Consider the following 57,189-nt stretch of genomic DNA (forward strand, 5'->3'; position numbering starts at 1 on the left):
CCTCGGTGTAGAACTTCAGCGCCCAGCCGCGCGGGTCGCGCACCGCGTCCGCCGCGCCCAGGTTGCCGGCGACGGTGGAGAACCGCAGGAAGGTCTCGGTCTGCTTGCCGACCTCGGAGAGGAACTTCGCCCGCGTGTACTTCGTCACGTCGGCGGTCACCGTGAAGGTGCCGTAGGCGCCGGCGCCACGGGCGTGCACCACGCGCTCCGGGATGCGCTCGCGGTTGAAGTGGGCGAGCTTCTCCAGCAGCTGCTGGTCCTGGACCAGGACCGGTCCCCCGGGGCCCGCGGTCTCGCTGTTCTGGTTGTCCGCGACCGGGGCGCCCGCCTCCGTGGTCAGCGGGCCGGTCTCCTGAACCGTCACGTGCTTCTCCCTGGGTTGGTGCTGTGCCGTGGCTTACGCCGGAAGCGATCCTACGATAGACAGAGTCCAAGTCAAGAAGAGCCCCAAACTCGTACCCGGTCGGAACACGGACTGTCACTGTTAAGCTGTTGCCATCCCACTGATAGGTGAAATGGAATGAGTGACCTGCTGGAACGACTGCGCGGCCGCGGATGGCGCATGACCGCGCAGCGGCGCGTCGTGGCCGAGGTCCTGGACGGCGACCACGTCCACCTGACCGCCGACGAGGTGCACGCCCGCGCGGCGGCGCGACTGCCCGAGATCTCCCGCGCGACCGTCTACAACACCCTGGGCGAACTGGTGTCGCTCGGCGAGGTCATAGAGGTCGCCACCGACGGCCGCGCCAAGCGCTACGACCCCAACGCCCACCGCCCGCACCAGCACCTGGTGTGCTCCAGCTGCGGCACCGTCCGGGACGTCCACCCGCACGGCAACCCGCTGGCGGACCTGCCCGACGCGGAGCGTTTCGGGTTCACCGTCTCCCAGGTCGACGTCACCTACCGGGGCCTGTGCCCCGCCTGCGCCTGACGCTGCGCGGCCCGCCGCACACGTTCCGCGGCCTTGCGCACCCCCGGCTCCGGCCGGGTGCGGCCCACCCACACCGTCTCCACCGGCACCTGGCCGGCGACCTTGGAGAGCGCCTCGAAGGCCTCCCTGGCCACCCCGGGGTCCGGATCCACGGCCAACGGCGCCAGCTGCCGCAGCAGCCCCTCCCGCGGGACGAGCCGTCCCGCCGCGCGCACCGCGGCACGGCGCACCACGGGCGGCCACGGAGTGCGCACCTCACGGGCCAGCCGCAGCAGCAGCGGCGCGTCCGAGGCGTCCCCGCACTCCCCCAGCCCCGTCACCAGCCCGGCCACCAGCCGCGGCGGGCTCTGCGGGCCGCAGCGCAACAGCTGCCTGCGGTACGCCAGCGCCGGGGGCTCTCCCCTGCTGTACAGCCGCCAGCGGGCCTGGGCGCGGACGATCCGCGCCGGGTCGGCCAGCGGCGCGGTCAGCCGGGCCGCCGGCACGTCGTCCGGCAGCGCCGCGACCGCCAGCTCCCGCACGGCCGCCGAGCGGGCCCACAGCAGCCGCCCCGCCTGGTCCGGGTCCATCTGCAGCAGCCGCTCGGCGCACAGTCTGCGGCACACCTGGTCCGGGTCGCGCAGCGCCGTGCGCACCAGGTCCCCGCGGACGAACTCGCCGAGTTCCAGGGCCAGCTCGACCCCGAAGCGCCGGGTCAGCGGGTCCGTGTCGGCGGCCAGCGCACGCACCGCCCGCCGGGCCTCGGGCGCCGCCAGCACCCCGCGGTACGCCTCGGGGGTGTGCCTCGCCCGGCTCCGTCCGCGCAGCCTCAGCAGCAGCCGTACGGCCGCGGCGGCCTCGTCCGGGGCGGTACGGCGCAGCAGCGCCTCCAGCGCCCGGTCGCGGACCTGGTCCACCCAGTCCGCCGTCCGCAGCGCGAGGGCGGAGGCCACCAGCGGCCCGCCGTGCACCGCCAGCTCCTCCACGGCGGCCTGCCGGATGCGGCCGTCCCGGTCCATCGCGGCCAGCAACAGGCGCAGCGGTTCACTCTCGCCGGGCGCCGGGGGCGTGCCCTCCTGCACCCGGGCGGCACGGTCCAGCAGCAGCCACAGCCGGGGCGGCGCCGCGGCCAGCGCCTTGAGGGCCGCCGCCCGGTCGTAGGCGGCCTCCTCGTCGTCGGCGGCGCTGCGCAGCTCGCGCAGCAGGCCCTCCACCTCCGCGGCCGCGCACAGCCGACCCCACCGCGTCACATCCCTGAGTTCCGTCGGCCGCCGCTTACGCCGCCTGCGCAGCAACCCCGCCTCCTCGCGCCGCCTGAGGGCCTGTCCTCAGGATCGCGCGCCGGCGCCGGCGGGCCCAGGATCGTCGGCACCCTTTTGCCCGAACCATGCCTGGCCTGTACCCAACGCATACGAGAAAGGCCCGGAAGCCATGGCTTCCGGGCCCTCTCTTCAGTAGCGGGGACAGGATTTGAACCTGCGACCTCTGGGTTATGAGCCCAGCGAGCTACCGAGCTGCTCCACCCCGCGTCGTTGTGTCTTTAGACTACCCTCCCGGCGCTGAGCAGCGCAAATCGCTTCTCACGCGGACAGCTCGTGCTCCAGGGCGTCGGTCAGCCGGGCGGCCCGCTCGGCCACCTCGGCGGGGCCGCACTCCACCGCGCGGGCGCACCACGCCTGGGCGTCCGCGAGCTGTCCGTGCCGTGCGGCCAGCAGCGCCAGCCGCAGCGCGGCGCGTCCGTGGCCCGCGTCCGCGGCACGCGTCCACCAGAGGGCGGCCTCCGGCTCCGCGCCCTCGCGGGCGAGGAGCAGCCCGAGGTTGAAGGCACCGTTGCGGCTGCCGCCCTCGGCGGCCTCCCGGTACCAGTGGGCGGCGTCCACGACGTCCCCGCGCTTGGCGGCGCACATGCCGAGCCGCACCTGGGCACGGCGGTGCCCCTGGCCTGCGGCGCGGGCGTACCACTCCTCGGCCTCGCCCTCGGCCTCCTGCGTGCCCTGCCCGTCCAGCAGCGCGCCGAGCCGGAAGGCGCCCTCCGGGCTGCCGCCGCCCGCCGCGCAGCGCAGGTGACGCTCGGCGCCGTGCGCGTCGCCCTCCTTCTGCAAGGCGATGGCCACCTGGAGCGCGGCCTCGCCGTGGCCGCTGGCCGCGGCGCGCTCGTACCAGCGCCGCGCGGTGGCGTCGTCGCCCCGCCCGGCGTACAGGATGCCGAGGTTGAAGGCGGCGTCGACGCTGCCCGCCTCCGCCGCCTTGGAGAACCAGGGCTCGGCGCCCGCCGCGTCGCCGCGCTGCAGCAGGAGCACGGCGAGCGCGTTGGCCGCCTCGCGGTGCCCGGTGTAGGCGGCCTTGCGGTACCACTGCTCGGCCTGGGCCGTGCGGCCCTGACCGGCGCAGAGCAGACCGAGGTTGAAGGCGCCGTTGATGTCCCCCGCCTCGAGCGCGGCCCGGTACCACCGCTCGGCGGTCTGGGTCTCGCCCTCCTGGGCGTGCAGCGCGCCCAGGGCGTTCGCGGCGTTGCCGTCGCCGGCGTTGGCGGCACGCCGCCACCAGGTGGCGGCCCCGTCGACGTCGCCGGCGTCGCGCAGCAGGAAGCCGAGGGCGCAGGCGGCGCGCGGCTCCCCGTCGCGGGCGGCGGTCAGGTACCAGCGCTTGGCCTCCTCGAACTCGCCGCGCTCCTCCAGGAGCGTGCCGAGGCGCAGGGCGGCCCTGCGGTGCCGGCGGGCGGCGGCCTGCCGGTACCACTGCTCGGCCTCGCGCTCCTCGCCGCGCTCGGCGCAGATGCCGGCGAGCCGGTAGGCGGCCTCGCGGTGGCCGTGCTCGGCGGCGGCGTGGAACCAGCGCTCGGCGCCGACGTCACGCCGGTGGTCCAGGAGGTCGGCCAGCGCGTACGCGCCCAGGGTGTGCCCGGACTCCGCGGCCTGGCGCAGCCAGTACTCGGCGCCGGGCTCGTCGCCACGCTCGCGGAAGTGCCGGCCGAGCGCGTGCGCGGCCGCGGCGGAACCGGCGACCGCCGCGATGCGCCACCATGCGGCGGCCTCGTCGGCGTAGCCGCGCTGGTGCAGCAGCAGGCCCAGGTTGTTGGCGGCCGGGCGGTCCCCTCCGGCGGCGGCGCCGCGCAGATGGGGCTCGGCGCCCTCGAGGTCGCCGCGGCGCAGCAGCAGGGTGCCCAGGACGCTCATGGCCCCGATGTCGCCGTGCTCGGCGGCCCGCCGGTGGCGCGCCTCGAGTTCGGCCTCCTCGCGGGCCTCCAGGGTCTCCTCGTCCGGGAGGTCGGACTCGATGAGGCGCTCCTCGTCGAGACCGCCCATCCGCGGAGCGGGCAGCAGGTCGGCGACGGCCGGCACCAGCGCGGCCCCGGCCGCGGGCACGGTCGTCCGCCCCGTGGACCCGGGATCCCGGATCTGACGAGTCTTCAGCAGCCTTGCACCATCCCCCATGAGGTCCATCGTCGCATCACCCGTACCCGCAGTACACCTGGTATGCGGCAAACCTGCAGAGTTCAGCCGATCCCAGTTGGTCACTTCGTAGGTCACTACAGCGTTTTGTCGACTTCCCGACATGATGCCAACCGAAACCTCTGCGGTACCAGTTCCCCCCTACAAGTGAAAGGGCCCGGAGTCTATTGACTCCGGGCCCTCTCCAACAGTAGCGGGGACAGGATTTGAACCTGCGACCTCTGGGTTATGAGCCCAGCGAGCTACCGAGCTGCTCCACCCCGCGTCGGTGGAACAACAGTACCACGACGCGGGGTGGGCCCCGTCAGCCCTGCCTGCCCGCCTGCTGCTCGGCCTCCTGGGCCCGCTTCAGCGCGTCGGCGAGATCCTTCTGCGCCTGGCCGTACGCGCCCCAGTCGCCCTCCTTGAGCGCCTTCTGGCCCGCGTCGTACGCCTGCTGGGCGTCCTCCAGGGCCTGGGCGACCGTCGGATTGCCGGAGGCCGGCGGCTGGGTGCCCCCGCCCGTCTCCGGTGGCGTCTCGGGCGTGCCGCCGTCCGAGCCGAACACCGCGTCGAGCGCCTGCGCGAGCGTGTCCTCGAACTCGGTCTGGCCGCCGTAGCTCACCAGCACCTTCTTCAGCAGCGGGTAGTTGGTGCCCGCGCCGCGGACGTAGACCGGCTCGACGTACAGCAGCCCGCCGTCGAGGGGCACGGTCAGCAGGTTGCCGTACTCGACCTCCGAGTCACCGCCCTTGAGTAGCCTGATCTTCTCCGCCACGTCGGGGTCGGAGTTGAACTGGCTCTGCACCTGCTGCGGTCCGGACACCGTGGTGTTCGACGGCAGCTTCAGCACCCTGATCGCGCCGTACTCCGGACTCTTCGCGTCCGCGTCGACCGCCATGAAGGCGCTGAGGTTCTCGCGCTTGTTCGGCGTGAAGGTCGTCGTGAGCGAGAACGCCTGGTCGTTCTGGCCGGGCATCTTCAGGCTCAGGTAGTACGGCGGCACCGACTTGCCGGTCTTGGCGGCGGGGTCGTTGGGCACCGCCCACACCTCACTGCCGCTGTAGAAGGTCGACGCCTTGGTGACGTGGTAGCGCGTCAGCAGCTCGCGCTGCACCTTGAACAGGTCCTGCGGGTAGCGCAGATGCGCCATCAGCGCGTCGTCGATCGCCGTCTTGGGCTCGACCGTGTCCGGGAAGGCCTTCATCCAGGTCTTCAGCACCGGGTCTTCGGTGTCCCACTGGTAGAGCGTGACCTTGCCGCTGTACGCGTCGACGGTCGCCTTCACCGAGTTGCGGATGTAGTTGACCTGGTTCTGCTGCGCCAGCACGGCGCGCTGCCCGTCGGTCAGCGAGTCCGCGGTGGTGTCGCCCAGCGTCGTGCGCGACGAGTACGGGTAGCCGTTGCTCGTCGTGTAGGCGTCGACGATCCACACGATCCGGCCGTCGACGACCGCCGGGTAGGAGTCGCCGTCGATCGTCAGCCAGGGCGCGACCGCCTCGACCCGCTCCTTGGGCATGCGGTTGTACAGGATCTGCGAGTCGTCGCCGACGGCGCCGGAGTAGAAGATCTGCGGCTCCCCGAAGGACACCGCGTAGGCGAGCCTGGTCACCGGGTTCTTCAGGCCGACGCCGCTCTTGGCGGTGTACGTGTACGGCTTCTCGCCGCTGTCGTCGGTGTAGTCGATCTCCGGCGTGGTCTTGTCGCCGACGATCGACCACTGCTTGGTCTGCTCGCCGTAGTAGATCCGCTGCTGGTACGTCCCGAGGTCGCCCTTGGTCGGCAGGTTGTACTCAGTGAAGTCCGGCTCGCCGCTGGCGGTCGTGGTGGTGCCCTTGGCCGCCACCATGCCGTAGCCGTGCGTGTACTTGAAGTGGTCGTTGATCCAGCTGTGCTGCGGGATGCCCTCGAGGTTCAGCTCCCGCAGGCCCACCACGGTGTCCTGCTCCTTGCCGTCGATCGTGTAGCGGTCGACGTCGAGCGTGGACGGGAACGCGTAGTAGCCGCGCACCTTCTGCAGCTGCTGGTAGGTCGGCGAGACCACGTTCGGGTCCAGCAGGCGGATGGACGCCGCCGTGTCGGCGTCGCTGCGCAGCTTCTCCTTGCCGTCACCGCTCGTGCCCGAGTAGTCCGTCACGTCGGCGTGGTCGATGCCGTACGCCTCACGCGTGGCGTCGATGTTCTTCTGGATGTACGGCTGCTCCTTGGCGGCCTCGTTCGGCTGCACCTGGAACTTCTGCACGATCGCCGGGTACAGGCCGCCGATCAGGATCGCCGACAGCACCATCAGGCCGAAGCCGATCAGCGGCAGCGACCAGGTGCGCCGCCACAGGGTGGCGAAGAACAGCAGCGCGCAGATGATGGCGATGGCGAACAGGATCGTCTTGGCCGGCAGGTAGGCGTTGGCGTCCACGTAGCGCAGGCCCGTCCAGTCGCCCGACCTGAGGTTGCCGGACTTCACCGCCAGCGAGTAGCGGTCCAGCCAGTACGCGACGGCCTTCAAGGTGACGAACAGGCCCAGCAGCACCGACAGGTGCCCGGTCGCCGCCGCCGTCGCCCGGCCGCCCGGGGAGGTGAGCCGCAGGCCCCCGTACAGGTAGTGCACCAGCGCCGCCGCCAGCAGCGACAGCACGACCGCCGCGAAGCCGAAGCTCAGCAGGAAGCGGTACCAGGGCAGGTCGAAGGCGTAGAAGGAGATGTCCACGTGGAACTGCGGGTCCTTGGTGCCGAACGACGTGGAGTTCGTCCACAGCAGCCATGTGCGCCACTGGCTGGAGGCGGAGGCTCCGGCGATCAGCCCCACGAGCGCGCAGACGGTGAGCAGCACCCACTTCTTGTAGGGGGCGATGCCCATCCGGTAGCGGTCGAGGCTCTGCTGCTCCATCGACATCGCGCTGAGCGGCGGCCGGAGCCGGTGCGCGAGGTACACGTTGACGCCGACGGCCGCGGCCATCAGCAGACCGAAGACGAAGAACAGGCCGATCTTGGTCCACAGGGTGGTGGTGAAGACCGAGGAATAGTGGACGGAGCGGTACCAGAGCCAGTCGGTCCAGAAACCCGAGAACATGACGAAGGCCATGGCCAGCACGGCCAGGACGCCCAGGGTCATGAGCAGTGTCCGGGCTCGCCGCGACGGGCGGCCCACTCTGATCCGCGGCCCGTGCGGACCCCCGCCGCGGTCCGGCATCTGGAATACCAAGGTGCGCACCTCGAAGTGTCGGTCTCCGTCGGACGCCCTACCGGCGCCCACTGATGCAACTTACTCAGCGTTTACTCAGTTCCCCAAGGCTCCCGATTGGGGATGCGGGTCACAGAACAGGCAGGATGATGAGCATGTCCAACAACACGTCCGAGGGTGCGCCGCTCACCGCGAACCCGCTCACCCGTGCCGTCCTGGAAATCGACGACTACGCGTCCGGCCTCGGCTGGGACCAGCCCGCCCGGCTCTTCGCCCTCGTCGACACCGCGGCGCTGCGCGTACAGGAGCCCAAGCTGGCCGAGGAACTCGGCCTCGGAGACGGGGCGGCCGCGGGGCTGACCCCGATCGAGCAGGACGAGCTGCCGCCGGGCGCCGCGCTGGACGAGTTCCTGGCCACCATCGCCTGGCCCGGTGTCGTCAGCGGCTGCGCGCTCACCGTCGAGCGGCTGATGCTGCCGCCGTCCGCGGAGGAGTCCATCCCGCAGGGGCTGGACGACGCCGCGCTGGCCCGCTGGGTCGCCGGGCACCCTGACCGCCAGGAGGTCCGCATGACGGTGGGCGTGCTGCGGGACGGGTCCCGGGAGTCGGCGGTGCGGCTGCGCGAGAAGGACTCCCCCACCGAGGTGCTGACCGGTTCCGCGCTGGTGCCGGGGCTGGCCGACGCCCTGGCGGCGACCTTCGAGGAGTGACGCGGACGGCCCCGGGGAGTTCCCCGGGGCCGTCGGGCCGTACGGATGCGTCCGTCGCTCAGCCCTTCGTGCAGGAGGGCAGGGCCGACGTCTTGCCGTCGCGGATGTCCTTGAGCGCGTCCAGGGCGTCGTCGATGGTCTTCACCTTGACCAGGGTGAGGCCGCTCGGGGTGTCGGTCGCCGCCTCCGCGCAGTTGTCGGCGGGGGTCAGGAAGTACTCGGCGCCCTTCTGCCGCGCGCCGATGGTCTTCATGTCTATGCCGCCGATGGGACCGACCTTGCCCTCGTCGTCGATCGTGCCGGTGCCCGCGACGAACTTGCCGCCGGTGAGGTCCTCCGGGGTGAGCTTGTCGACGATGCCCAGCGCGAACATCAGGCCGGCGCTCGGGCCGCCGACGTCCGCCAGCTTGATGTCGATCTTGAACGGGAAGGTGTGCTCGACGCCGGCCTGGATGCCCACGACCGCCCGGGCCTCGCCGTCGTCGTCCGACTTCGCCGTGGTGATGGTCACGTCCTGGGTGGCGTCGCCCTTGGCGCCCTTGGGCACGACGGTGAAGACCACCTTCTGCCCCGGCTGGTGCTTGGTGACCAGCGATGCGACGTCGCCCGCCGCCTTGACCGGCTCGCCGTCCACGGCCTTGATCACGTCTCCGGCGTGCAGCTCGCCCTCGGCCGGGGCGCCCTTGACCACGGCGGAGACGATCACCCGGGAGCCGACGGGTATGCCGAGCTCGTCGAGCGCCGCGACCTTCGCGCTGTCCTGGGACTGCGTGAACTCCTCGGCGTTCTCCTGGTCGGCCTCCTCGGCCGTCTGCCCCTTGGGGTAGAGCGTGTCGTGCTCGACGACCTTCTGGTCGTGCGCCAGCCAGCCGACGACCGCCTCCACCAGGTTCATCGAGTAGTCCGCGCTCGTCACCCGCACCGTGGTCATGTTGAGGTGACCGCTGGTCGGGTACGTCTTGTGCCCCGAGATCTGCAGCACCGGATCCCCGCCGTGCGACCCGAGCGTGTTCACCGTCGGACCCGGCGACATCTCCGCGTACGGCACGGGCCACAGGAGCGCGACACACAGCAGCGCTATCAGGGTCAGGGTCGATGCGAGCAGCGTCGCGGTGCGGCGTGGCATGGAACGACAGTACGGTACGGAACCCGCAGCCGCCCCGTGGGGCCTCAGGCCGGGCCGCCCGATCCGGTGCGCTGCATGGCCTCGCGGAAACGCTCGTAGTCGGCGAGCGAGGCGCCGTCCCCGGTGGACCGCGTACGCGCCGCCCAGCCTCCCCAGACGGCCGCGGCGATCGCGGCGACCAGCGGGATGAGCAACCATGCGAGCGCTGCCACTTCGGCCTCCTGGACGCGCATGCCGATCAAGAACTATGAGCAGACTAATCTTCTGCTGCTACAACGTTCAGAGCGGGTGGCAGGTTACGCAACCGCAGGTGGGCCACTCAGTGGCGAGGCGGGCGGCGACCGCCCTCCCCGCGGGTCAGTGGGCGCAGGCGCCGACCCACTCCTCGGTGCCGTCGGCGAAGGCCTGGTGCTTCCAGATCGGGACCTCGCGCTTGAGGTCGTCGATGAGCCGCCGGCAGGCGGCGAAGGCCTCGGCCCGGTGCGGGCAGGAGACGGCGACGACGACCGCGAGGTCGCCGACGCGCAGGTCGCCCACCCGGTGGACGGCGGCCAGTGCCTTGACCGGGAAGTCCGCGACGACCTTCTCCGCGACCCGGCGCAGTTCGGCCTCCGCGCCCGGGTGAGCCGAGTAGCCGAGCCCGGTCACCTCCGCGTCCGACGGGCCGTCGTGGTCACGGACCATGCCGACGAACAGCGCGGTGCCCCCGGCGGAATCGTGCCCCACGGCGCGGAAGACCTCGTCCACGGACAGCTCCGTGTCCCGGACCGCGATGAGCCGGACGGGTTCGTCGTGCGTCTGTGCCATGCCGCTCATGCTGCCCCATCACCCGCCATGCGGAAACCCCCTTCCGGAGCGATTTCGCGCGGCGACGCTCAGACACCGCGGCGCTTGCGCGCCCTCCGCACCATCGCCGCCGTGCCGACCAGGGCGACCGTCGCGCCGGCCGCACCGAGCGTGGCCGCGTCCTTGCGGCCCAGGCGCCGCCCGACGACGGAGTTGCGGCCGGAGACCTCCTCCAGCAGGACGGCCAGCACCTCCTCGTTGGTCCACTTCGGCCGCCAGCCCGACTCGTGCAGCCTGCTGCCGCTGACCACCCACGGGTGCATCGTGTACGCCAGGTCCCCCGCCGGGGAGGGGGTGAGCCCCAGCCGGTGCAGCCGGGAGGCCGCGCCGAGCGCCACCGCGGGCGGCAGCTCCATGCGGCGGATGCCCGAGAGCTCCTCGACCTCCTCCTGCTCCAGCCAGCCGTCGCAGCCCACGGTCATCTCGCCGTCCACCTTCTCCAGCGCCGCATGCTCCAGCGCCGTCACCAGGTCCTCCACGTGGCAGAACTGCCAGCAGGGGCGGCTGCCGCCCACCACCAGCAGCCGCGGCGACTCGAAGTAGCGGGTCAGCGCGGTGTCGGTGCCGCCGACCAGCACGGCCGGACGCAGGACGGTCACGTTGAGTCCGGGGTGCGCGCGGGGGGCGCGCTTGCCCAGCCGCTCGATCTCCAGCAGGTCGCCCACGAAGGACGCCTCCGCGGTCGCGCGCAGCGGGGCGTCCTCGGCGAGCGGGACGTCGTTGTCCGGGTGGGCGCCGTAGACCATGGCCGAGGTGCACAGCACCACGCGCGGCACGCCGGCGGCGGCCGCCGCGGTGAGCACCGTCTGGGTACCGCGCACGTTGAAGGCGCTGCGCGCCTTGGGGTCGGACTCCAGGTCCAGGTCGAGCGCGAGGTGGACGACGACGTCCACGCCGCGCAGCCGCTCGGCGATCGCCGGGTCCCGAACGTCGAGCACCGCCCACTGGGCACCGGGGACGTCGCCGCGGCGCTCGTCGATCGCCACGACCTTCTTGACCTGGTCGGATTCGGCCAGCCGCAGGGCCAGCAGCAGGCCGACACCGGAGGCGGCGCCGGTGACGGCGACCACAGGTCCGGCGGGGGCCCTGCCGCCGCTCCGCTCTGGGCGAACGGTCGGTTCTGGGGAACTCACCAGGTGTCTCCCACGGTTGTCTCTGGTACCGGGTGCGCGGTCCGCAACCGCGGTCCGTACGCAGCCATCCTGCCTGACGGGTGTCTAGGCTGGAGGTACAGCCCACAACACACAGAGCCGAGGAAACCGTGAGCGACATCCCATTCGGATTCGGAGTCCCTCCCGAGGAGCCCGAGGAAGGGGACGACGGCAAGAAGTCCGGCGGTTCCGGCGGCGGCTCCCGGGGACCGGCCAATCCCTTCGGCTACGGCGGCGGGAGTCCCTTCGGCGGCGCCGGCGGGGACAACCCGTTCGCCGCCATGTTCGGTTCGCTGAACCCCAACGACCTGGGCGCGGCCTTCCAGCAGCTGGGTCAGATGCTCTCGTACGAGGGCGGCCCGGTGAACTGGGACATGGCCAAGGACATCGCCCGGCAGACGGTGGCCCAGGGCACCCCGGAGGGCTCGAAGGACGTCAGCGTGGGTCCCGCGGACCGGGCGAAGGTCCAGGAGTCGCTGCGGCTGGCGGACCTGTGGCTCGACGGGGTGACGTCGATGCCCTCCGGCGCCGGCTCGGCCGTGGCGTGGAGCCGGGCCGAATGGGTCGAGGCGACCCTGCCCGTGTGGAAGGAGCTGGTCGACCCGGTCGCCGAGCGCGTCGGGACGGCGATGGGCGACGTGCTGCCCGAGGAGATGCAGGCCATGGCGGGCCCGCTGCTCGGCATGATGCGCTCCATGGGCGGCGCCATGTTCGGCACGCAGATCGGGCAGGCGCTGGGCACGCTCGCCGGTGAGGTCGTGGGCTCGACCGACATCGGCCTGCCGCTCGGCCCGGCCGGCAAGGCCGCGCTGCTCCCCGCCAACGTGGAGGCCTTCGGCGAGGGCCTGAGCGTGCCGCAGGACGAGGTCCGGCTCTACCTGGCGCTCCGCGAGGCGGCGCACCAGCGGCTGTTCGCCCACGTGCCGTGGCTGCGGGCACACCTGTTCGGCGCCGTCGAGGGGTACGCCCGCGGTATCAAGGTGGACACCGCGAAGCTGGAGGACGCGGTCGGCCAGCTCGACCCGTCGAACCCCGAGGCGCTCCAGGACGCCCTGCAGCAGGGCATGTTCCAGCCCGAGGACACCCCGGCGCAGAAGGCGGCGCTGGCCCGTCTGGAGACGGCCCTGGCCCTCGTCGAGGGCTGGGTGGACGCGGTCGTGCACGCGGCCGCCGCCCCGCACCTGCCGTCGGCCGGGGCGCTGCGCGAGACGCTGCGCCGGCGCCGGGCGAGCGGTGGCCCCGCGGAGCAGACCTTCGCCACGCTGATCGGCCTGGAGCTGCGACCCCGCCGGCTGCGGGACGCCTCCCGGCTGTGGGCCTCGCTCACCGACGCGCGCGGCGTCGACGGACGCGACGGGCTGTGGGCCCACCCCGACATGCTGCCGACCGCCGCCGACCTGGACGACCCCGACGGCTTCGTCCACCACGAGCAGCTGGACTTCTCCGAGCTGGACAAGATCCTCGGCGAGGCCGCGGGCGGCCACGGGAAGGACGTCCGGCGCAACGAGGACGAGCACGAGCACGACGGCACCGACGAGGGCAAGGACGACGACGAGAAGTGAGCCTGCACGACGACGCCGTACGCGTCCTGAAGGACTGGTCCGCGCCCGACACGGGGCAGGAGCGGCTCCGGGAGACCTACCTGGCCCACCTGGAGGCGCACCCGGACGGCATGTGGAAGGCCTGCGCCGCGGGACACGTCACGGGCAGCGCCCTGGTGGTGGACCCCGAGCGCGGACGGGTGCTGCTGACCCTGCACAAGAAGCTCGGCATGTGGCTGCAGATGGGCGGGCACTGCGAGCCGGAGGACACCTCGCTGGCCGGGGCCGCGCTGCGTGAGGGCGTCGAGGAGTCGGGCATCCGCGGACTCACCCTGCTGCGTCCCGGGCCGGTCAACCTCGACCGGCACCTGACGCCGTGCGCCTGGCACCTCGACGTGCAGTACGCCGCCGTCGCGCCGCCCGGCGCGGTGGAGGAGATCAGCGAGGAGTCGCTGGACCTGAAGTGGTTCTCCTACGACGAGGTCGCCGACGTCGCGGACGGTTCCGTCCGGACGCTGCTGGCCCGCACCCGCGCGCTGCTCTGAGGCGGCGCGCGGGGCGGGACCGGCCGCGGGAGCTCAGCGGTTGCTGAAGATGTTGCCCTGGTTCATCCCGTGCGCGCCCTGCTGGCCGAAGCCGTACTGGGCGGCGGCGCCACCGCCGAGCTGGGCGTTCTGCGGCGGCATCAGTTCGCTGGGCTGCACCAGGACGTGGCCCTGGCCGAGGAAGTTGAGCTCCCAGCCCTCGCCGGTGTTGCCGCGCCGCCGCCAGACGCCTGAGGAACTGGTCTGCGCCTGCATCTGCACCCGGAGCGAGGACGACCAGGCGACGACCGCGTCGGAGTCGGCCGAGACGTACTTGTCCGGGGTGACCGGCATCAGCAGCGGCTTGCCCGAGGTCATCAGCGCGACCTTGCCGTGCCCCGAGATGTTGAGGTTGTAGGCGCCGCTGCCGGAGATGCCGAACTGGCTGTCGACGGAGATGACCTCCCAGTGCAGCCCGGAGTCGAGCGCCAGCACATAGGCGCCGTCCACGGTCAGGCCCTCCTGGTCCACGTCGACGACGTGGATGTGCTGGGCCAGGTTGGCGAGGTAGACCGTGCCCTGCCCGGAGCAGCGCATCAGCTCCAGGCCCTCCCCGGTGCGGTAGCGGGCGGTGCGCTGGGCGTGGCTCTGGTACTCGCCGTCGAACTCGATCAGGCCCTGGTACGCGACCATGGCGCCCTTGCGGGCCAGGCAGTCGGTGCGGCCGTCGAGCTTGACCCTCAGCAGGTACGGGTTCTGGAGTGCGTACTGGTCCTCGGTCTGGACCTCGGTGTAGCCGAAAAGCGGGCTCTGCATGGTGTCTCGCTCCCCCTCAGCCCCGGACTCGGAGGCGGTCGGTGCTGTCCTCACTGGGCTGTACGACGACGAAGCCCTGGCCGGAGAAGCCGATCTGGAAGGCCTCGCCGCTGCCGCGCCCGATGAGGGCCGACGCCTTGAAGCTGCGCTTCGCCTTCGTCTTCAGCCCGCTCGACCAGGCCACGAGGGCGTCCGGGTCGACGTAGGTCTCGTCCTCGCCGCGGCCGCAGTCGACCACGACCGGGGTGCCGCGCGAGGTGATGGCCACCCAGCCGGTGCCCGAGATCCCGACGTTGAACAGACCCTGGCCGGCGAACTTGGCCAGGCCCTTCACCCGCTCCACGCCCCATTGGAGGTGGGCGTCGAAGGCGAGCAGATTGCTGCCGTTGACCGACAGCGCCTCGTTGTTGAGGTAGACGCAGACGACGTCGGCGCCGTAGTCGGCGAGGTAGAGCAGTCCGTCGCCGGAGCACTTCATGATCGGTGCCCCCTCGCCGGTGAGCCACTGCGAGGCCATCTGGCGGACGGCGGGCGGGTTGGGCTCGTACTGGACGAAGCCCTCGTAGGCGACCATCGAACCGGTGCGCGCGAAGAGGTCCTGGCCGCTCTGCATGGCCACCTTCAGCATGCTGCTGCCGTGGTTCTCCATGCGGGCGGTGACCGGTGCCGGGGCGTACCCGGAGATCAGTGACTGGTCCATGACGGGCTCCCCTCAGACCTCGTACGGCTGGACGATGATGAAGTTGCCGGGGGCGCCCCGGAACTGCAGGTTCACGGTCTCCCCGCTGTGTCCCGGGTAGGCGTTCCTGCGCAGCCGCACCTGGCTGGAGAGCACCACCTGCGAGGCCGCCGACCAGGCGACGATCGCGTTGCTGTCGGCGTAGGTGGTCGGGGTGACCGGCAGCACCACCGGGGTGCCGTGGGTCTTGACCACGACGGTGCCCGTGCCCTGGAACTGCATGGTGAACAGGGCGCCGCCGGGGATGCCGTGACCCTCGATGCGACGCACCTCGTGCTGGAGGGACTCGTCGAAGGCGAGCACGTTCTCGGCGGAGACGCAGATGGCGTCGCCCTGGAGCTCGATGGGGTGCAGGTAGGACGCGTCCTCGGCGAAGAAGACCTGGCCGCGGCCGGTGCAGCGCATCAGCTGCATCTCCTGGCCGGTCATGTTGCCGACGATGCGGCCGGTGAACCCGGCGCCCTTGTAGCCGAATTCGACCTTGCCCTGGTAGAGCACCATGCTGCCCTGACGGGCGAGCACGGGCTGGCCGCCGGCCTGCGAGAGGTCGGCGCGCATCAGCTTCGGGTTCTGCTGGGTCCAGCGCTGGCCGGTGGGCAGCTCGCGGTACTTCTGCATCGCGGCCGCCAGACCGGCGCCCGGGGCCTGCGGGACCTGGCCGGCGTGCGGGGCCTGCGGCGGCTGGCCGAACGCGGGCTGGCCGGGCATGCCCTGACCCGGCATCGGCTGACCGGGGACGGGCTGACCGTAGGAGGGCTGACCGTACGGGGACTGGCCCGGTGCGGGCTGACCGTACGGGGACTGGCCTGGTGCGGGCTGGCCGTACGGGGGCTGGCCCGGTGCGGGCTGGCCGTACGGGGGCTGGCCGTAGGGCGGCTGACCCGGCATCTGGCCGGGGACCTGGCCCGGAGGCGCCTGCGGCGGCGGGACCTGGCCGAACGGTGGCTGGCCCGGGGGCGCCTGCGGCGGGGCCTGCGTCGGCGTGGTCATCGGCGCCACCATGGTGGGGGCGGCGTGCACGGGGGCCGGAGCCGGTGCGGGCGGAGCGCCGAAGGCCGGGGCGGGCTGGGGCGGGGCGGGCGGCGCGGAGGCCGCCGGGGGCGCGAACCCGGGCGCGGCACCCGCCGGGGGCGCGAAGCCCGGTGCCGCGGCGGGCTGCTGCGGCGCGGCCTGCTGCTCCTCGGCGACCTCGCCGCCGAAGTTCTTCAGCAGGGCGTCGAGCCCGCCGTCGAAGCCCTGGCCGACGGCGGCGAAGCGCCAGACGTCCTTGAGGTAGAAGTCGGCGAGCATGACCGCGCGCTCGGTGCTGAACTCGGCGCCCGTGAAGGCGTAGCGGGCGACCTCCTCGCCCCCGGCGACGATCCTGACGTAGCCCGGGCCGATCTGCGACATCTGCCCGGCGCCGTCGATCGTCGCGGTGAAGCTCAGCTTCTGGATCTGCGCGGGGATCCGGTCCAGCGTCACACGGAAGGACTCGGTGTCCCCGGCCTGCGCCCCCAGCTGCTGGATCGCCTCCTCGGGCGACTTGGGCTGGTTGAAGAAGATGAAGTAGCGGTCGTCGGACAGCTGTTCCTCGGCGTCGAGCCCGAAGCAGCTGATGTCGAAGCCGAGACCGGGACCGCTGATCTGCACGCCGATGTACAGATCCGTCCCTGCGGTCAGGTCACTGATCTTGGCCTTGTGGCCGCGCTGGAATTCCCTGGCCATCGCTAAGGACCGTCCCCCCATCCGTACGTACGTACTTGCTGCGTTGCGCCAGGCTAACCGCTGGCCGTGACAGGGGCTATTCCCCCGTTATTCCTCGCGTGCCGTGGGCGGGTGGGGCAGCCGGGCCGCGGCGGCGACGCCCTCGAGGTACCCGCGCGCACGTTCGGTGCGCGGGTAGGACTCCAGCAGCTTCCAGAAGTCCGGCCCGTGGCCGGGCACCAGGAGGTGGGCGAGCTCGTGGAGGAGCACGTAGTCGACGACGTACTCGGGCATGCCCTGGAGGCGGTGGGACAGGCGGATGCTGCCCTCGGCCGGTGTGCACGAGCCCCAGCGGGAGTTCTGGTTGGTGACCCAGCGCACGGTCCGCGGCATGGCGCGGCCGCCGAGGTACTGCGCGGACAGCTGCGCGGCGCGGGCGGCCAGCCCGTCGTCGCCGATCCTGCGGCGGCTCTCCTGGGCGGCGAGCTTGTCCAGCATGACCGTCACCCAGCGCTTCTCCTCGGCGACGGACATCCGGGCGGGGATGAGGACCACGGTGACGTCGCCCTCGCGGTACGCCGACACCGTCCGGCGTCGACGGGCGCTTCGGCGCACTTCGACCGCGCTGGTCCGAGGGGCGCGCGGGGGCTGGCCGGAAAGGCTCTGGGCGGGGTCGGCGGACACGCCCCGACGTTACCCGCACCGGGTCCGGGAAGTCCCGCCCGCGGGGGTGCTCGGTGAGAAAGGAGAGCAGAGAGATACCGGGCCGTAGTCATACCGAATGATCATTTGCATCGCCTGTGGATAACTTTCACGGCCCGTGCGGGGATATCGGGCACGCTGGCCCGACACGGAATCGGAACGATCTCTCGATCGGGAACTCTGCCCACGGGGGTGGCGATGCGTCCCATGCTCAAGCCGGCGATGCGCCGCAGTTGGCGCAGCCGGGAAAGCCTGCAATTCGGCGTCGACCCGGCGCACGCGGTGGTCCTGGACCCGGTGGACGGTGCGGCCGCCGCCTTCCTCGACCTGCTCGACGGCACGCGCGGACTCGGTCCGCTCGCCCGCGATGCCGAATCGCTGGGGCTGCGGCCCCCGCAGGCGCGGCGGCTGCTCGGATTGCTGGCCGAGGGCGGTGTGCTCGACGACGCGACGGCGCACGCCGAGCTGTCCGAGACGATACGGCACCACTCGGCCGCGCTGGACCGGCTCCGCCCCGACCTGGCGGCGCTGTCCGTGGTGCACTCCGACCCCGGTGGTGCGGCGGACCGGATGGGCCGGCGGCGGGCGGCCCGCGTACGGGTGGCCGGGGCGGGCCGGGTCGGCGCGACCATCGCGGCGGTCCTCTCCGCGGCGGGGGTCGGCCGGGTCGACGTGCGCGACGGGGGCCGGGTCGAGCCCTGGGACACCGCGCCGGGCGGCATCCCCGCCGAACACATCGGCGAGCGCCGGGACGCGGCGGCGCGAGGTCTGGTGCGCAGGGCGGCGCCCGATCCGCGGGCGGCGGCGGTGGGCCGCCGGGGGCCGTCCGCCGCGCCCGAGCCCGGATTGTCACTGGTGGTGGTCGCGCCGCGCGACGGCCTGGCCGCCTACGCCCCTGACGCCCAGGAGGCCGAACCGCTGATGGCCGCCGGGATCCCCCACCTGTACGCGGGGGTGCTGGAAGGCCGGGGCGTGGTGGGTCCCCTGGTGGTGCCGGGGAGCACGGGGTGTGCGGGATGTCTGGGACTGCGGATGGCGGATGCCGACGCGGCCTGGCCCAGGGTGCTGGCGCAGCTGAGGTCCGGGCGGAGCGGGGTCCCCGCCTGCGACGTCGCGCTGGCCACCACGGTCGCGGGGCTCGCCGCGGCGCACGCCCTGGCCTTCGTCGACGGCGGCCGGCCGCCGAGCTGCGGGGGGCGCGTCGAGATGGGCCTCGCCCGGCTGACCACGGAGGTGCGGCCGGTGCCGGGTGACCGCAGATGCGGCTGCGGTGCGCACGCCGCGGGTGCCGGTGCGGCGGACGACGCCGGAGGTTTGTGACACGGCCGGTGCCATGGTCCGGGAGGGGCGGGGGACAATGACGACGTGACCGATCGGAAAGAGGGGGCGCATGTCTGATCTTCCGCGCAAAGCGGTGACCCGTACCGCCAAGTTGGCGGCGCTCCCACTGGGATTCGCCGGGCGGGCGACACTGGGACTGGGCAAGCGGCTCGGCGGGCGCCCCGCGGAAGAGGTCGCCACCGAGCTGCAGGAGCGGACGGCCGAACAGCTCTTCAAGGTCCTCGGCGAGCTGAAGGGCGGTGCCATGAAGTTCGGGCAGGCCCTGTCGGTCTTCGAGGCCGCCCTGCCCGAGGAGGTCGCGGGCCCCTACCGCGCCGCCCTCACCAAGCTGCAGGACGCGGCGCCGCCGATGCCCGCCCGCACCGTGCACGCCGTACTGGCCGAGCGCCTCGGCGAGGACTGGCGCACCTTCTTCACCGAGTTCGAGGACCAGCCGGCGGCGGCCGCCTCGATCGGGCAGGTGCACCGGGCCGTGTGGCACGACGGCCGCAAGGTGGCGGTGAAGGTCCAGTACCCCGGCGCGGGGGACGCCCTGCTGTCGGACCTCAACCAACTCGGCAGGGTGGCGAGGCTGTTCGGGCCGCTGATCCCCGGCATGGACATCAAGCCGCTGATCTCGGAGCTGCGCGACCGGGTCTCGGAGGAGCTGGACTACGAGCTGGAGGCGCAGGCCCAGCACGCCCACGCGGTGGAGTTCGCCGACGACCCGGACGTGGAGGTGCCGGACGTGGTGCACCGCACGGACCAGGTGCTGGTCACGGAGTGGATGGACGGGGTGCCGCTGGCGGAGGTGATCTCGCGGGGCACGCCGGAGATGCGCGACCGCGCCGGTCAACTGCTGGCGCGCTTCCTGTTCGCCGGCCCCGCCCGCACGGGGCTGCTCCACGCCGACCCGCACCCGGGCAACTTCCGGCTGCTCGTCGACGACGGCCCGGCGGAGGGCTGGCGGCTGGGCGTGCTCGACTTCGGCACCGTCGACCGCCTGCCGGAGGGCCTGCCGGTGCCGATAGGGACGGCGCTGCGCCTGGCGCTGGCCGACGACGCGGAGTCGGTGCACTCGATGCTCCGCCAGGAGGGCTTCGTCAAGCCGACGATCGCACTCGACCCGGACGCCGTGCTGGACTACCTGCGGCCGATCATCGAGCCCGCGGCGGTGGACGAGTTCACCTTCGCGCGTGGCTGGATGCGCGCGCAGGCGGCGCGGGTCGCCGACCCGCGCTCACCCGCGCACCAGTTGGGCAAGCAGCTCAACCTGCCGCCCTCGTACCTGCTCATCCACCGGGTGACGCTCAGCACCATCGGGGTGCTGTGCCAGCTGGCGGCCACGGTCAGGCTGCGGGACGAGCTGCTCGAGTGGCTACCGGGCTTCTCCGGGGAGGACCTGGCCCCGCTGCCCGAGGCCGAGGACGCCTCGGCCTAGGCACAGGGGGGCCGCCGGGACGGCCCTACCACCAGGAGGAGTCCAGCCGGCCCTCGATACTGCGGATGTTGGTGCGGGCGCAGTCGTCGCAGAAGTACACGCGACTGCCGTTCTCGACGGAGCAGGTCCAGGTGAGGGGGAGTCCCTCGGCGACGGCCCCGCAGCGGGCGCACGTCGTCGTGGTGGGAGCAGTCCCGACCCGTTCGAATTGAGTCTTCTGGTCCACTTCGTGACGATACCGCGGGGCCGGTCGAAATCGACCGGCCCCGCGGTTGTGTGTCGTTGCCGATGTGTGAGCGCTACTGCATCACGGCCATCGCCAGCGCCCGGCGGGCGCGCAGCGAGGCGCGTTCGGCGCGGCGCTGCAGGCGCCGGGCGTTGAGCACGCGGAGGGCCATCCGTTCGTGCTCGGCCTCGTAGAGGCGCTCTTGCATATGGGCACGGGCCATGGCTTCTGGCATGAGTTGCATTTCGAGGTTCCTGTTCTGACGCTCAGCGGGAGCGTCGGAGGGCGGGGCGGGGCGTTCGGTGGCGGACGGGTTCATCGGGGCCTGCTTCTTGGGGTCGTGCGTGAGGGGACGGTCGATCGTTCCGACGGCAGGGCGCTTCATGCCACAACCGCGTTCTTGCGCGGACGGCCACGGGGACGCTTGCGCGGCACCACGACACCCTGGACGAAGAGCTCTCCACCCCAGACACCCCAGGGCTCACGGCGGTCCTTCGCGCCGGCGAGGCAGGCCTCGAGGACCGGGCAGGTCTGGCAGAGCGACTTGGCGTACTCGACATCGGCCGGGGACTCGGCGAAGAAGACCTCCGGGTCGTAGGTCCGGCACGGGACGGGGACGCCGAGGCGGTCGATCTCGTCGTCGAGCTCGGTGAGGGGCAGCAAGGGGACCTCCGGGTCAGGCGGGCGTACGGGGGCGGGTACGGACGGTGCGTGCGGGGTGAGATGCACGATCGCTTCGTTCCTCATCTGTTTGTCGGGGGGTGGGGAAAACAGAAGGGCCGCGGATCCCGGTCTGGGATTCCGCGGCCCTGGAGGTGCCGGCCTGATCGTCGATCAGGCTGGATCGCTCCAGGGTTCGAGCCCGCGGGAGGCCCACTTCGGGTGCTGCTGCTTCTGGGTTCCGGCACCATTGGTCGCCGCAAAGGCATAGGCCTGGGCCTCAGCCATTACTGCCACCGCCGGCGCCTGCGTCGGTCGCTCGCCGCCGCGCTCCCGGATGGAGAGAACGGTGGTGGGCAGACCGCCGGACAGGCGGCTGGACAGACCGGTGCCACGGAGCGAGGCACCAAGGGAGCAGGCGGCGGCGACCGGACGATCGGTCATTTTCGTCATGAACCTGGTCACTGGTCTCGCCTCCTCTCGGCGTCTCGTTGGGCTGGTCTGACAGGTGGTGCTGGGTCAGTACATCACGGATCGCACCGCTCCGGGAAGGTCCTTCACAGAGCCGCGCCGTTCGCGCTCACGCAGGCTATGGGGATTTCCTCGGGGCGCGCAAACTATTTTCCGGGCTCTTCCGCAACAGCTTCGTCACCGGCCTCACCGACGGGCTCCCGCCCCGCGCACAGGGCGAGGACGTCGGCGCCGAACTTGTCCAGTTTGCGGGCCCCGACCCCGGAGATGACAGACAATTCACCCTCCGTGGTGGGCCGCACCTCGGCGATCGCCAGCAGCGTCTTGTCGGTGAAGACGCAGTAGGCCGGCTGGCCCAGTGCCTTCGCCTGCTCCACCCGCCACTCGCGCAGCCGCTCGTACAGCGCCTCGTCCATGTCGGAGGGGCAGTCCTCACAGCGCATCAGCTTGATCTCACCCGCGTCGGACAGGGTGCGGCCGCACACGCGGCACTGCACCGGCCCGCGCCGCTTCCTGCCGCCCGAGCCGCGCTCCACGCCGCCCGTGGCGGCCGAACGGCCGCCCGCCCTGCCCCGGGCCGCCGAGCCCGGCCGCAGCCCGTCCAGGAACCGCGAGGGCCGCCTGCCGCCGCGGCCCCCCGGCGAGCGGGACAGGGCCCACGACAGGGCGAGGTGGAACCGGGCGCGGGTGACGCCGACGTAGAGCAGCCGGCGCTCCTCCTCGACCTGCTCGTCGGTCTTGGCGTAGGTGATCGGCATCGTGCCCTCGGTCAGGCCGACCAGGAACACCGCGTCCCACTCCAGGCCCTTGGCGGCGTGCAGCGAGGCCAGGGTGACGCCCTCGACGGTCGGGGCGTGCTGGGCGCCTGCGCGTTCGTCGAGCTCGGCGACGAAGTCCGCGAGCGTGGCCTCCGGCCGGGCCCGCGCGAAGTCCTCGGCGAGCCGCACCAGGGCCGCCAGCGACTCCCAGCGGTCGCGGACCGCGCCCGACCCGGCCGGGGGCTCGGAGGACCAGCCGCGGCTGCTGAGCACCGCCCGCACGTGCGCGGGCAGGTCCGCGTCGTCCAGACCCGGGTCGGATCCGCCGCCCGCCCGCGCGGCGCCGCGCAGCAGCATCCCGGCCTCGCGGACCTCGGGACGCTCGAAGAAGCGCTCGGCACCGCGCAGCTGGTACGGCACGCCGGCGTCGGCCAGCGCCTGCTCGTAGACCTCGGACTGGGCGTTCACCCGGTAGAGCACGGCGATCTCGCTGGGCCGCACGCCCTCGTCGATCAGCTCGCGGATCCGCCGGGCGGTGCCCTCGGCCTCGGCGGGCTCGTCGGCGTACTCGGTGTAGACCGGCTCGGGGCCGGCCTCGCGCTGCGAGACCAGCTCCAGACGGTGCTGGGCGGCCTGGCCCCGGGCCTGGGACAGCAGCCCGTTGGCCAGGTGCACCACCTGGGGGGTGGAGCGGTAGTCGCGGACCAGCTTGACCACCGTGGCCTCCGGGTGCCGGCTGCGGAACCCGAGCAGGAACTCCGGGGTGGCGCCGGTGAAGGAGTAGATGGTCTGCGAGGCGTCGCCGACGACGCAGAGGTTGTCCCGGCCGCCGAGCCACAGGTCCAGCAGCCGCTGCTGCAGCGGGCTGACGTCCTGGTACTCGTCGACGACGAAGTGCTGGTACTGGGAGCGGACGGCCTCGGCGACGTCCGGCCGGTCCTCCAGGACGCCGACGGTGAGCAGCAGCACGTCCTCGAAGTCGATGACCCCGCGGTCGCGCTTGAGCTGCTCGTACGTCGTGTAGATGCGGGCGATCTCGGCGGCGTCGCGCGGGATGTCGCGGGCCGCCTTGGCGGCGGCCGCCGGATAGTCCTCGGGGACGGTCTGGGTGACCTTGGCCCACTCGATCTCGCCGGTGACGTCGCGCAGCTCGTTGCGGTCCAGCCGGATGCGGGAGCGTGCCCCGGCCTCCGCGACCAGCTGGATCTTGCGCTCGGCCAGCCGCGGCATGTCGCCGCCGATGGCCCGCGGCCAGAAGTACTGCAGCTGGCGCAGCGCCGCGGAGTGGAAGGTGCGCGCCTGCACGCCGCCCGCGCCGAGCTGCCGCAGCCGCCCGCGCATCTCACCGGCCGCACGGGCGGTGAAGGTGACCGCGAGCACACTGGCGGGCTGCATCATCCCGGCCCGCACCCCGTACGCGATCCGGTGGGTGATCGCGCGCGTCTTGCCCGTGCCGGCTCCCGCCAGCACGCACACCGGGCCGTGCAGGGCGGTGGCGACCGCGCGCTGCTCGGGGTCGAGCCCGGCGAGCACGGCGTCCGCCGAGTCCGGGACGGCGGGGAAGTCCGGGAAGAGCGGGGTGTGGGTTGGTGCAGTCACCCCGCCATGCTGCCAGGTCCCGGGAGACGGCCGGGAAAGTTATCCACAGCTGAGGTGGGATGGTCGTACCGCGAACGATTGCAAGGAATGCCGAGGCAAGGGGTTAGCGTTCTCGGGATCGACGTCATCCCCCACCTTGAGGAGCGAACACCGATGTCCGGCACTGTGACGATGTACAGCACCACGTGGTGCGGATACTGCCGCCGCCTGAAGGGTCAGCTGGACCGGGAGGGAATCACCTTCACGGAGGTCAACATCGAGCAGGACCCGGAGTCGGCGAAGTTCGTCGAGAGCGTCAACGGGGGCAACCAGCTCGTCCCGACCCTCCTGGTGTCCCCCAAGAGCGGCGCCGAGCCGGTCGCACTCAGCAACCCGAGCCTGGCCCAGGTCAAGCAGGCCCTCGCCGGCTGAGCGTCCCGGCCCGGCCGCGCGGCAGGCACGGCCGGGCCGCACGGGCCCGCGCTCAGCGGCGGGCCGGCAGCGGCATCCCGTACCAGCGCTCGATCAGCCGCGCCGCGATGGAGATCCCGTACGGCGGCAGCACCTCGCCGGTCTCCATCGCCTTGCGGTACTCCTCGCGGGAGAACCAGCGCGCCTCGTGCAGTTCCTCGCCGTCCACGGTGATCTCCGCGGACGTGGCGCGCGCCATGAAGCCCAGCATCAGGCTGGAGGGGAACGGCCAGGGCTGGCTGGAGACGTAACCCACCTCGCCGACGGTCACGCCGGCCTCCTCGGCGACCTCGCGCACCACGGCCTGCTCGATGGACTCCCCCGGCTCGACGAAGCCGGCCAGCGTCGAGAAGCGTCCCTCCGGCCAGTGCGCCTGGCGGCCCAGCAGCGCCCGGTCCTCCTCGTCGGTGACCAGCATGATCACCGCCGGGTCGGTGCGTGGGTAGTGCTCCGCGCCACAGGCCGGGCAGCGGCGGATGTGCCCCGCGGCGGCCACCACGGTGCGCTCGCCGCAGCGCGAGCAGAAGCGGTGCATGCGTTGCCAGTTCTCCAGGGCGACCGCGTGCACCATGAGCCCCGCGTCGCGGTCCGACAGCAGGGCCCCGACCTCCCGCAGCCCCGCCGGGCGGGCGGCCTCGTCCAGGCGTCCGGGCAGCGCGTCCTTCTGCAGTGCGAAGTAGCGCACCCCCTCCTCGTCGACGCCGAGGAAGTAGCGGTGCACCTCGCTCTCCGGTGCCTCGAAGCTCGGCATCATGACCAGCTCGGTGCGGCCGTCCGGGGTGTCCTCGACCAGGACCTGCCCCCCGGAGACCACGAACACCTGCGTCTTCGGGTGGCTCCAGGCCGCCGCCAGCCACGCCTCGTCGAGCCGGTGCTCGGCGGCGCGGTCCACGCCCGACGGGCGGGCGAGGGGCGGCGGGAAGGCCGTCGCGTCGAAGGTGGTTCCGGTTCCGGACGTATCGGACAAGATTGCTGTCAACTCCCCGTAGCGCGCGGATGGATGCGGATGCTCACAGAGTCGTGAACTCGCTCCAGAGGTACGCGGACGTCTCCACGCCCTTGAGCAGAAGGTCGAGTTCCACCTTCTCGTTCACCGAGTGCCAACCGTCGGACGGCACGGAAATTCCCAGGAACAGGACGGGGACATCGAGGACGTCCTGCAGGTCGGCCGCCGGGCCCGAGCCGCCCTCGCGGGTGAACAGGACCTCCTTGCCGAAGGCCCGGCCCATGGCCCGGGTCACTGCGCCCAGCGCGGGGTGGTCCAGCGGGGTCAGGCAGGGGCGGGTGGCCCCCCAGAAGGTGATCTCGTGCCGGATCCCGGCCGGGACGCGCGCGGCGACCCAGTCGGCGACCAGCCGCTGCACCCGGTCGGTGTCCTGCCCGGCCACCAGCCGGAACGACAGCTTCAGCTGCGCCGAGGACGGCACGATCGTCTTGCCGCCGGGGCCCTGGTAGCCGCCGCCGATGCCGTTCACCTCGGCGGTCGGCCGGGCCCAGACCCGCTCCAGGGTGGAGTAGCCGGCCTCGCCGCTCGTCGCGTGCGACTTCGCGGTGCGCAGCCAGCGCTCCTCGTCGAAGGGCAGCCGGGCGAACAGTTCGCGCTCGCGGTCGGTGAGCTCGACGACGCCGTCGTAGAAGCCGGGGATCCTCACGCGGCCGTCCGCGTCGTGCAGCGCCGCGGCCAGCCGGGCGGCCTCGGTCGCCGGGTTGGGGACGGCGCCGCCGAAGGAACCGGAGTGGATGTCCTGGTCGGGGCCGTACAGGTCGATCTGGCAGTCGGCCAGGCCGCGCATGCCGGTGCACACGGTGGGGGTGTCCTCGTCCCACATGCCGGTGTCCGAGACGATCACGGTGTCGCAGGCCAGCCGTCCGGCGTGGGCGCGGACGAGGTCGGTGAAGTGCGGGGAGCCCGACTCCTCCTCGCCCTCGACCAGCAGCTTCAGGTTCACCGCGGGGGCGGTGCGGCCGGTGGCGGCCAGGTGGGCGCGGACGCCGAGCGTGTGGAAGAACACCTGTCCCTTGTCGTCGGCGGCGCCCCGTCCGTACATCCGGCCGTCGCGGATCCGCGGCTCGAAGGGCTCGCCGTCCCAGCCGTCCTCGAGGGCGGCGGGCTGCACGTCGTGGTGGCCGTAGACCAGCACCGTCGGCGCGTCCGCCGCGTCGGAGGGCCACTCGGCGAAGACCGCGGGAGCACCCGGGGTCTCCCACACCTCGGCCACCGGGAAGCCGGTCTCCTTCAGCTTCGCCGCCAGCCATTCGGCGCTGCGCCGTACGTCGGCGGAGCGCTCCGGATCGGCCGAGACCGAGGGGATGCGCAACCACTCGGCGAGGTCGCCGAGGAAGGCGTCACGATGTGCTTCGACGTAACTGCGGACGGCGCTGTCCGGGGTGGTGCTCATGCCCTTGAGCCTATCGGGCGACGCCGGGACCCTCGGCGTCGGCACCGGGCGCGTCCCCCGGCCCGGGCTCCGGGCCGCCCAGCAGGAGGCGTTCCAACGCTGCCCGGCCGGGCAGCGCCTCGGGCCGGGTCAGCTCCCCCGTCCTCACGTGCAGGAATGCGGCCGTGACCTGCGACAACGGCACTCCGTGCCGCTCGGCCCAGGCGAGCCGGTAGACGGCGAGCTGCAGCGGGTCGGCGGTGCCGGCCCGCCCGGTCTTCCAGTCGACGATCTCGTAGCCCTCACCCTCCCGGTACACCGCGTCGATCCGGCCGCGGATCACCCTCCCGGCGAGGTCGATCTGGAACGGCGCCTCGACGCGGTAGGGGGTGCGCTCGGCGTACGGGGTCCGCAGGAAGGCCTCCTTGAGTTCGGCGAGGTCGCGCTCGTCGGCGATCTCGTCGTCGCCCTCGATGCCGGGCAGCTCCTCGGGGGCGATCAGCGGCAGTTCCTCGAACCGGGACTCGACCCAGGCGTGGAAGCGGGTGCCGCGCCGGGCCGCGGGCCGTGGCGGGCGGGGCATGGGGCGGGCCAGCTCGCGGGCGAAGCCCTCGGGGTCGGCGGCCAGCCGCAGCAGCGCGGAGGCGCTGAGCGTGGTGGGCAGGGGGACGTCGTGGACGGCCGCGCGCGAGCGGAGCAGTTCCTCGGTGAGCGCGTCGAGGTCCCGGTCCCAGGACGCGACGGCGCGGGCCTCCTCGGGGAGCAGCAGCTCACCGCCGTCGAACCCGGAAGCGGCCACGGGTACCGAGGCGGGCCCGGGCCCGTGCGGGCCGGGCTGCCCGGGGATGGCGGGCGGCCGGTCGTCGGACCAGTCCTCCCAGTCGCCGGTGTCCTCCTCGCCGTACTGGTCGTCGTACGCGTCGTACGGCGGCTCCTCCTCGTCCTCGGGGGGCGGCGGCCAGTCGGGGTCGGGAGCGACGGCCACCGGGTACGCGGCCGGCGCCCGCAGGTGGGCCAGCACCTTGCGCGCGGCCTCGCGACGGCGGGCCAGGGCGGCCGGGTCCAGGGGCAGCGGCCACGGCGTCTCGGCCGTACGGGCCAGGGCCGGGTTGACGGCCTCGGGCGCGGGCTCCTCCGCCCAGTGCTCGACCTCGCCGTGGCCGGCCTCGCAGTGCGCGCGCAGGGCGTCGAGGAAGGCGGACGGGCCGAAGGGCCGCTTCTGGCTGGGTCCCCACCAGTGGCCGGAGCCGAGCAGCAGGGAGCGGGGCCGGGTGAAGGTGACGTAGCCGAGCCGGAGCTCCTCGACCCGGTTGTGTTCGGCCATGGCCGCCTTGAAGGCGGCCAGGCCCGCCCGGGACCACTCCTCAACGTCGGGGAGGGTGGCGGCGTCACCGCGCAGCGCGTGCGGCAGCGCCTTGGCGTTGAAGTGCCACAGCTCGCGGCCCCGCTCGCTCGGGAAGCCCTTGCGCACCAGCCCGGGGACGGCGACGACGTCCCACTCCAGCCCCTTGGACTTGTGCGCGGTGAGCACCTTCACCGTGTTCTCGCCGCCGGGCAGCGAGCTGTCCAGGCCCTTCTCGTACTGGGCGGCGGTGCGCAGGAAGCCCAGGAAGGCCAGCAGCGTGGCGTCGCCGTCCAGCGAGGCGAAGCCGGCCGCCACGTCCAGGAAGGCGTGCAGGGTCTCCCGGCGGCGGGCGGCCAGCGCGTGCGGGGACGCGGAGAGCTCGACCTCCAGGCCGGTGACGGCGAGCACCCGGTGCAGTACGTCCATGAGCGGGTCGGCCAGCGACCGGCGCAGCTCGCGTATCTCGGTGGCCAGGCGCGCGAAGCGCACCCGCGCTTCGGCCGAGAAGGGCAGGTGGTCGTCGGGCTCGCCGTCGACGAAGGTCTCCAGGGCGTCGGCGAGCGAGATCACCTCGGCCGGGTCGACGCCTTCCACGGCGGCCGCCAGCCGGTCCGCGGTGCCGCCGCGGCCCGGTACGAGCAGCCGGGCCCGCCGTCCGAGCAGCGCCAGGTCGCGCGGCCCGATCCGCCAGCGCGGCCCGGTGAGCAGCCGGACGAGGGCGGCGTTGGCCGTCGGGTCCTGCAGCACCTCGCAGACGGCGACCAGGTCGGCGACCTCCGGCAGGTGCAGCAGCCCGGACAGGCCGACCACCTCCACCGGCACGTCCCGGGCGACGAGCGCCGCGTGGATGTCGGCGAAGTGAGCGGCGGCCCGGCACAGCACCGCGATCTCGCCGGGCGCGGTGCCCGTGCGCACCAGGTGCGCGATGGAGTCGGCGATCCAGGCGATCTCCGCCTCCTGGGTGGGCAGCAGCGCGCAGCGCACGACACCGTCCCGTTCGGCGCCGGGCGCGGGCCGCAGGGCCTCGACGCCCTCGTGACGCTCGCGCAGCTCGGCGGCGAGGTCGTTGGCGAGGTCGAGCAGCCGGCCGCCGCTGCGCCGGTTCTCCGACAGGGACTGGCGCCGGGCGGGCGTCCCGTCGGCGTGCGCGAAGTGGAGCGGGAAGTCGTCGAGGTTGGCCACCGAGGCGCCGCGCCAGCCGTAGATGGCCTGGCAGGGGTCGCCGACCGCGGTCACCGGATGGCCCGTGCCGTCGCCGAACAGGGCGGAGAGCAGCAGGCCCTGGGCGACGGAGGTGTCCTGGTACTCGTCGAGCAGCACCACGGCGTACTGCTCGCGCAGGATGCGGCCGACCTCGGGGCGGGTGCGGGCCAGGGTCGCCGACAGGGCGATCTGGTCGCCGAAGTCGAGCAGGTCGCGCTGCTTCTTCTCGGCGCGGTATGCGGCGGCGAGCCCGGTCAGGTCGATGCGGGCGCGCGCCGTCTCGGGGAGCCTGCGCAGATCCGCGTTGGTGAGCCGGACGCCGTCGAGGGCGGCGAGCCACTCCCGGTCGTGGGCGAGCAGCCGCTCGGGCGGCACCAGGTGCTCCGCCAGCTCGCCCTCCAGCGCCAGCAGATCGCTGACCAGGGTCGGGATGCCCTTGGTGAGCGCCGGGAAGGGACCGGGCGCGGCCCGCAGGACGCGCGCCGCCAGCTGGTAGCGCGTCGCGTCGGCGAGCAGCCGCGCGGTCGGCTCCAGCCCGATGCGCAGCCCATGCTCCTTCAGGAGCTGTCCGGCGAAGGCGTGGTACGTGGAGATCTGCGGCTCGCCCGGCGCGTGGTCGGGGTCCGCCGGGTCCGGGTCGGTGACCCCGGCCCGGACGAGGGCCTTGCGCACGCGCTCCGAGAGCTCGCCGGCGGCCTTGTTGGTGAACGTCAGCCCCAGCACCCGCTCGGGGGCGACCTGCCCGGTGCCGACCAGCCACACCACGCGGGCCGCCATGACCGTCGTCTTCCCGGAACCGGCACCGGCCACGATCACCTGCGGGGCGAGCGGCGCGGTGATGCACGCCAGCTGCTCCGGGGTGAACGGGATGCCCAGCAGCTCCTTGAGCTGCTCGGGACCGGTGATGAGGGAGGACACGAAGGGGAGGTTATCGGGCACCACCGACACCGGCCGCCGCCGCCCGTTCCCGCCGGATGCCATCCGGCCCCGCAGGCACTCGCCGGCGTCCCCGGTGTGATCACGCGGTTCTACCGGTTCGAGATCGGTGCAGCCGTCCGTGCCACGGCCTCCGCCTACGGTGATCCACTGCTCCGCCCGCTCGACTCGAGCCACCTCGCGACGGCACAGCTCCTCGCCGGCCAGGCAGGCGCGGATCCGCTCGTGCTGAAGGCTGCCCAGGACCTCGGGCCGCGGGCCGAGGCCCCCGGCTGCTGAGACCCCCGCCTCACTCCACCACGTGCCGGCCCTCGGGGCGGCCGCTGCAGGAGGCCCGGAAGGCGCAGTTCTCGCAGTGCTGGCCGGTGGAGGGGGTGAAGCGCTCGTCGAGGACGCGGGCGGCCGCGCCGGCGAGCAGGGTGTCGGCCCAGTCGCCGCTCAGCGCCTCCTGGTGCTGGACGGTGGGCTGGGTGTCGCCGCCGTCGCGGCGGGCGGCGCCGAGGCGGAGCTGGACGAGCTCGGCGCCGCCGGGGGCGGGCCGGGTGCCGTGGAAGAGCTCGTCGACGGCGCCCTCGCGGACGGCGAGCTGGTAGACGGCGAGCTGCGGGTGGCCCTCGACCTCGGCGGCGGTGGGCTTGGCCTTGCCGGTCTTGAAGTCGACGACGTAGGCGTTGCCTTCGGCGTCGGTCTCGACGCGGTCCATGCTGCCGCGGATGCGGACGGCCACGTCCCCCGTCTCCAGGGTGACGTCGAAGCCGTGCTCGGAGGCGACGGCAAGGCGGCCGCGTTCCATGACGTGCCAGCGCAGGAAGCGCTCCAGGGCGGCCCGGGCGTTCTCCTTCTCCTGCTGGGACTTCCAGGGCGCGTCGAAGGCCAGGGCGTTCCACACCGAGTCCAGCCGCTCCATGAGCACGTCCAGGTCGGCCGGGGTGCTGCCGGAGGCGACCTCGTCGGCGAGGACGTGCAGGACGTTGCCGAAGCCCTGGGCCGCCGTGGAGGGCGGCTCGGCCTTCACCTCGCGGCCGAGGAACCACTGCAGGGCACAGGTGTTGGCCAGCTGGTCCAGCGCGCTGCCGGAGAGGGTGACCGGCTGGTCGCGGTCCCGCAGCGGGACCTCGGAGCGGGTCTGCTCGTACAGGCCCCACCAGCGTTCGGGGTGGGCGGCGGGCACCAGCGGCTGGCCCGCGTCCTCCAGGGCCGCCAGGCGCGCCAGGCGCCGCGCGGCGGCCTCGCGCAGGGCGGGGGAGGCGGCCGGGTCGACGGTCGTGGCGCGCAGCTCGGCGACGAGGGCCGCGACCGACAGCGGGCGGCGGGCCCGGTGGGTGACGTCGACGGGCTCGACGCCGAGTTCGGCGAGGAAGCGGGAGGGCTGGTCGCCGTCGTCGGCGGCGGCCTTCACGGCGGTCACGACGAGCCGCTCACGGGCGCGGGTGGCCGCGACGTAGAACAGCCGGCGCTCCTCGGCGAGCAGGGCGCCCGGGGCGAGCGGCTCCGCGAGGCCGTCGCGGCCGATGCGATCGGCCTCCAGCAGCGAGCCGCGGCGGCGCAGGTCGGGCCAGAGCCCCTCCTGGACGCCGGCGACGACGACGAGCCGCCACTCCAGGCCCTTGGAGCGGTGCGCGGTCATCAGCCGTACGGCGTCCGGCCGGACGGCGCGCCGGGTCAGCACGTCGGCGGCGATGTCCTGGGCGGACAGCTCCTCCAGGAAGTTCAGCGCGCCACGGCCGCCGGTGCGCTCCTCGGCGCGGGCGGCGGTGTCGAAGAGCACGCACACCGCGTCCAGGTCCCGGTCGGCGTTGCGTCCTGCCGCGCCGCCGCGCGCCGCGGCCCGCTCCAGCCGGCCGGGCCAGGGGGTGCCGTCCCACAGCTCCCACAGCGCCTCCTCGGCGGTGCCACCGCCGGCCAGCAGCTCGCGCCCCTTGCGCAGCAGCCCGCCGAGCCGCTGGGCGCCCCGCGCGTACGACGGGTCGTGCGCCACCAGCCGCTCGGGCTCCGCGAGCGCCTCGGCGATCAGCTCGTCCGACGGCCGCGGTACGGCGACCCCGGCGGCCCGCTCCTCCTCGCGCAGGGCACGGCCCAGGCGGCGCAGGTCGGCGGCGTCCATGCCGCCGAGCGGGGAGACCAGCAAGGTGAGCGCGTCCTCGACGCGCAGGCCCGGCTCGGGGGCGTCGGGCAGGGCGGCGTGCGCGCAGACCCGCAGGGCGAGCAGGAGGGGGGCGACGGCGGGCTCGTCGCGCAGCGGGAGGTCGTCCCCGTCGATCTCGACCGGCACCCCGGCGGAGGTCAGGGCCCGCCGCAGCACGGGCAGCGAGCGGGAACCCGCGCGCACCAGGACGGCCATGTCGGACCAGGGGACGCCGTCCTCGAGGTGGGCGCGGCGCAGCACGTCGGCGATGCCGTCGAGTTCGGCACCGGGCGTGGGGTAGGTGCGGACGGCGGCCGAGCCGCCCTCGCGGACCGGCGCGAGCTCGCGGTGGGCGCGGACGGCGGCGGCCGGGAGCCGGGTCAGCGGCATCCGCCGCGTCAGGAGCCGGGTGGCGGCCAGCAGGGCGGCACCGGAACGGCGGGAGGTGGTGAGGACGCGGACGCCGGCGGGGCGGCCGTCGGCGTGCCGGAAGGCCTCGGGGAAGCCGAGGATGCCGTTCACGTCGGCGCCGCGGAAGGCGTAGATGGACTGGTCGGGGTCGCCGAAGGCCACCAGGTGGCGGCCGCCGCCCGCGAGCGCCTGCAGCAGCCGCACCTGCGCCGGGTCGGTGTCCTGGTACTCGTCGACGAAGACGGCCTCGTAGGCCCCGGCGAGCTGGCGGGCCACCTCGGGACGCCCGGCCAGGAGCACCGCGCGGTGCACCAGTTCGGCGTAGTCGATGACGCCCTGGAGGTCGAGGACGTCCAGGTACTCGGCGAGGAAGCCGGCCGCCGCCGACCAGTCGGGGCGGCCGGTGCGGCCGGCGGACGCGGCCAGGGCGCGCGGGCCGAGGCCGAGCTCGCGGGTGCGGGCCAGCACGGCCCGCACCTCGTCGGCGAAGCCGCGGGTCGTCAGCGCCGCGCGCAGCTCGTCCGGCCAGCGCACCCGGGTCCGGCCCCGCCGCTCCAGTTCGGCCTCGCCCGCCAGGAGCTCGCGCACCGCCAGGTCCTGTTCGGGGCCGGACAGCAGCCGCAGCGGGTCGGCGAACAGCTCGGGGTCCTGGTGGGCGCGGACCAGGGCGTAGCAGAACGAGTGGAAGGTGGTCGCCTGCGGTGCGGCCGCGCCGCCCATCCGGGCGGCCATGCGGTCCCGCAGTTCGCCCGCGGCCTTGCGGCTGAAGGTGAGGACGAGGATCCGTTCCGGGTCGGTGCCGCGTCGCACGCGCTCGGCGACGGCCTCGACCAGGGTGGTGGTCTTCCCGGTGCCCGGACCGGCGAGCACCAGGAGCGGACCGCCCGCGTGCTCAACCACCGCGCGCTGTGCGGCGTCCAGTTCAGGGGGCGTCACCGGTTCCGGAGCGGTCCGTAGCAGTCGGTAGCCGCCGGACGGCCCGACCGTCCCCCCGGAGCGCCGTGCGGCGGCGTCCGTCTGGCGGGTGGAGGAGGAGGTCACGTGGTTCGCCGGTTCCGTGTGCGTGCGGGTGCGTGTGCGGCGGCCTGTGCCGCCGGTGGCCGGGGGAGGCCGGGTGCCGACGGTACGCCACCGGTCGACGGGACCGCCGCGCGTCCCGTCCTTCCCGTACGGATGCGGGAGCGGCCGGGCGCGGGGCGCCGTACTCCGTCCGGACGGCCGATGGCATCAACCGGTCGCCGATGGCGGAAGCTGGATGGTGTGAGCGTCCGGTCGTCAGTCGTCCCCGCCGGGTGCGGGCACGGGGTCCGTGCCGTCCCAGCGGGCCCTGCGCATGTCGAGGCGGGGTATGTGGCCCTTCGCGGCCCGCGGGGCCTGGCGCAGCGGGGTGCCCTCGGCGCGGTAGTGCTCCAGGGCGCGCAGCTCGTGGCCCGGCAGCAGCCCGCCGTCCGCGCGCACCACGCGCCACCACGGCACGGCCCCGCCGTACAGCGCCATGACGTGGCCCACCTGCCGGGGACCGCCCTCCTCCAGCCACTCGGCGACGTCGCCGTAGGTCATGACCCGTCCGGGCGGGATCCGCTCGGCGACGTCCAGCACGCGCTCCGCGTACGCGGGCAGCTCCTGGACCTCGTCGTCCGGACCGTCGTCCGGGGCGTGTGCGGTGTCCTTGCTCATCCGTCACATGGTGCCCCACGGCACCGACAGTCGCGGCCGGCGCCTGCGCGTACGGGGGCGCCCGGGACGGCGAATTGCCCCCTCCTGCGCCCATGCGCGCGCCGCTCGTGCCACCATCATCCGGGCGGTGACTGGTGATACGAGATCAAAAAGAGACAGCAGGAGAGCACGACGTGAGCGGGAACGGAGCCGCTCGCGCGGTCCCGGCTGCCTCCGAGGGCCCCGGGGACGGCGCCCCGGCGACCCCGGACGAGCGCGCCGGGCAGGCCGTGTCCGCGTCCGGTGACGCCCCGCGCGGTGAGACCCGCGCCACATCGAAGGCCCCGGCCGGAGAGCCGGCGGTGACGCCCGCGCGGTCCGGGGACGACGCCCAGGACGGCACCCCCGGCACCGCCGAGGCCCCGGACACCGAAGCCCCCGGCACCGCCGACGGCCCCGGCGCCGAGGAGTCCGTCACCGGCACCACCCCGCACACCGACCCGGTGGCGCGGGACGAGCCGCTGCTGCCCGCGCGCGTGCACCGGCCCGTCGACCTGATGCGCTTCCTCTTCGGACTCCTCGGCATCGCGATCGTGCTGATGATCGCGGGCTTCGCGCACGCGACGACCTCCGGCGTGGAGCAGGACATCGCCGAGGGCGCGACGCACGCGCCCGAGCCCTTGATCACGATCGCCGGGCTGCTGGCGACCGTGGCGGTGCTGATCGTGCCCGTGGCGTTCGCCGTGGAGCGGCTGATCAAGCGGGACGGGCTGCGCATCGCCGACGGCGTGCTGGCCGCGGTCCTGGCCCACGGGGTGTCGCTCGCCACCGACCTGTGGGTGTCGGACGCGGCGCCGGTGGCGATCCGGGACGCGCTGACCCGCGACGCGCCCGGCGGCGGGATCACCGACCCGGTCCACGGCTACCTGGCCCCGGTGATCGCCTACATGACGGCGGTCGGCATGGCCCGGCGCCCGCGCTGGCGGGTGGCGCTGTGGTTCGTGCTGGTCGTGGACTCCTTCGCGGTGCTGGTGGGCGGCTACACGACACCGTTCTCGATCATCGTGACCGTGCTCATCGGCTGGACCGTGGCGTACGGCACGCTCTACGGGGTCGGCTCGCCGAACGTCCGCCCGACCGGCCAGAACCTGCTCGCGGGCCTGCGCCGGGTGGGCTTCGCCCCGCTGACGGCGGTCCGCGCGGAGGACGAGTTCCCCGACGCGCCCGACTCCGACCGGGGCCGCCGCTACCTGGTGACCCTGGAGCAGGGCCCGCTGCTCGACGTCACGGTCGTGGACCGCGAGCAGCAGGCGCACGGCTTCTTCTACCGCATGTGGCGCCGGCTCCAGCTGCGCGGGATCACCCAGCGGCGCAGCCTGCAGTCGCTGCGCCAGGCGCTGGAGCAGGAGGCGCTGCTGGCGTACGCGGCCATCGCCGCCGGCGCCAACGCCCCGCGGCTGATCGCCACCTCCGAGCTGGGCCCGGACGCCGTGATGCTGGTGTACGAGCACATGGGCGGGCGCTCCCTGGACGCGCTGTCGGACGAGGAGATCACCGACGAGGTGCTGCACGGCGCCTGGGAGCAGGTCCGGGCGCTGCAGTCGCGGCGGATCGCGCACCGCAGGCTGGTCGGCGAGGCGCTGAAGATGGATCGCCACGGCGACGTCTTCCTGACCGACCTGCGCGGCGGGGAGATCGCGGCGGGCGACATCGTGCTGCGCATGGACGTGGCGCAGCTGCTCACCACCCTGGCGCTGCGCGTCGGCCCGGAGCGGTCGGTGGCCTCGGCCGTGGCCGTGCTGGGCCCGGACGCCGTCGCCGACTCCCTGCCGCTGCTGCAGCCGATCGCGCTGAGCCGCACCACCCGGGCCACGCTGAAGCAGCTCGCCAGGGAGCGGGCGCAGCGTGAACGCGAGGCGGTGCTGGCCGCGTCCCGCGCCCGGAGGGCGGACGAGGAGACCGGTGACGCGGGTGAGGCAGCCGGCAAGGACGCGGGCAAGGAGACCAAGGCCGAGCGGCGGGCCGAGAAGAAGGCGATCGAGGACGCGCTGGACGGGGTCCGCGAGGAGGACCTGCTCACCCGGATCCGCCACCAGGTGCTGTTCATCCGTCCGCAGGCCCCGGTGGAGCCGGTACGGCTGGAGCGGGTGCGGCCGCGCACGCTGATCAGCATCATCGCGGGCGCCTTCGCCGCGTACTTCCTGCTCTCCCAGATCAGCAGCATCGACCCGGCGACGCTGCTGGCCGAGGCGAACTGGATCTGGGTCATCGTGGCCGTGCTGGCCTCCGCGCTCAGCTACGTCGCGGCGGCGATGGCGCTGTCCGGCTTCGTGCCGGAGAAGCTGTCCTTCGTCCGCACCACGCTGGCGCAGGTCGCCGGTTCCTTCGTGAAGCTGGTGGCCCCCGCGGCCATCGGCGGCGTGGCGCTCAACACGCGCTACCTGCAGAAGTCGGGCGTGCGCCCGGGCCTGGCGGTGGCGAGCGTGGGGGCCTCGCAGCTGGTCGGCCTCGGTTCGCACATCAGCCTGCTGCTGGTGTTCGGCTACATCACGGGCACCGAGAAAACGCCCTCCCTGTCGCCGTCGCGGACGGTGATGGCGGGTCTGCTGACGGCCGGGGTGCTCTTCCTGGTCGTCACCGCGGTGCCGCCGTTGCGGCGCTTCGTGTCCACGCGGGTGCGGGCGCTGTTCGCCGGGGTGGTGCCGCGCATGCTGGACGTGCTGCAGCAGCCGATGAAGCTCACCACGGGCATCGGCGGCACGCTGCTGCTGACCCTCGCCTTCGTGCTGTGCCTGGACGCCAGCATCCGCACCTTCCACGGCGAGGTGAACTTCGCGGCGGTCGCGGTGATCTTCCTGGCGGGCAACGCGCTGGGCTCCGCCGCCCCGACCCCGGGTGGCCTGGGCGCGGTCGAGGGCGCGCTGATCGCCGGTCTGACCACCATCGGCCACCTGGACTCGGCGACGGCCACCTCCGCGGTGCTGCTGTTCCGGGTGCTGACCTTCTGGTTGCCGGTGCTGCCCGGCTGGCTGGCGTTCACCCAGCTCACCAGGCGGCAGGCGCTGTGACGCGGGCCCACTGACAGGGGATGTCAGTGGGCCGCCCCTACGGTCCCCGGTCATGGACACCACGCACATCGTCGAGTTGCGGCAGTACACCCTGCGCCCCGGCGCCCGGGACACCCTGGTCGAGCTGTTCGAGCGCGAGTTCGTCACCGGTCAGGAGGCCGCCGGGATCCGGGTCGGCGGCCGGTTCCGCGACCTGGACGACCCGGACCGGTTCGTATGGATGCGGGCCTTCCCCGACATGGCGGCCAGGACCCGCGCCCTGCACGCCTTCTACGACGGCCCCGTCTGGTGGGCGCACCGCGAGGAGGCCAACGCGACCATGACCGACTCCGACGACGTCCTGCTGCTGCGCGGCCCCGGTTACCGCGTGCCGGACGACACCGGGCTGGTCGTCGCGACCGTCTGCCACCCCGCCGACCCGTCCGGCTTCGCGCCCCCGGACTGCGCCCGCGCCGTGCACCGCACCGAGCACGCGGCCAACGGCTTCCCGGCGCTGCCCGTGCGCACCGGCGAGGACGTCGTGGTCTGGTTCGCCGCCTACGCGCAGGCCGGTGCACGCCCCGCGGAGCCCGCCCTGCCCGCCGGCCCGGAGGGGCGGTTGCTGCGGCCGCCGCTGCGGCTGCGGCTCGCCCCGGTGCGGGTTGCGGGGCCTCACCGCAGGATGTCGCCGAGGTCGTAGCCGACCGGTTCCTCCAGCTGCGCATAGGTGCAGCCGGCGGGGTCGCGGTCGGGCCGCCAGCGGCGGAACCGGGCGGTGTGCCGGAAGCGGTCGCCCTGCATGTGGTCGTACGCGACCTCCAGGACCCGCTCGGGCCGCAGCGGGATCCAGGACAGGTCCTTCCCCGCGCTCCAGCGGCTCTGGGCCCCGGGCATGCGGCCGCCGGGCTCTCCCCCTGGCTTCGCCGGGTGTGCCCCCACCTCGGCCCAGTCGGCCCAGGGGTGGCCCTCGGCGGACTCCATGCGCAGCGGCTCCAGTTCGGCGACGAGTTCCTCGCGCCGGCGCATCGCGAAGGAGGCGCAGACCCCGACGTGCTGGAGCCGGCCGGCGGCGTCGTGCAGGCCGAGCAGGAGGGAGCCGACGACGGGACCGGACTTGTGCCAGCGGAAGCCGGCCAGCACGCAGTCGGCGGTGCGCTCGTGCTTCACCTTGATCATGACGCGTTCGTCGGGGCGGTAGCCGACGTCCGGGGGCTTGGCGACGACGCCGTCCAGTCCCGCGCCCTCGTACTGCTCGAACCACCGCCGGGCCAGCTCGATGTCGGTGGTGGCGGGGGCGACGTGGACCGGTGGCCGTGCCGTGCCGAGCGCGTCGACCAGGGCCTGGCGGCGCCAGGTCTGCGGGTCCGCCATCAAGGAGCGGTCGCCGAGCGCCAGCAGGTCGAAGGCGACGAGCGAGGCGGGGGTGCGTTCGGCGAGCTGCCGCACGCGCGAGTCGGCGGGGTGGATGCGCTCCAGCAGGGCGTCGAAGTCCAGCCGGCCCTCGCCGGCGATGACGATCTCCCCGTCGACGACGGTGCGCGGCGGCAGTTGCGCACGGACCGCCTCGACGACCTCCGGGAAGTAGCGCGTCAGGGACTTGCCGGTGCGGCTGCCGATCTCCACCTCGGCGCCGTCGCGGAAGACGATGGCGCGGAACCCGTCCCACTTGCCCTCGTACAGCATGCCGGGCGGGATCTCGGTGGCGGACTTGGCGAGCATCGGCTTCACGGGCGGCATCACCGGCAGGTCCATGCCGCGATTCTCCGCCCGACGGGCGCCGCCCGCCCGTCGGGCCTACCGTGTCGGGGACGGGAGAGGCGGTGACGGCATGGCAGAGGCGGTCGAGCTGACCGTCGGCGAGCGGACGGTCCGGATCTCGAACCCGGGGAAGGTGTACTTCCCGGAACCGGGCTTCACCAAGCTGGACGTGGCCCGCTACTACCTCACGGTCGGCGACGGCGTCCTGCGGGCGCTGCGCGACCGGCCGACGACGATGGAGCGTTACCCGGACGGGGTCGAGGGCGAGTCGTTCTTCCAGAAGCGCGCGCCGAAGAACACCCCGGACTGGATCCCCACCGGCCGCATCCGCTTCCCCTCCGGCCGCCACGCCGACGAGATCTGCCCGACCGAGGTGGCCGCGGTCGTCTGGGGCGCCAACCTCGGCTGCCTCACCTTCCACCCGTGGCCGGTCCGGCGCGGCGACCTCAACCACCCGGACGAACTGCGCATCGACCTGGACCCGCAGCCGGGCACCGACTTCGCCGACGCCGTGCGCGTCGCCGGCGAACTGCGCGGGCTGCTGGAGGAGCTGGGCCTGCGCGGCTGGCCCAAGACCTCCGGCGGGCGGGGCCTGCACGTCTTCGTGCCCATCGAGCCCGAGTGGACGTTCACCGGGGTGCGGCGGGCCGCCATCGCCATCGCCCGGGAGATGGAACGTCGGATGCCCGGGCAGGTCACCAGCGCGTGGTGGAAGGAGGAGCGCGGCGAGAAGATCTTCGTCGACTACAACCAGACCGCGCGCGACCGCACCATCGCCTCCGCCTACTCCGTACGGCCCAAGCCGCACGCCCCGGTCTCCGCGCCGCTGCGCTGGGAGGAGGTGCCGCAGGCGCACCCGCGGGACTTCGACCTGGTCACCATGCCCGCGCGCTACGCCGAGCTGGGCGACGTCCACGCCGGCATGGAGGAGCACGCCTTCCGGCTGGACTCCGTCCTGGAACTGGCCGAACGCGACGAGCACGACCGCGGGCTGGGTGACATGCCGTACCCGCCGGACCACCCCAAGATGCCCGGGGAGCCGCTGCGGGTGCAGCCGAGCCGGGCCAGGCGCACGCCGGACGGCGACGCCGGCGGGGACTGACGGCGCGGCAGGACGCCGCGGCACGACCCCTTCCCACCGCGACCGCGCTGACGCATCATCAGGCGCATGCCCGCGCCTCGACCCGTGCCCCTGGACGAGTACCCGGTCCATCAGATCGCCCGTTCCATGCGCCACGTCGCGACCGGTGACCGCAACGCCTACGACCGTTCGATCTTCCACTTCTTCGACCACGAGGGCCGGGCCTTGCTCGTCACCGGCCTCGGCGTCCATCCCAACCTCGGCGTCACCGACGCCTACGCGACCCTGACGCGCGGCACCGGCATGCTCGCGGTGCGCGCCTCGGACGCGCTCGGCGAGGACCGCATGCGGCAGCAGGTCGGGCCGCTGCGCATCGACGTCCTGGAACCGCTCCGCAGGCTCCGGCTGACCTGCGACGACGAGTTCCTCTCGTACGACCTGGAATGGGAGGCCGCGTTCCCTGCCGTCGAGGAGCCGCACCACGCCCAGTACCGGGGCGGCCGGCTCTTCCTGGAGGCCAGCCGCTTCGTCCAGGCCGGCACCTGCCACGGCGTGGTCCGCACCGGCGACGGCGAGGAGATCCGCGTGGAACGCGGCCGCTGGACGGCCACCCGGGACCGCAGCTGGGGTGTGCGCCCGGTGCCCGGCGAGGCCCCGGGACGGGCCGAGGAGGAACACCGCCCGCAAGGTTTCCACTGGCTGTGGATACCGATCCGGTTCGACGACCGCTTCGTCATGGTGATCGCCCAGGAGGACGCCGACGGCTACCGCTCCCTGGACGAGGCCCTGCAGATCACCGAGCACGGCCCGGACCGGCAACTGGGCCGGGCCCAGGTCGGCATCACCTATCGGGCGGGCACCCGCACCCCGGTCTCCGCCGTCGTCCACCTCGACGGCGGGAAGATCGAGGCCGAGGTGCTGGTCTCCAGCCCGCTCGCCGTCGGGGCCGGCTACCCGCCCGCCCGCGACTGGCAGCACGGCGAGTGGAAGGGCCGCGGATGGCTCGACCGCCGTGCGTACGACCTGACGGATCCGGCGGTCATGGCGCCGGCCGCGTACGGAGTCACCGACCACGCCGCGCGTTTCGCCTGGGACGGCCGGGTCGGCTACGGCATCTTTGAGCACGGCAGCTTCGGCCGCCACACCCCGAGCGGCTTCACCGGTCAGGAGGCCATGTGACAACGGTGCGCACCACCACCCGCGATCCCCGACTGCTGCGCAGCCGCCTCGACGAGTGGCTGGCCGCGAAGCACCCCGGCGCCCACAGCCGCGCGGTGCACGCCCCCTCCGCGAACGGCCTGTCCAGCGAGACCGTCCTGTTCGACCTGGCCGTCCCCCATCCGGAGGGCACCGCGCGCCAGCGCATCCGCCCCTGCGTGCTGCGGCTGGCCGGCGACCCCGACGCCTACACCGTCTTCCCGACGTACGACATGGCCGCGCAGTACCGCGTCATCCGGACGGTCGCCACGCGCACCCGCGTCCCCGTGCCCGAACTGCTGTGGCTGGAGCCCGACCCGGGGCCGCTCGGCGCGCCCTTCTTCGTCATGGAGCGCGTCCCGGGGCGCGTCCCGCCGGACGTCATGCCCTACACCTACGGCGGCAACTGGCTCTTCGACGCCTCCGAACAGGACCGGGCGCGGCTGGAGCGTTCGACGGTGCGCGTCCTCGCCGAACTCCACACCGTCCCCGGCGAGGGGACGCTGCGCGCGCACGTCGACGCCCAACGCGCCTACTACGAGTGGGTCGTGGACGGGCTGGCGCCCTCCCCCGTCATCGAGCGGGCCTTCGCGTGGCTGGAGAAGCACTGGCCCGCCGACCCCGGCCCGTCCGTGCTCAGCTGGGGCGACGCCAGGATCGGCAACATCGTCTACGACGCCGACTTCGCCCCCGTCGCCGTCCTCGACTGGGAGATGGCCTCCGCCGGCCCCCGGGAACTGGATCTCGCCTGGCTGGTGTACCTGCACCGCTTCTTCCAGGACCTCACCGTCTCCGCCGGCTTCCCCGGCATGCCGGACTTCCTCGACCGCGACCGCGTCGCGGCGACCTACGCGGAGCTCACCGGGCACACCCCGGGCCACCTGGACTTCCACCTCCTGTACGCCGCGCTGCGGCACGCGATCGTGATGCTGCGGATCGGTCACCGCCAGGTGCACTTCGGGGAGCGCGAGATGCCGGCCGACCCGGACGCGCTGATCCTGCACCGGGACACGCTGGAGGCGATGGTGGAGGGCCGCCACCGCTGATCCCGGGACCCGGCCCGGAACCTCACACAGAACCTCACGCTCCGTGACGGCGGGGCCGCCCGGGGTGCCCGCAGCGGCGCCCCGGGCGGCCCCGCGGCCCGTTGTCGGGCGGCCGCCACCCGGGTGGGCCTCAGGACCTGCGGCCGGACGTCATCCGTGCCACCCTGGCGGGGGAACGGGATGACGATATTCACCCGTTTGTCATGCCGTGCACTGCCGTGTCCGGGTACGGGCTGCGACCCTCGGTCGGGGAGGGGACCCGCGCCGTCGTGAGGAGTACGCATGCACCAGCACCTCGCCCGTACCGCCACGGCCGTCGCCCTGCTGGGAGCCTCCGCGTTCGTCACCATGCCGGCCCACGCGGCCCCCGCGGACCCCTCCTCCCCCACGGTCTTCGCCCACCGGGGCGCGTCCACCGAGGCCCCCGAGAACACCCTGGCGGCCGTGCGCAAGGCCAACGAGCAGCACATCAAGTGGATCGAGAACGACGTCCAGCGCACCAAGGACGGGGCCCTGGTGGTGATCCACGACGCGACGCTGAACCGCACCACCGACGTCGAGCAGGTCTTCCCGGACCGCTCCCCCTGGCGCGTCGCCGACTTCACGCTCGCCGAGATCCGCCGGCTCGACGCCGGCAGCTGGTTCGCCCCCCGCTTCCGCGGCGAACGCGTCCCCACCCTCCAGGAGTACCTGACCCTCCTCGACCGCGACCAGCAGGGCCTGCTGCTGGAGCTCAAGCAGCCCGAGCTCTACCCCGGCATCGAGAAGCAGACCGTCGACACCCTCGAGAAGGCCGGCTGGCTCGACCGGGCCCACCTCTCCGGCCGCCTGGTCATCCAGAGCTTCAGCGCCGACGCCCTGCGCCGCACCCACGCACTGCGCCCTGCCGTCGAGACCGGCTTCCTGGGCAGCCCGCCGGTCTCACAGCTGAAGGAGTACGCGGCCTTCGCCGACCAGATCAACCCGGACGAGAAGGACGTCACCTACGCCTACGTGCAGGCGGTCCACGGCACGAAGGGCCCCGACGGCAAGCCGCTGCGCGTGAACGCGTGGACGGTCGACGACCTCACCACCGCCGTCCGCATGGCGGCCCTGGGCGCCGACGGCATCATCACCAACCGCCCGGACGTCATCCGCAACGGCGTGCAGTGACCCGGACGGCGGCGTGCGCCGCCCGTTGAACCGCTCGGCCGAACGCGACGTACCTGTCACCGTGGGTGGCACCAGGTCGCCGACGTGGAAGGAAAGGGCCGAACGATCCCCTTGGACGCGAGCCGCCCCGTCAGCAGCGCCGGCACGGCGCACGGCCGGCAGGAAGTGCCGGGCCTCGAAGGCCTGCGCGGCCTGGCCGCACTGTACGTACTCCTGTTCCACTGCTGGCTGTACACGTTCCCGGGGTATCCCGACAGTTCGGCCCCCCGGTGGCTGGACGGGCTGATGTACGGCCGTCTCGCCGTCGTCTTCTTCCTGGTGCTGTCGGGGTTCTCCCTGGCCATCTCCCCGGCGCGCGACGGCTGGCGGCTGGGCGGTGCCGCCCGTTTCCTGCGGCGCCGGGCCTGGCGCATCCTCCCCCCGTACTGGGCGGCGCTCGCGCTGAGCCTGCTCGTCGCCTTCTTCGTGGTGCCGGCCTCGCACTTCGGGCCGCCCACCGGCGCGACGGTCCTGGTGTACGGGCTGGTCGCCCAGGACGTGTTCACCGCGCCGACGCCGAACGGCACGTTCTGGTCGATCGGCGTGGAGGCGGAGCTCTACCTCCTCTTCCCGCTCCTGCTGTTCGTCCGGCGGCGGCTGGGGGCCGTGGTCCTGGTCGCGGGCGTGACGCTCCTGGTCGTCGCCCGGGGCCTGATGGCCGCGCACGCGACCCCGGTGGAGGGGGACAACTGGCTCACCCCGCATCTCGCCCCGGTGTTCGTCGCCGGTCTGGCGGGCGCGTGGATCGTCGTCGCGTCGGCCCGGGTCCGGCGCCTGCCGTGGCACTGGTTCGCCGTCCTGGCCGCCGTGCCGGTCGTGGCGCTCGCCGCCGTCAAGGGCCGGGTCTGGACGGTGGACCACTACTTCTGGGTGGATCTCGCCGTCGCGCCCGCCATGACGATGCTGATCGCCGCGGTCGCCACCGGAAGGCCCGCCTTCCTGCTCAGGCTCCTGACCGCACGCCCCGTCCGTGTCCTGGGCGACTTCTCGTACAGCCTCTACCTCGTGCACCTGCCCGTCGTCATGACCGTCATCAGGCGCGTCGCCCCCAGGTTCGTCTCCCCCGGGCTGCCCACGTTCTGGTTCACCCTCGTAGTGGCGTTGCCCGTCTCGCTGCTGGTGGCGTGGCTGTTCGCCCGGGTCTTCGAGCTGCCCTTCAAGCGGCACCGCTCCTGGAAGTCCCTGCTCGCGCCGGTCCGTTCGCGGTCCACCGGCCCGGGGCCGGCCGGGGCCGCGCCGGCAGGTCCGTGACGTCCGGCCCGTGACGTCCGGCCCGCGGGGACGGCGAAGGCCCGCGGCGTCCGAACCGGTCGGACGCCGCGGGCCTTCGCCTCACCTGTCGGTCAGTACACCGGCTTGTCGGGCTCGATCGTGTTGACCCAGCCGATGACGCCGCCGCCGACGTGGACCGCGTCGGAGAAGCCCGCGGACTTCAGGACGGCGAGGACCTCGGCGGAGCGGACGCCGGTCTTGCAGTGCAGGACGATCTTCTTGTCCTGGGGGAGGTCCTGGAGGGCGTTGCCCATGAGGAACTCGTTCTTGGGGATCAGACGCGCACCCGGGATCGAGACGATCTCGTACTCGTTGGGCTCGCGGACGTCGATGATGTCGATGTTCTCACCGTCGTCGATCCACTCCTTGAGCTGCTTGGGAGTGATCGTCGACCCCATCGCCGCCTCCTGCGCCTCCTCGGAGACGACGCCGCAGAAGGCCTCGTAGTCGATGAGCTCGGTGACGGTCGGGTTCTCGCCGCAGACCGCGCAGTCCGGGTCCTTGCGGACCTTGACCTGGCGGTACTGCATCTCCAGGGCGTCGTAGATCATCAGGCGGCCGACGAGCGGCTCGCCGGTGCCGGTGAGGACCTTGATGGCCTCGGTGACCTGGATGGAGCCGATGGACGCGCACAGCACGCCCAGGACACCGCCCTCGGCGCAGGAGGGCACCATGCCCGGCGGCGGGGGCTCGGGGTACAGGCAGCGGTAGCAGGGGCCGTGCTCGGACCAGAAGACCGACGCCTGGCCGTCGAAGCGGTAGATGGAGCCCCAGACGTACGGCTTGTTCAGCAGCACGCACGCGTCGTTGACCAGGTAGCGGGTCGCGAAGTTGTCCGTGCCGTCGACGATCAGGTCGTACTGGCTGAAGATGTCCATCACGTTGTCGGCCTCGAGCCGCTCCTCGTGAAGGACCACGTTGACGTAGGGGTTGATGCCCTTGACGCTGTCGCGGGCGGACTCCGCCTTGGAGCGGCCGATGTCCGCCTGGCTGTGGATGATCTGGCGCTGCAGGTTGGACTCGTCGACCTCGTCGAACTCCACGATGCCGAGCGTGCCCACCCCGGCGGCGGCCAGGTACATCAGGGCGGGCGAACCGAGACCGCCGGCGCCCACACAGAGCACCTTGGCGTTCTTCAGCCGCTTCTGCCCGTCCATCCCCACGTCGGGGATGATCAGGTGGCGGGAGTACCTGCGGACCTCGTCGACGGTGAGCTCGGCGGCCGGCTCGACCAGGGGTGGCAGCGACACGGGGACTCCGTTTGTCGATCGATCACTACGGTGGTTATTCCCGTAACACTGCCACGCCCTTCTTCATTCCGAGACCGCCGTCCCGAGGGGCGAGACTGATGTGGGTCACATGCTGGGCGGCGGCTGGCGGCGGAGCATGCGCGAGGCCTCGTCCCAGTAGCCCGGCAGGCCGTCCCAGGCCGCGTGATCGGTGCGGTCGGTGAAGTAGACCGTCGCCGCGCCCTGCCAGCGGGCGATCCGCATGGCGTTCTCCAGGTGCGGGGCCGGGACGCCGTGCACCAGGTGGCAGAAACGCTCCGGCGGGTACGCGGCCGTCCACTCCGGGGCCTCCGACCAGCGGTACTGCATCCACGGCCCGGCGAAGGTCACCAGTTGGTCGGCGGCTTCGGCGTAGCCCTCGTACGGATGGCAGCCGTGACCGAGCACCACATGCCCGGTGCTGCCGCCCTCCACCGTCAGCAGCGCGCGCAGGGTGGTGATCACCCGGCGGCAGTCGGACAGCTCCGAACTCGTGGTCGGGGCACGGTCGAGGTAGAAGCCGTCGACCCGGTACCAGTCGAGGAAGCGGTGCGCGTCGGCGACCAGTTGGCCGAAGGGACGCGCCCCGTGCCGGGTGTCCAGGTACCCGAGCACCGGCACGGCCGCGTCGCGCAGCCGGGCGCACGCCTGCGTGTAGAGCGGGTCGATCCGGGCGCCGGGGCCCCGCGCCACGTTGAGCACCACCCAGTGCATCGGCGCCTCGGGGCGGGCCAGTTCGGCCCATTCGCCCGGGGCGACCAGCGGGTGCGCGTACGCGGGGACCCCGAAGCCCAGTCCGTCGCAACGGTCGATCGGCCTGCGCAGGCCGCTCGGTGTCACACGCGGCATGCCGCCTCCATCCAGACGTCGGCGAGGGATTCCTCGAGGGCAATGCGCGGGCGCCAGCCGAGGCGGTCGCGGGCGGTGCGGATGTCGGCCTGCTGCCAGGCGCCGCAGCCGTCCGGGTAGTGGGGGTGGCCGGTGCCGTTCGCCATCAGGTGCGGGTCCTCGACCTCGTGGAGGGCGCCCGCGTAGCCCGCGGCGTTGGCCAGGGCCGCGGCCACCTCGCGCAGCGGTACGGCGTGGCCCGTGCCGATGTTGACCAGGCCCTGGGCGGCGGAGAGCGAGGCCGCGTGCACGGCGCGGGCCACGTCGCGCACGTCCACGAAGTCCCGCTGCACGCCGAGTCCGGTCAGCTTCAGCTCGCCGTCGCCGGTCTGCATGGCCCGGCGCATCGCCTCCGCGAGCCGCCCGATCGGCGAGGCGGTGGGCGTCCCCGGCCCGACCGGGGTGAAGACCCGCAGCACGACGGCGTCGAGCCCGGAGCCGAGCACCAGTTCCGTCGCGGCGAGCTTGCTGACCCCGTACGGACCGCCCGGCCGGGGCACGGCGTCCTCGGCCGTCGAGGAACCGGTGGGCGAGGGCCCGTACTCCGCGGCACAGCCCACCTGGACCAGCCGGGCGGAGGTGGCGCTGCGGCGCATCGCCTCGCACACGGAGGCGACCGCGATCGTGTTGTGCCGTGTGAGTTCGCGCGCCCCGCCGCGGGTGGCGCCCGCGCAGTTGACGACGACCCCGGGGTGGACGGCGTCCATGAAGCGCGCCAGCGCGCCGGGACTGCCGGACGACAGGTCGAAGCGCACGTCCGCGTCGTCGCTGCGGCCGAGGGCGGTCAGCTGCACGGCGGGGTCGGCCAGCAGCCGTTCGGCCACGTGACGGCCGACGAATCCGTTGGCGCCCAGGAGGAGGACTCTCATAGCGAGCGCCTCCGCTGCGCTCGCCGTGGTCGGGGGTGCGGGTGGGTCATCGTGAATGGCTCCTTGGCTTCTTCTACGGAACTGCGGGGTGTGCCGGGCCGCCCCGGCCGCCGGCCGCTCATCGCGGCGCCGCCGCGGCCGTGTGCGCCGACGCACGCGAGAGGGTGGTCAGGGCGTGGGCCGCCAGCGCCAGGGCGGCGGCCGCGCAGGCCAGCGCGGGGACGGCGGCCGGCGGGAGGGGGAACCGGTTCAGCAGGGCCGCGGCCAGGGCCACGGCCTCGGTGGCGCAGGCGAGCCCGGTGCCGATGGCCGCCGGGTCGGGGTGGCCGTGCACCGCGAGCAGACGGGCGGTGAACAGCAGCAGAGCGAGCGCCGCGGGCCCGGCGAGCGCGGCGGGGGTGAGCGGGGCGCCCGCCACGGCCCGGGCGGCGCACAGCAGCGCGAGCACCAAGGCGAGGAAGAGCGCGAGCGTGCCCGCCAGCAACGGCCGCACGGCACCACCGAACTCCTCCAGGCTGCGGCTGCGCAGCAGGTGCCCGCGGGAGCGCACCGCGAAGCGGTGGGCGCACCAGGCGGCCGGCGCGAGGGAGAGCGCGAGCGCGGTCAGCTCGGCGGCGTCCGCGGCGGGCAGCACGCCCCCGGCGAAGCCGTCGACGGCGCGCGGCCCGTACAGCCCGAACCCCACCAGCCAGCAGCTCCACACCGCACCGGCCGGACCCGTGCCGTACGGCGCCCTCAGCGGTCCGCGGCGCAGGGCGGCGAGGAGCACGAGCAGGAGCAGCGGCACGGCCACCGCGACCACCGTGACCGGCGGCAGCCAGCGCAGCGCCGCGCCGGCGGCGGCACAGACGGCGCCCGGGGCGAGGGTGAGCAGCAGGGCGGGGCGGTCCGCCGGCCGGCCCGCGGCAGGCGGGGCGGTGGCGCGGGGCACCCGGGCGTAGAGCTCCTCGGCGAGGGAGAAGACGTCGCGGTGCCGGAAGCCCGCCGCGACGCGGTCGGTGACGCCCTGCGCCTCCAGTCCGGCCACGATCTCCAGCGGGTCCACCGCCTCGGCGCACAGCTGCCGGTGACGGTGCATCAGGGCGCGGACGGGGTCGGCGGGGCCGCGTTTGCGGGGGCCGCCCCTGCGGGCGCCGGCTTCGGTCTCCTGCACGTGGCTCATGCGCGTTCCCGCCTCTCGGCTCCGGCGTACGCCGGCTCACGGGCGGCGAGCGCCCAGGCCGGTGTGGCCGTCCAGTGGCCGGGGACACGGGATTCGGCGGGCCTGCCGAAGGGGACGGGGGTGCCGTCCGGGTCGCGCAGCGGGGCCTGACGGCCGGGCGCGTGGGCGACCAGGTCGAGGTAGATCTCCCGGAACGCGGCCAGGTTCCGCTCGACGGTGAAGAGCTCCAGGGCGCGTTCGCGTGCGGCGGCGCCCAGCCGCTGCCGGCGCTCGGGGTCGCGCAGCAAGGCGACGCAGGCCTCGGCGAGCGCTTTCGGGTTGCGCGGGGGCACGACCAGGCCGGTCCCGCCGATGACCTCCCGTACGGCGCCGACGTCCGTGGAGACGGTGGCCCGGCCGCAGAACATGGCCTCGACCAGGGTGACCGGGAAGCCCTCGACGACGCTGGAGAGGACGACCACGTCCCCGGCCGCGTAGGCGTCGGGGAGCGCCGGGGCGCCCGGCGAGCCGAGCTCCTCGAAGGAGACCGGGTTCTCGCCCGCGGTGACGGCGTCGGCCGCCTCGTCGGGGAAGAGCTGCGCCGCCAGGGAGCGGCACTGCTCCAGGTACGCGGGGTCGCCCTCGCCGGCGCGGACGACGCGCAGCCGCGCTCCGGGTTCCTCCTTGCGCACCTCCCCGAAGGCGTGCAGCAGCCCGACCAGGTCCTTGCCGGGGTCGACCCGGCCGACCCACACCAGCGCCGGCTCGCCGCCCTCGGCGTCGGCCGGGGGCTCGGGTACGGGCCCGTGGTAGCCGGGGTAGACCGTACGCACGCGGTCCCGCTCGGCGCCGCAGTGCTCCTGCCAGCGGCGCGCGTGGGCGTTGCCGGGGGTGACCAGGGCGGCCCGGCGGTACGCCTCGCCCGCGAGGTGGCGGTGGAAGGCGGCGAGCAGGGCGCGTACCGGGGCGGACAGTCCCGCGGCGCGGTGCAGCAGCAGGGTCTCGCGCAGCCGCACGCCGTACTCGGTCACCAGCAGCGGCGTGCCGAAGAACCGTTTGGCCAGGAGAGCGGGCAGCAGGGCGGTGCCGCCGGTCACGGCGTGGCAGAGGTCGGCGGTGGCCAGCGCGTCGCCGAACTCGTCGTACCAGGGCGCGGCCAGCGGCCGCAGCGCGCGCTCCAACTGGTCGGCCGCGAGCAGGAGATCGCCCACCCCCGCCTCCCCGACGAGGGGTCGCGCGCCGGGCGCCCGGCAGACCTCCTCCAGCACGCGCACCGCGTGCTCGGAGCGCAGCAGCGCCGGGACGCCACCGTCCTCGCGGGCGAGTTCGGCGAGGCCGTAGAGCGCGGAGGCGAAACGGTCCGCCACGCCATTGGCCCCGGCGTCGCCCGCCAGCACGCCGACGAGGTCGCGGTACTGCTCCAGCGCCTGCGCCCGCCGCCGGCGCGCCTTGCCCGGCACGCCCCCGGGCCCCGGCGCCGGCCCCCACAGCGGCAGCACGCGCACGTCCCGCACCTGCGGCGGCAGCGCCGGCAGCCCCGCCGTCCCGGCCCGTTCGTTCCTGCCGAGCGCGTACACCGCGAACTCGTGCCCGGGGAGCCCGCGCACGAGCCGGTCGACCCAGGCGCCCCCCTCACCCCGGGCGTACGGATAACCACCCTCCGCGAGTAATGCGATACGCACGTCTGCCCCCTCTCCGCACCGGTCCGTTCGGGCGCGATGACCGTATTCCGGCGAAGTGGGGGCACGACGGACGGTTGTCCGCCGTGCCACCGAAAGGGGTGAAGAGACGTAACTTTCCCCAGCGTTGTGCGTTGTGACCGGGTAGACGTTCACCGGGTGGTCCCCGGGCGGGCGGGGCGCGGTGCGAATCCCGCGCGGGCGCCGGCCGTGGCTGTTATCGTCACCGGTATGAAGCGCGCTGCCATCACGACGACGCCGGAGAGTGTCCCGGCGCGCTGACCCCTGTCATGAGGAAGCCCCGGGCGAGTGCCCGGGGCTTCCGCTTGCGGTCATTCGCCCGCCGTCCGCGAGGAGACCGCCGTGCACGACCACCGCAGACTCGGCCGCGAGCTCGGCCTGTTCGACACCGACCCGCTGATCGGCGCGGGACTGCCCTACTGGCTGCCGGACGGCGCCGCCGTCCGGCACGCCCTGGAGGAGTACGTCCGCGAGGCCGAACGCCGGGCGGGCTACCGCCACGTGTACTCACCCGTGCTCGGCAAACGCGAGCTGTACGAGATCTCCGGGCACTGGGCGCACTACAGCGACGACATGTTCCCGCCGATGGACCTCGGCGGCGAGCAGGTCGTGCTGCGGCCGAGCCTGTGTCCCCACCACGCGCTGATCTACCGCTCGCGCCCGCGCAGCCACCGCGAACTGCCGCTGCGCATGGCCGAGCTGGGCGGCATGTACCGCTCCGAGCTGTCCGGCGTGCTCGGCGGGCTCACCCGCGTACGGGCCATCCAGCTCAACGACGCGCACATCTTCTGCACCCTCGACCAGGTCGCCGACGAGGCCGCCGCCGCCCTGGGGATGATCGGCCGGGCGTACCGCGCCCTGGGCATCACCCCTGCCCGTCACCGGCTCTCCCTCCCCGGGCCCGGCGGCAAGTACGTCGCCGAGCCCGAGCTGTGGGAACGCTCCACCGCCCTGCTGACCGAGGTCCTGGACCGCTCGGGGCTGCCCTACGAGGCGGCGGAGGGCGAGGCCGCGTTCTACGGCCCCAAGATCGACGTCCAGGTCGCCGACGGCGCGGGCCGCGAGGCCACCTTGTCCACCGTGCAGATCGACTTCCACCAGCCCCGGCAGTTCGGGCTGCACTACATCGGCGCGGACGGCGCGAAGCACCGTCCGGTCATGGTGCACCGCAGCGTCGTCGGCAGCGTGGAGCGGGCCGTGGCGCACCTGGTCGAGCAGCACGGCGGAGCGTTCCCCCCGTGGCTCGCGCCCACCCAGGTGGTCGTCCTGCCGGTGTCGGAGGCGGAGCTGCCCGAGGCCGAGGCGCTGGTAGGTCGGTGCCTCGGCCTGGGCCTGCGCGCGGACCTGCGCGCACCGGACCGCGGCACCCTCGGGGCGCGCGTCCGGGAGGCCCGCCTCGTCCCCTACCAGGCCGTCATCGGCCCGAAGGAGGCCGCGGACGCGCACGTCGCCCTGCGGCTCCGCGACGGCCGCCGCCTTCCGCCGCTGCCCGCGCACGTGGTACTGGAGCGCGTCCGTGCGGCCGTGGCCGCCCATGACGTGGAGCTGTGGCCCGGGCGCGAGGACCCCGCCTGACCGCCGCGCGGCACGGCGGGGCGGGGCGCGCCCGTCCGACCGGGCCGGGCGCACCCCGGCGCGTCAGGCGGTGGCCGCCAGTGCGTGGCGCCGGGCGGCGCGCCGCGCGGCGGACTCCTGCGGGTCGAGCACCGGGACCGCCGCCAGCAGCCCCTTGGTGTACTCGTGCTCCGGCGCCTCGTAGACCCGCCCGGCGGGCCCGTACTCCACGACCCGGCCCGCCCGCATGACCGCGACGTTGTCGCTGACCTGGCGCACCACGGCCAGGTCGTGGGCGATGAAGACCAGTGCGAGTCCCAGCTCGCGCTGCAACTCGCCCAGCAGCCGGATGACCTGCGCCTGCGTCGTGACGTCGAGCGCCGACACCGGCTCGTCGCAGACGATCAGCCGGGGCTCGGGCGCCAGCGCCCGGGCGATGCCGACGCGCTGCCGCTGACCGCCGCTGAACTCGTGCGGATAGCGGTGGTACCAGTCGGGGTCGAGCCCGACCCGTTCCAGCAGTTCCCGCACGCGGGCGACGACCGCGGCGTCGTCGAGCACGCCGGCCGTCCGCAGCGGGTCCGCGATGGACTCGCCGATGCTGCGCCGCGGGTTGAGCGAGGACACCGGGTCCTGGAACACCATCTGCAGTCCCGGCGTGCCCGGGCCGGGACGCACACCCGGGCGCCGCAGCTCGCCGCCCGTGGGCTCCAGGAGCCCCACGAGCATCCGCCCGAGCGTGGTCTTGCCGCTGCCGCTCTCCCCGACGACGCCGAGCGTCTCGCCCGCGCGCACGGTCAGCGAGACGCCGTCGACCGCCGCGACCCGGGAGCCGCGCCTGCCGAACTCCCGCCGCACGCCGATGGCTTCGAGGAGGACCTCGCCCACGGCCGCGCCGCGCGGCTTCGCCGTCTCCACCCGCGGGACCGCGGCCACCAGGTCCCGCGTGTACGGCTGCTGCGGTGCGCCCAGCACGGTGCCGACCGGCCCGCGCTCCACGGCACGGCCGTCCTTCATCACCAGGACCTCGTCGACGCTCCCGGCCACCACGCCCAGGTCGTGGGTGACCAGCAGCAGCCCCATGCCGGTCTCCTGCCGCAGTTCGCCGAGCAGGTCGAGGATCTGCGCCTGCACGGTGACGTCGAGGGCCGTCGTCGGTTCGTCCGCGACGAGCAGCCGCGGCTCGCACGCGAGCGCCATGGCGATGAGCGCCCGCTGGCGCATGCCGCCGCTGAACTCGTGCGGCCGGAAGCGGGCCCGCCTCGGTGCGTCGGCGATGCCGACCCGGTCGAGCACCTCGACCGCCCGCGCGCGGGCCGCCCGCCGGGAGGCCTTGGGGTGGTGGACCCGGTACACCTCGGCGATCTGGTCGCCGATCGCGAAGTACGGGTCGAGCGAGGACAGCGGGTCCTGGAAGACCATCGCCGCGAGCCCGCCGCGCAGCCCGCGCAGTTCCTTCTCTCCCGCGGTCAGGACGTCGACGCCGGCCACCCGCACCGAGCCGCCGATCCGCGCACCGCTGCCGCGGTGCAGTCCCAGCAGGGTGAAGGCGGTGGCGCTCTTGCCGCTGCCGGACTCGCCGACGACGCCGAGGGCGCCGCCCTGCTCCAGGGAGAAGGAGAGCCCGTCCACGGCCCGGACGGTGCCCGTGCCGGTGGGGAAGTCGACCGTGAGGTCCTCGACCTCGATCAGCCGTGACGTCATGCCAGCACCACCCGTCGGTCGGCCACCGCGTACAGGACGTCCGCGAGGGCGTTGGCGAGGACCACGAAGAAGCCGGTGACCAGTACCAGTCCGACCACGACCGGCAGGTCCTCGGTCTTCACCGAGTCCACCAGGCTCTTGCCGAGCCCGGGGATGCCGAAGAGCGACTCGGTGAGCACCGCGCCGCCGAACATCGTCCCCAGGTCCAGCGCGGTCAGTGCGATGACCGGCGGCAGGGCGCCGCGCAGGGCGTGCCGTCCGATGACGGAACGCTCGCGGACGCCGTAGGCGCGGAAGGTGCGCACATGGTCCTCGGCGAGCGTGTCCAGCATGGAACTGCGGGTCAGCCGGGCGTACTTGGCGCTCTCCAGGATGGCCAGGGAGAGCCAGGGCAGCACCAGGTTCCACGCCCACTGCTCGGGGTCCTCGGTCAGCGGGACGTAGGACGGGAAGGGCAGCCAGCCCAGCACCGAGACGAACAGCAGCATCAGCAGGATGCCGATGATGAAGACGGGCACGGCGTTGCCGGCGAGGGTGAGCCCGGTCAGCAGCCGTTCGGTGAGCCCGCCGTGTCGCAGCGCCGAGAGCACCCCGGTGCCGACGCCGATGACCAGCCACAGCACCATCGCGCCCAGCGAGAGCGAGGCGGTGGCCGGCAGCCGCTGGGCGAGCAGGGAGGTCACCTGCTCGCCGCTCTGGTACGAGAAGCCCAGGCACGGTGCGCCGCAGTGCTCGGTGCCGACACCGGTGCTGATGTCGGTGCCGGCGAACAGGCCGTGCAGGAAGTGGGCGTACTGCGCGTAGGCAGGGTCGTCCAGGCCCAGCTGGGTGCGGACCTGGGCGACCTGGTCGGCGGAGCACTTCGGCCCGCAGGCCAGCCGTGCCGGGTCGCCGGGCAGGACGTAGAAGAGGGCGTAGACCGCGATGCTCAGCACGAGCAGGACCAGCAGGGCCGCCAGCAGCCGGCGCAGCGCGAAACGGGTGAGGAGGATCATGACCGCGCCTCCTTGCGCCTGCGGGCCAGGGACCGCAGGCGGCTGCCGGCGCGCGGGTCCAGGGCGGTGCGCACGCCGTCGCCGAGGGCGGTGAAGGCGAGGACGGTGACGAAGATCAGGCCGGCGGGCAGCAGCACGTACGTCGGATCGGCCTGGTACCAGGTGGTCGCGGAGGAGAGCATCTGTCCCCAGGAGGGCGTGGGCGGCTTGACGCCGATGCCGAGGAAGGACAGTCCCGCCTCCGACGCGATGTTGGAGGGCACCAGCAGCGCGCTGTAGGTCACCACGGGCGCGGCCAGCGACGGCAGCAGTTCGCGGCGCGCGATCCGCCACCGGCCGGCGCCGCCGAGCCGGGCGGCGGCCACGTAGTCGAGGGACTTCAGGCTCAGGGTCTGGGCCCGGACGATGCGGGAGGTGCCGCCCCAGCCGAGCAGGCCGAGGACGAGGACCAGCAGCACCGGACGCGGGAAGCCGGCGGGGACGATCGCCAGCAGGGCGATGGAGAAGACCAGGGTGGGCAGCGCCAGCATGACGTCGGTGGTCCGGCTGAGCAGGTTGTCCAGGAAGCGGTTGCCGAGACCGGCGGCGAGGCCGACCGCGACCCCGAGGACGACCTGCACGACGGTGGCGGCGAGGCCGATGCCGAGCGAGATCCGCGCGCCGTACACGAGCCGGGCGAACAGGTCGCGTCCGGTGCCGGGTTCGACGCCGAGCCAGTGGTCGGCGCTGACGCCGCCGAAGGAGCCGGTCGGCACGCCGCCGAGGGCGGAGTCGACGGCGGAGGCGTGGTACGCGTCCGGGTCCTGCCCCTCCAGGGCGGCGAGCAGCGGGGCGGCGAGGGCCACCAGGACGAGCAGGGCGATCACGGCGACCCCGGCGAGGGCGGCGCGCTGGGCGCGCAGCCGCCGCCAGAGCTGCCGGGCGCCCGGCGCGGCCTCGGGGGTGTCCGAGGCCGCGCCGGGCGCGGCGAGCACGTCGGTCGTGGTCACTTGACCGCGACCTGCGAGACGTCGAGGACGCCGGTCCAGTCGCTGATGACGACGTTCTTGACGTCCTTGCCGTACAGGCGCTTGTAGACCGGGTGGACCAGCGGCACGGTCAGCGCCTGCTCGCCGATCTTCTTGTCGAGGGCGCCCCAGCGCACGGCGGCGGCCTTGAGGTCGGTGAGCTTGTTGATCTCGTCGATCTCCTGGTTCACGGCAGGGTCGTCGAGCTGGGCGTTGTTGAAGTTGTAGCCGTCCTTGACGATCTGCCGGCCGTCGAAGATCGGGGCCAGGAAGGGGCCGCCGGACGGCCAGTCGGCGCCCCAGCCGGCGAGGAAGAAGCCCGGCTCGGTCTTGAGGCCGTGGATCTTCTCGCTGTAGGCGCTGGACTCCAGGCCCTCCAGCTTGACGGTGATGCCGGCCTTCTTCAGGGCGTCCTGCAGCGCGGTGGCGACCTCCGGGCCCTGCTCGTCGCCGCCGCTGCTGTCGTGGGTCAGCGTGACGGTCAGGCCGTTCGGGTAACCGGCCTCCTTCAGCAGCTCCTTGGCCTTGGCGGCGTCACCGCTCTTGCCGGCCGGGAACGCGTCGTACGGGGTGTAGCCGAAGGACTCCTGCGCGGGCAGGAAGGTGGTGGCCGGCTCGGCGAGCGAGGAGCCGCCGAGGGCGTTGACGACGGTGCTGCGGTCGACCGCGTAGGAGATCGCCTGGCGCACCTTGGGGTCGTCGAACGGCTTCACCTTCGGGTTGAAGGAGACGTAGTCGGTGTAGCCGAAGTGCCCGGTGCCGACGCGGCCCGCGAGCTCCTTGTCGCCGGTGATCTTGGCGAGTTCGGCGGCGGTGAGGTTGGTGTCGGTGGTGACGGCGGCGGCGTCCTTGCCCGAGCCGGAGGACAGCCGCTGGTTGATCACGGCGGCGTCGAGGCCGGAGCGGACGTCGATGCGGTCCGGGTAGGCCTTGCGCTCCTCGTCGGTCTTCGGGTCCCAGTGGGTGTTGCGCTCCAGGACGAGGTGCTCGCCGTCGTTCTCGTTGCCGACGACCTTGTACGGGCCGGAGGAGAACGGGTGGTTCTCGTACTTGGTGCCGGTGTCCTTGGCCTTCGGCACGGGGGCGAAGGAGGTCTGGGTGGCCAGGAACGGGAAGTCGCCCTCGGGCTTGT

At 73.6% G+C, this 57,189-nt stretch carries 48 protein-coding genes and 2 tRNA genes (1 of these 50 only partly in view); 16 read left to right on the forward strand and 34 right to left on the reverse strand.

The window, feature by feature from the left end; genetic code table 11:
• A partial coding sequence (locus tag ABZ312_RS13700; protein WP_500437687.1) for a catalase occupies positions 1-364 on the reverse strand: 364 nt, incomplete at its 3' end.
• Between the two features lie 156 nt (positions 365-520).
• On the opposite strand from ABZ312_RS13700, the gene ABZ312_RS13705 reads away from it, so the two are divergent.
• Positions 521-931, forward strand: coding sequence for a Fur family transcriptional regulator (locus ABZ312_RS13705; protein ID WP_500358597.1), 411 nt, complete (start codon positions 521-523; stop codon positions 929-931).
• On the opposite strand, the gene ABZ312_RS13710 is transcribed toward ABZ312_RS13705, so the two are convergent.
• The 5 genes from ABZ312_RS13710 to ABZ312_RS13730 form a co-directional block, all read right to left on the reverse strand.
• Positions 901-2,160: a hypothetical protein gene (locus ABZ312_RS13710; protein WP_500327914.1), complete on the reverse strand. Its 1,260-nt coding sequence runs from the start codon at positions 2,158-2,160 to the stop codon at positions 901-903. The two genes, ABZ312_RS13705 and ABZ312_RS13710, sit on opposite strands and share 31 nt — an antisense overlap.
• A 205-nt stretch (positions 2,161-2,365) precedes the next feature.
• Positions 2,366-2,439, reverse strand: a tRNA-Met gene (locus ABZ312_RS13715).
• A gap of 51 nt (positions 2,440-2,490) precedes the next feature.
• Positions 2,491-4,215 carry a tetratricopeptide repeat protein gene (locus ABZ312_RS13720; protein WP_500328044.1) on the reverse strand — a complete coding sequence of 575 codons (1,725 nt, stop codon included), beginning with the start codon at positions 4,213-4,215 and terminating at the stop codon, positions 2,491-2,493.
• A gap of 338 nt (positions 4,216-4,553) precedes the next feature.
• Positions 4,554-4,627: transfer RNA gene (locus tag ABZ312_RS13725), tRNA-Met, on the reverse strand.
• A 39-nt stretch (positions 4,628-4,666) separates the two neighbouring features.
• Positions 4,667-7,528 carry a UPF0182 family membrane protein gene (locus ABZ312_RS13730; protein WP_500328045.1) on the reverse strand — a complete coding sequence of 954 codons (2,862 nt, stop codon included), beginning with the start codon at positions 7,526-7,528 and terminating at the stop codon, positions 4,667-4,669.
• 146 nt (positions 7,529-7,674) lie between these two features.
• Between ABZ312_RS13730 and ABZ312_RS13735 the strand changes: the two genes are divergently transcribed.
• Positions 7,675-8,229 (forward strand): PPA1309 family protein, encoded by a 555-nt coding sequence (locus ABZ312_RS13735; RefSeq protein ID WP_499513849.1) that lies wholly within the window; start codon positions 7,675-7,677, stop codon positions 8,227-8,229.
• A 58-nt stretch (positions 8,230-8,287) separates the two neighbouring features.
• Here the strand turns inward: ABZ312_RS13735 and ABZ312_RS13740 are convergent, their stop codons facing one another.
• From ABZ312_RS13740 to ABZ312_RS13755, 4 genes are all read right to left on the reverse strand, one after another.
• Complete coding sequence (locus tag ABZ312_RS13740; protein WP_500437689.1) at positions 8,288-9,355, reverse strand: YlbL family protein; 1,068 nt, start codon at positions 9,353-9,355, stop codon at positions 8,288-8,290.
• A 44-nt stretch (positions 9,356-9,399) separates the two neighbouring features.
• The gene (locus ABZ312_RS13745) at positions 9,400-9,567 is read right to left on the reverse strand and encodes a hypothetical protein (protein WP_500327916.1); all 168 of its coding nucleotides are present in this window, start codon (positions 9,565-9,567) and stop codon (positions 9,400-9,402) included.
• 145 nt (positions 9,568-9,712) lie between these two features.
• On the reverse strand, positions 9,713-10,171 hold the full coding sequence (locus ABZ312_RS13750; RefSeq protein ID WP_500327918.1) for a molybdenum cofactor biosynthesis protein MoaE: 459 nt from the start codon (positions 10,169-10,171) through the stop codon (positions 9,713-9,715).
• A gap of 59 nt (positions 10,172-10,230) precedes the next feature.
• A complete protein-coding gene (locus tag ABZ312_RS13755) occupies positions 10,231-11,334 on the reverse strand; it encodes an SDR family oxidoreductase (protein WP_500327920.1) in 1,104 nt (367 codons plus the stop codon).
• 128 nt (positions 11,335-11,462) lie between these two features.
• On the opposite strand from ABZ312_RS13755, the gene ABZ312_RS13760 reads away from it, so the two are divergent.
• Positions 11,463-12,914, forward strand: a complete 1,452-nt coding sequence (locus ABZ312_RS13760; RefSeq protein ID WP_500437691.1) for a zinc-dependent metalloprotease — start codon at positions 11,463-11,465, stop codon at positions 12,912-12,914.
• Positions 12,911-13,438 (forward strand): NUDIX hydrolase, encoded by a 528-nt coding sequence (locus ABZ312_RS13765; RefSeq protein WP_500327924.1) that lies wholly within the window; start codon positions 12,911-12,913, stop codon positions 13,436-13,438. The genes ABZ312_RS13760 and ABZ312_RS13765 overlap by 4 nt, the downstream gene beginning before the upstream one ends.
• 33 nt (positions 13,439-13,471) lie before the next feature.
• Here the strand turns inward: ABZ312_RS13765 and ABZ312_RS13770 are convergent, their stop codons facing one another.
• The 4 genes from ABZ312_RS13770 to ABZ312_RS13785 form a co-directional block, all read right to left on the reverse strand.
• Entirely contained in the window at positions 13,472-14,233 is a 762-nt protein-coding gene (locus ABZ312_RS13770) for an AIM24 family protein (protein ID WP_500327925.1), read from the reverse strand.
• A gap of 16 nt (positions 14,234-14,249) precedes the next feature.
• Positions 14,250-14,933: an AIM24 family protein gene (locus tag ABZ312_RS13775; protein WP_326572541.1), complete on the reverse strand. Its 684-nt coding sequence runs from the start codon at positions 14,931-14,933 to the stop codon at positions 14,250-14,252.
• A 12-nt stretch (positions 14,934-14,945) separates the two neighbouring features.
• Entirely contained in the window at positions 14,946-16,679 is a 1,734-nt protein-coding gene (locus ABZ312_RS13780) for a TerD family protein (protein ID WP_500437693.1), read from the reverse strand.
• An 87-nt stretch (positions 16,680-16,766) separates the two neighbouring features.
• Positions 16,767-17,342 carry a M48 metallopeptidase family protein gene (locus ABZ312_RS13785; protein WP_500327928.1) on the reverse strand — a complete coding sequence of 192 codons (576 nt, stop codon included), beginning with the start codon at positions 17,340-17,342 and terminating at the stop codon, positions 16,767-16,769.
• 216 nt (positions 17,343-17,558) lie between these two features.
• Here ABZ312_RS13785 and ABZ312_RS13790 point away from each other — a divergent pair, with 216 nt between their 5' ends.
• Positions 17,559-18,680 (forward strand): TOMM precursor leader peptide-binding protein, encoded by a 1,122-nt coding sequence (locus tag ABZ312_RS13790; protein ID WP_500437695.1) that lies wholly within the window; start codon positions 17,559-17,561, stop codon positions 18,678-18,680.
• Positions 18,681-18,750: 70 nt separating this feature from the next.
• Positions 18,751-20,121, forward strand: a complete 1,371-nt coding sequence (locus ABZ312_RS13795; RefSeq protein WP_500357354.1) for an ABC1 kinase family protein — start codon at positions 18,751-18,753, stop codon at positions 20,119-20,121.
• 25 nt (positions 20,122-20,146) lie between these two features.
• Here the strand turns inward: ABZ312_RS13795 and ABZ312_RS13800 are convergent, their stop codons facing one another.
• The 5 genes from ABZ312_RS13800 to ABZ312_RS13820 form a co-directional block, all read right to left on the reverse strand.
• Positions 20,147-20,347, reverse strand: a complete 201-nt coding sequence (locus ABZ312_RS13800) for a hypothetical protein (RefSeq protein ID WP_326572546.1) — start codon at positions 20,345-20,347, stop codon at positions 20,147-20,149.
• Positions 20,348-20,420: 73 nt separating this feature from the next.
• Complete coding sequence (locus ABZ312_RS13805) at positions 20,421-20,732, reverse strand: putative WhiB-interacting protein (protein WP_499513839.1); 312 nt, start codon at positions 20,730-20,732, stop codon at positions 20,421-20,423.
• Positions 20,729-21,076, reverse strand: coding sequence for a WhiB family transcriptional regulator (locus ABZ312_RS13810; protein WP_499513838.1), 348 nt, complete (start codon positions 21,074-21,076; stop codon positions 20,729-20,731). The genes ABZ312_RS13805 and ABZ312_RS13810 overlap by 4 nt, the downstream gene beginning before the upstream one ends.
• Before the next feature lie 105 nt (positions 21,077-21,181).
• Positions 21,182-21,472 (reverse strand): hypothetical protein, encoded by a 291-nt coding sequence (locus ABZ312_RS13815; protein ID WP_499513837.1) that lies wholly within the window; start codon positions 21,470-21,472, stop codon positions 21,182-21,184.
• A gap of 152 nt (positions 21,473-21,624) precedes the next feature.
• The gene (locus ABZ312_RS13820) at positions 21,625-23,835 is read right to left on the reverse strand and encodes an ATP-dependent DNA helicase UvrD2 (RefSeq protein ID WP_500327933.1); all 2,211 of its coding nucleotides are present in this window, start codon (positions 23,833-23,835) and stop codon (positions 21,625-21,627) included.
• Between the two features lie 153 nt (positions 23,836-23,988).
• Here ABZ312_RS13820 and ABZ312_RS13825 point away from each other — a divergent pair, with 153 nt between their 5' ends.
• A complete protein-coding gene (locus ABZ312_RS13825) occupies positions 23,989-24,246 on the forward strand; it encodes a glutaredoxin domain-containing protein (RefSeq protein WP_500327935.1) in 258 nt (85 codons plus the stop codon).
• A 52-nt stretch (positions 24,247-24,298) separates the two neighbouring features.
• Here the strand turns inward: ABZ312_RS13825 and nudC are convergent, their stop codons facing one another.
• Genes nudC through ABZ312_RS13840 form a run of 3 tightly spaced genes read right to left on the reverse strand, consistent with a single transcriptional unit; the run spans position 24,299 to position 30,129 of the window.
• Entirely contained in the window at positions 24,299-25,252 is a 954-nt protein-coding gene (gene nudC / locus ABZ312_RS13830; protein WP_499513834.1) for an NAD(+) diphosphatase, read from the reverse strand.
• 43 nt (positions 25,253-25,295) lie between these two features.
• Positions 25,296-26,684, reverse strand: a complete 1,389-nt coding sequence (locus ABZ312_RS13835) for a dipeptidase (RefSeq protein ID WP_500437697.1) — start codon at positions 26,682-26,684, stop codon at positions 25,296-25,298.
• 10 nt (positions 26,685-26,694) lie between these two features.
• Positions 26,695-30,129 (reverse strand): ATP-dependent helicase, encoded by a 3,435-nt coding sequence (locus ABZ312_RS13840; protein WP_500437699.1) that lies wholly within the window; start codon positions 30,127-30,129, stop codon positions 26,695-26,697.
• 96 nt (positions 30,130-30,225) lie between these two features.
• On the opposite strand from ABZ312_RS13840, the gene ABZ312_RS13845 reads away from it, so the two are divergent.
• On the forward strand, positions 30,226-30,426 hold the full coding sequence (locus tag ABZ312_RS13845) for a hypothetical protein (protein ID WP_500327940.1): 201 nt from the start codon (positions 30,226-30,228) through the stop codon (positions 30,424-30,426).
• Positions 30,427-30,436: 10 nt separating this feature from the next.
• On the opposite strand, the gene ABZ312_RS13850 is transcribed toward ABZ312_RS13845, so the two are convergent.
• On the reverse strand, positions 30,437-33,724 hold the full coding sequence (locus ABZ312_RS13850) for an ATP-dependent helicase (RefSeq protein WP_500437701.1): 3,288 nt from the start codon (positions 33,722-33,724) through the stop codon (positions 30,437-30,439).
• Between the two features lie 234 nt (positions 33,725-33,958).
• Positions 33,959-34,360, reverse strand: coding sequence for an MGMT family protein (locus ABZ312_RS13855; protein ID WP_500327944.1), 402 nt, complete (start codon positions 34,358-34,360; stop codon positions 33,959-33,961).
• Positions 34,361-34,533: 173 nt separating this feature from the next.
• Here ABZ312_RS13855 and ABZ312_RS13860 point away from each other — a divergent pair, with 173 nt between their 5' ends.
• On the forward strand, positions 34,534-37,407 hold the full coding sequence (locus tag ABZ312_RS13860; protein ID WP_500437702.1) for a lysylphosphatidylglycerol synthase transmembrane domain-containing protein: 2,874 nt from the start codon (positions 34,534-34,536) through the stop codon (positions 37,405-37,407).
• A gap of 52 nt (positions 37,408-37,459) precedes the next feature.
• A complete protein-coding gene (locus ABZ312_RS13865) occupies positions 37,460-38,086 on the forward strand; it encodes an NIPSNAP family protein (protein ID WP_500327947.1) in 627 nt (208 codons plus the stop codon).
• On the opposite strand, the gene ABZ312_RS13870 is transcribed toward ABZ312_RS13865, so the two are convergent.
• Positions 38,059-39,138: an ATP-dependent DNA ligase gene (locus tag ABZ312_RS13870; protein WP_500327949.1), complete on the reverse strand. Its 1,080-nt coding sequence runs from the start codon at positions 39,136-39,138 to the stop codon at positions 38,059-38,061. The two genes, ABZ312_RS13865 and ABZ312_RS13870, sit on opposite strands and share 28 nt — an antisense overlap.
• A gap of 76 nt (positions 39,139-39,214) precedes the next feature.
• Here ABZ312_RS13870 and ligD point away from each other — a divergent pair, with 76 nt between their 5' ends.
• The 5 genes from ligD (at position 39,215) to ABZ312_RS13895 (ending at position 44,910) form a co-directional block, all read left to right on the forward strand.
• Positions 39,215-40,246, forward strand: a complete 1,032-nt coding sequence (gene ligD / locus ABZ312_RS13875) for a non-homologous end-joining DNA ligase (RefSeq protein WP_500437704.1) — start codon at positions 39,215-39,217, stop codon at positions 40,244-40,246.
• Between the two features lie 66 nt (positions 40,247-40,312).
• Positions 40,313-41,404, forward strand: a complete 1,092-nt coding sequence (locus tag ABZ312_RS13880; RefSeq protein ID WP_500327951.1) for an Rv3169 family protein — start codon at positions 40,313-40,315, stop codon at positions 41,402-41,404.
• A complete protein-coding gene (locus tag ABZ312_RS13885) occupies positions 41,401-42,468 on the forward strand; it encodes a phosphotransferase family protein (RefSeq protein WP_500327952.1) in 1,068 nt (355 codons plus the stop codon). The genes ABZ312_RS13880 and ABZ312_RS13885 overlap by 4 nt, the downstream gene beginning before the upstream one ends.
• A gap of 282 nt (positions 42,469-42,750) precedes the next feature.
• Entirely contained in the window at positions 42,751-43,620 is an 870-nt protein-coding gene (locus tag ABZ312_RS13890) for a glycerophosphodiester phosphodiesterase (RefSeq protein ID WP_500327953.1), read from the forward strand.
• 111 nt (positions 43,621-43,731) lie between these two features.
• Entirely contained in the window at positions 43,732-44,910 is a 1,179-nt protein-coding gene (locus tag ABZ312_RS13895) for an acyltransferase family protein (RefSeq protein WP_500327954.1), read from the forward strand.
• Positions 44,911-45,002: 92 nt separating this feature from the next.
• On the opposite strand, the gene moeZ is transcribed toward ABZ312_RS13895, so the two are convergent.
• From moeZ to pelF, 5 genes are all read right to left on the reverse strand, one after another.
• Positions 45,003-46,181 (reverse strand): adenylyltransferase/sulfurtransferase MoeZ, encoded by a 1,179-nt coding sequence (moeZ, locus tag ABZ312_RS13900; RefSeq protein WP_499513820.1) that lies wholly within the window; start codon positions 46,179-46,181, stop codon positions 45,003-45,005.
• Positions 46,182-46,286: 105 nt separating this feature from the next.
• Positions 46,287-47,048, reverse strand: coding sequence for a spherulation-specific family 4 protein (locus ABZ312_RS13905; RefSeq protein ID WP_500327956.1), 762 nt, complete (start codon positions 47,046-47,048; stop codon positions 46,287-46,289).
• The gene (locus ABZ312_RS13910; protein WP_500357371.1) at positions 47,036-47,956 is read right to left on the reverse strand and encodes an NAD-dependent epimerase/dehydratase family protein; all 921 of its coding nucleotides are present in this window, start codon (positions 47,954-47,956) and stop codon (positions 47,036-47,038) included. The genes ABZ312_RS13905 and ABZ312_RS13910 overlap by 13 nt, the downstream gene beginning before the upstream one ends.
• Positions 47,957-48,074: 118 nt before the next feature.
• Positions 48,075-49,118: a hypothetical protein gene (locus ABZ312_RS13915; RefSeq protein ID WP_500327958.1), complete on the reverse strand. Its 1,044-nt coding sequence runs from the start codon at positions 49,116-49,118 to the stop codon at positions 48,075-48,077.
• Positions 49,115-50,779 (reverse strand): GT4 family glycosyltransferase PelF, encoded by a 1,665-nt coding sequence (gene pelF, locus ABZ312_RS13920; RefSeq protein ID WP_500327960.1) that lies wholly within the window; start codon positions 50,777-50,779, stop codon positions 49,115-49,117. Before pelF ends, ABZ312_RS13915 begins: the two co-directional genes overlap by 4 nt.
• A gap of 306 nt (positions 50,780-51,085) precedes the next feature.
• On the opposite strand from pelF, the gene thrS reads away from it, so the two are divergent.
• The gene (gene thrS / locus ABZ312_RS13925; RefSeq protein ID WP_500327961.1) at positions 51,086-52,372 is read left to right on the forward strand and encodes a threonine--tRNA ligase; all 1,287 of its coding nucleotides are present in this window, start codon (positions 51,086-51,088) and stop codon (positions 52,370-52,372) included.
• Between the two features lie 63 nt (positions 52,373-52,435).
• Here thrS and ABZ312_RS13930 read toward each other — a convergent pair whose 3' ends face one another.
• The 4 genes in view from ABZ312_RS13930 to ABZ312_RS13945 are tightly spaced (each overlapping or abutting the next) and all read right to left on the reverse strand, a layout consistent with a single transcriptional unit that may run on beyond the window.
• Entirely contained in the window at positions 52,436-54,055 is a 1,620-nt protein-coding gene (locus ABZ312_RS13930) for a dipeptide ABC transporter ATP-binding protein (protein ID WP_500437706.1), read from the reverse strand.
• Positions 54,052-55,050, reverse strand: coding sequence for an ABC transporter permease (locus ABZ312_RS13935; protein ID WP_500327963.1), 999 nt, complete (start codon positions 55,048-55,050; stop codon positions 54,052-54,054). The genes ABZ312_RS13930 and ABZ312_RS13935 overlap by 4 nt, the downstream gene beginning before the upstream one ends.
• Positions 55,047-56,039 carry an ABC transporter permease gene (locus ABZ312_RS13940; RefSeq protein WP_500437708.1) on the reverse strand — a complete coding sequence of 331 codons (993 nt, stop codon included), beginning with the start codon at positions 56,037-56,039 and terminating at the stop codon, positions 55,047-55,049. The genes ABZ312_RS13935 and ABZ312_RS13940 overlap by 4 nt, the downstream gene beginning before the upstream one ends.
• Positions 56,036-57,189 carry the 3' portion of an ABC transporter substrate-binding protein gene (locus ABZ312_RS13945; RefSeq protein WP_500437710.1) on the reverse strand. Its footprint extends 559 nt past the window's final position, so 1,154 of the gene's 1,713 nt are visible here — the last part of the coding sequence; its start codon lies beyond the right edge, outside the window; it ends in the stop codon at positions 56,036-56,038. Before ABZ312_RS13945 ends, ABZ312_RS13940 begins: the two co-directional genes overlap by 4 nt.

This window comes from Streptomyces sp. NPDC006207 (genome assembly GCF_040613835.1).
GTDB lineage: Bacteria > Actinomycetota > Actinomycetes > Streptomycetales > Streptomycetaceae > Actinacidiphila.

Bases quoted from the DNA above. Each gene is read 5' to 3' on its own strand.
- ABZ312_RS13705 (WP_500358597.1), top strand. From the start codon at position 521: ATGAGTGACCTGCTGGAACGACTGCGCGGCCGCGGATGGCGCATGACC.
- ABZ312_RS13720 (WP_500328044.1), bottom strand. From the start codon at position 4,215: ATGGGCGGTCTCGACGAGGAGCGCCTCATCGAGTCCGACCTCCCGGAC.
- ABZ312_RS13730 (WP_500328045.1), bottom strand. From the start codon at position 7,528: ATGCCGGACCGCGGCGGGGGTCCGCACGGGCCGCGGATCAGAGTGGGC.
- ABZ312_RS13735 (WP_499513849.1), top strand. From the start codon at position 7,675: ATGTCCAACAACACGTCCGAGGGTGCGCCGCTCACCGCGAACCCGCTC.
- ABZ312_RS13740 (WP_500437689.1), bottom strand. From the start codon at position 9,355: ATGCCACGCCGCACCGCGACGCTGCTCGCATCGACCCTGACCCTGATA.
- ABZ312_RS13750 (WP_500327918.1), bottom strand. From the start codon at position 10,171: ATGAGCGGCATGGCACAGACGCACGACGAACCCGTCCGGCTCATCGCG.
- ABZ312_RS13770 (WP_500327925.1), bottom strand. From the start codon at position 14,233: ATGCAGAGCCCGCTTTTCGGCTACACCGAGGTCCAGACCGAGGACCAG.
- ABZ312_RS13775 (WP_326572541.1), bottom strand. From the start codon at position 14,933: ATGGACCAGTCACTGATCTCCGGGTACGCCCCGGCACCGGTCACCGCC.
- ABZ312_RS13780 (WP_500437693.1), bottom strand. From the start codon at position 16,679: ATGGCCAGGGAATTCCAGCGCGGCCACAAGGCCAAGATCAGTGACCTG.
- ABZ312_RS13790 (WP_500437695.1), top strand. From the start codon at position 17,559: ATGCGTCCCATGCTCAAGCCGGCGATGCGCCGCAGTTGGCGCAGCCGG.
- ABZ312_RS13795 (WP_500357354.1), top strand. From the start codon at position 18,751: ATGTCTGATCTTCCGCGCAAAGCGGTGACCCGTACCGCCAAGTTGGCG.
- ABZ312_RS13805 (WP_499513839.1), bottom strand. From the start codon at position 20,732: ATGAAGCGCCCTGCCGTCGGAACGATCGACCGTCCCCTCACGCACGAC.
- ABZ312_RS13825 (WP_500327935.1), top strand. From the start codon at position 23,989: ATGTCCGGCACTGTGACGATGTACAGCACCACGTGGTGCGGATACTGC.
- ABZ312_RS13835 (WP_500437697.1), bottom strand. From the start codon at position 26,684: ATGAGCACCACCCCGGACAGCGCCGTCCGCAGTTACGTCGAAGCACAT.
- ABZ312_RS13855 (WP_500327944.1), bottom strand. From the start codon at position 34,360: ATGAGCAAGGACACCGCACACGCCCCGGACGACGGTCCGGACGACGAG.
- ABZ312_RS13865 (WP_500327947.1), top strand. From the start codon at position 37,460: ATGGACACCACGCACATCGTCGAGTTGCGGCAGTACACCCTGCGCCCC.
- ABZ312_RS13870 (WP_500327949.1), bottom strand. From the start codon at position 39,138: ATGGACCTGCCGGTGATGCCGCCCGTGAAGCCGATGCTCGCCAAGTCC.
- ligD (WP_500437704.1), top strand. From the start codon at position 39,215: ATGGCAGAGGCGGTCGAGCTGACCGTCGGCGAGCGGACGGTCCGGATC.
- ABZ312_RS13880 (WP_500327951.1), top strand. From the start codon at position 40,313: ATGCCCGCGCCTCGACCCGTGCCCCTGGACGAGTACCCGGTCCATCAG.
- ABZ312_RS13890 (WP_500327953.1), top strand. From the start codon at position 42,751: ATGCACCAGCACCTCGCCCGTACCGCCACGGCCGTCGCCCTGCTGGGA.
- ABZ312_RS13905 (WP_500327956.1), bottom strand. From the start codon at position 47,048: ATGCCGCGTGTGACACCGAGCGGCCTGCGCAGGCCGATCGACCGTTGC.
- ABZ312_RS13910 (WP_500357371.1), bottom strand. From the start codon at position 47,956: ATGAGAGTCCTCCTCCTGGGCGCCAACGGATTCGTCGGCCGTCACGTG.
- ABZ312_RS13915 (WP_500327958.1), bottom strand. From the start codon at position 49,118: ATGAGCCACGTGCAGGAGACCGAAGCCGGCGCCCGCAGGGGCGGCCCC.
- ABZ312_RS13930 (WP_500437706.1), bottom strand. From the start codon at position 54,055: ATGACGTCACGGCTGATCGAGGTCGAGGACCTCACGGTCGACTTCCCC.
- ABZ312_RS13935 (WP_500327963.1), bottom strand. From the start codon at position 55,050: ATGATCCTCCTCACCCGTTTCGCGCTGCGCCGGCTGCTGGCGGCCCTG.